Raw genomic sequence first — 57671 nt, forward strand, 5'->3', positions numbered from 1 at the left:
TCCGCAGGAACGCCGCTGCGGCCGGGGAGCGTTTGCGTCGCTCCCCGGCCGGCGCCGACGTCGCAGCCGCGAGGATCATGGCGCTGCTCAAAGCTGGCAGCTGATCGTCGCTTTCGCTGCGACGCCATAGTGACCCTTGTGAGCTACGCGCCGAAGCTCGTCACGTCGCCGACGAGACGGGTGTTGTCGGCAGGCACCTCATCGACCGCAGCGCGGGCGACCTCCGCGGCGAACTCCGCGACGTTGTAGAGCTTCCCAGCCTGCTCGCGACGCTCCTCGAGCGCGCCAGGGTTCATCCGGTTCAGCAGCGTCGCAGTGACGGTGCCCTCGATCATGTCGCCTGAGACGACGACGAAACCAATGCCACGCTCGGTGAGCGCCGGGATGCGCTCGCGGAGCGCGTCCTCCCCCGCCCGCTTGGACAGCGCGACGGCCTCGTACTCCGGCATTGTCGGCGTCGTGCGAATGAAGTGCGCCTGGTGGCTCGTGACGAACACGACCCGCGACCCCTCACCCATGAGCGGCAGCGCTGCATCGAGCACGCTGAGCTGCGCGTCACGGTTGAGCTGCAGGGCGTAGTCTTCGGCCATGCCTGACTCCATGCCGCCAGAGGCGTTGAGCACGAGCACGTCGAGCCCGCCAAAGTCAGCCTTGATTGCGTCCATCATGCCGTGCACGGACGCAGGATCCGTAAGGTCGGCGCCCTGCACGAGCGCGCGCACACCGAGCTCACGCAGCTCAGCGCCAAGCTTCTCTGCGCGAGGCGCCTTGTTGCGGAAATTCACGACGACGTCAGCGCCGGCCTCGGCGAAGTAGCGGACGGTGTCGGCACCGACGCCACGGGAGGATCCGGTTACGAGGGCCCTACGGCCTGCGAGGCTTCCGGCGTCGAGCGGTGGGGTGGCAACGGTCTCAGTCACAGTGTGGTTCCCTCAGAGTGTGAGTGGGTGGGCGTTCGAACTCGTCTCAGCGTAGTCCACGCGGACGCTCACGCGAGTATGCCCCGCGTGCCTCACGAGACTTTGCCAGAAGCTATCAGGGGGTGTACTCGGCGCCCGATTCGCGATACGCTGCGAAGAACTCGGCGGCTGTGCCAACCGGCAGTCCCAGCTGGCAGTGCCATCCGGCGCTGTCTGTGCACCAGGGCATATCAGCGCCGTACCAGGCGAGGGAGGCTTTCATGGCCGATCGAACACTCAAGGGGTCCAGGATCGGCTCGACTAGTTTGCAGGGCGAGACCGGGGTCGAACTTTCCCCGCGCCGCACGGTCGAGTACGTCACGGACAAGGGCGTGAGCTTCGCAGTCATCTTCGACGCTGATGCCGAGCCGCCGCCGGAGTGGGCCGACCAGCGCAGCGGCGAGATCGGCTTCCTCGACGACGAAGCTGGCCGCACCGCGCGCGCCGAGCTCGAGGCGAAGGAATCTGCTCAGCGCACCCCGTGGGACATGCTCATCGAGCGGCGCTCGCGCGAGGAGCTCGAAGAACTCCTCGAGGAGCGGCTGAAGCTGCTTCGCGCACGGCGCGGAACCGCTAAGTAGCGGGCCCCTCCGCTGCACCGCTCGCCTCGGCGGCACCGCTCGCCGAGCGGATTCTCCGGTCGCGCAGCAACGCTGCGCTTCCCGCGATCAGGCCCGCCGCTCCGAGCACCATCCACGCGCCAGAGATGAGCGCGCCGTATCGCAGCGCGGGAGTCTTGCCCGTAACGAGCGGGACGTCAGCGACCATGGAGCCGCTGGTGAACGGTTCGAGCCCGGAGAGGTCTCGCCCGTCTGGTGCGATGATCCTGCTCGTGCCCACCGTGGAGATGTTGACGACAGCCCTGCCCGTCTCGATCGCACGCAGGCGCGCAATCTGGAGCTGCTGCACGCTCTCCTCCGTGCGGCCAAAGTCGGCGTTGTTCGTCGGCGCGAAGATGACCTCGGCACCCTCGGCAACCATGCGCTCGGCCTGATCGTCAAAGATAATGTCGAAGCAGATCGCAACGCCGGCAACGACCTCACGGCCGAGCGCGGCAAACCCGTGCACTGGTGGCAGTTGGCCGTGCTCGTACTCGAGCTGCACGAGGTCAACGAGGTCCGGTGCGAGCGCACGATAGAAGCTGCGGTTCGGCATGTACTCGGCGAACGGCACCGGGAAGCGTTTGTCATAGCGAGTTCCGGCGGCCGAATCCGCTTGGCCGTCTGGCCCCCACACCACTGAGCTGTTCGTGTAGGTGCCGTCGTCGTTTGCGAGCACCGACCCGACGACGATCGGGGCGCCGGCGCGCTCTGACAGCAGTGCGACCTCGCGCCCCCTGAGCGGGTTGTGTGTGAACGCGAATTCCGCGGAGTTCTCGGGCCACACGACGACGTCAACACTGTCGCCGGCGGCCTCGAGCTTGTCGAGCAGATCCTCTGTCGCTCGCACGTGGTCTGCGTAGACGTCGCCCGACTCACGATCGTCGAATATCCCAGACTTCGAGTTGCCCTGGATCGCAGCGACACGCAGCGATCCCGTCTGTTCAAGCCCAGCTACGGGCACGAACGCTAGGCCGAACACCGCCGCAGCCGCAACGGTCGCCGCGATCGCTCCTGGAACGGCGCGTCTGCCGGTGCGGCCTGGCGACGCCGAAACCGCTGTGCCGCCACGTTCCGGGCTCGCGCCCGGGAGCTGGCGGGCGATGACCGCGACGATGAGCGCGAGCGCGAACACGATAAGACCACTCAGGCCCGCAAACCCGAGCCAGGAGACGAGCGAGCCGAGGGGTGACTCGGCGAACACGTGCGCGACCCGGCCCCACGCGAAGCCGTTGTAGGGCCAGCTGCCCTGGATGGCTTCACGGAGCACCCAGATGCCAGCGGCGGCGACGGCCTGCGCTATCACCGTGACCGAGCGAGCGATGCGAGGGTGCCGGTTCAGCAGAGCGGCAAGGCCGCGCGTAGCAACAGCGGTCGCCCCGCCCTGCAGCGTGAACCAGGCCATCATCACCGCAGAGAGCCCGAGCCACGGCACCGGCCCGAGATACAGCGTCAGCCAGCTGAGGTGCGACAGCCAGAACGCAGCGCCAGCGGCGAGCCCCGCGAGCATCGCGACCCCGATCCGCTGCTGCCACCAGCTCGCAAGCACGAGGAACACCGCGGGAAACGCGAGGGGCCAGATCGCCGCTCCCGGGTTGGCGATGTCGAGGAGGAAGCCGCCGAGGGCGGCGGCGGGAATCGCGAGCCACCACGGCAGTCGCACCGGTGCCGCGCGGAGCGCGGACGAAGCCGCGTGAGGGAGCACAGTGGTCATGAGGAGCTAGCGGTCTCCACGATCCCCCGCCTGATTGAGCGCTTCGCGTCACGCGCGAGGGCGGCAAGCACGCCGAGTCGCGCTGCGTCGTCCGCCAGCCCCGAATGCGAGACGCCGTCTTCGCATGCCTGCGACACCTGATCAACCATGTCAATCGTTTGTTTTGTCCAGCGAACGAAATCGCCAGCGCCAAGCCCACTCGACTCAAGTACGCGCTCAAGCGTCGCGCCCTTCGCCCAGTCATACATTCCTGCGGCGAGGCCGGCGTGCGGCATATCGGCGCGCGGCAGCCGGTAGTGGTCGGCGAGACCGTCAAGCACTACCCACCGGTCGAGCACGCGATCAAAGGCCTGACCGAACTTGCCGCCTGGGCCGCGCTGCGGTGACTCGTCGTCGCGTCTTGGCTCGTAGCTCAGCGCGCAACACATCGCGGCGAGGCCGTGCGCGTCGAGTCCGCGCCACAGGTCTAGTCGCAGGCACTCGGCGACGAGCAGATCGCGTTCGCCGTAGATACGCCTGAGGAGTTCCCCGTACGGGGCGACGGTGAGTTCCCCGGATCGGGTGTCCCCCGCAAGGTAGCCGAGCTCGAGGAGCTCCTCGACGACGCGCTCGAACGTCCGCGCTATCGTGCCGGTGCGGTTCGCCACCTGCCTACGCCCACGCTCGAGCTGCCTCCGCAGCTTCCGTGCGCGATCCTCCCAGCGCTTCTTGTCGGAGCCCTGCGCGCGGGCTGCAGCGGCTTCGTATCCCTGCAGCGAGGACTGCGCGGACTGCAGTTCTCGCGCCTGATCAACGACAGCGCGGTCGGCCTGGAACTGTGCGAACGACAGTTCGAGCGTGTCTCGCGCCTGCGTGTAGCTCAGGCGCTGCAACAGGTTCACGGCCATGTTGGCTGTCGGACGGAACGTAGATTTCACCGGGAACGACCTGGTCCCAGCAAGCTGCGAGAGTTCTTCGACGTCGACCGCGTCGCTCCATACGACTACCGAGTGCCCCTCGATGTCGATGCCGCGTCGCCCCGCCCGGCCCGTGAGCTGCGTGAACTCACCTGACGTGAGCGGGACGCGCTGCTCACCGTTGAACTTGTCGAGGCGTTCAATGACGACGGCGCGTGCCGGCATATTGATGCCGAGGGCGAGCGTCTCGGTCGCAAAGACGAGCTTGACGAGGCGCCGCTGAAACAACTGCTCGACCACCGCTTTAAATGCGGGCAGGAGGCCGGCGTGGTGCGACGCAACGCCACGCTCGAGACCCGCGATCCACTCGCGCGTTTCGAGCACCCTCCGGTCTTCGGCGCTCATGCTGTCGACCAGCCCGTGCGCGACGCGCCTGATCTCCTCGCGCTCCTCACGCGTGGTGAGGGTAATGCCCTCGTACATGCACTGACGCACTGCCTGGTCGCAACCGTTGCGGCTGAAGATGAACACGATTGCAGGAAGCAGCTTCGTCTCGTCGAGCGCGCGCGCAATGTCGCCGCGAGAGATGCGCCGCGTCCGCCGCTGGGGCGGGCCGCCGCGCGATCGCCGCCTGTCGCCGTTCCCGTCGCTGTCGCGGCCTCGACCGCCTCTCCCCCGTCCGAGCATCCGCAATTCGGGATTCACTTTGCCTGACCGGGCGAGCTCGCCCTCGCGGTCAACAAACAGCGGAAGCAGCGCCTTGGTGGTCAGCACGTGCTGGTAGAGCGGTACCGGCCGGTGCTCGGAGAGAACAACGTCTGTCTCACCCCGAACCGCATGCATCCAATCGCCGAACTCCTCGGCGTTGGACACCGTCGCGGAGAGCGACACGAGCCGCACCGTTCGTGGGAGGTGCAGGATGATCTCTTCCCACACCGCACCGCGGAACCGGTCACCGAGATAGTGCACCTCGTCGAGCACAACGAAGGCGAGGTCTGCGAGCGTTGGCGAGTCGGCGTAGATCATGTTGCGCAGCACCTCGGTCGTCATTACGACGATGGGGGCGTTGGAACGAATGTTTACGTCGCCTGTGAGCAGTCCAACCTCGTCCTCGCCGTACTCCGCGCAGAGCTCGTGGAACTTCTGATTGGAGAGCGCCTTGATCGGGGCGGTGTAGAAAATCTTTGCGTCGCGTTCGCGCCTGGCGAGGTACACGGCAAACTCGGCGACGGTGGTCTTGCCGGAGCCTGTCGGGGCGGCAACGAGCACGCTCCTGCCGGCTTCGAGGCGCTCGCAGGCGTTGCGCTGGAAGGGGTCGAGTGGGTAGGCGATGCGGGATTCGAAGTGCGCGAGAGCGGTGTCGTGCGCGCGCGGTGGATCAGGGCTGATGACGGTTTCGTTCACGAGTCGCTGCGCGCCTTCCGTGGCTGTGCTTGGGTGGGTTTCGCCGGTGCATCGTCGTCAAATTCACTGAGATCGGGCTCGCTGAGGTCAATTCCGTACTCCTCGAACTCGGCAGCGCGCCGCTTACCGAGTCGTCTGTCGTGCAGCAGCGCGATGCCAACGGCGATGAAGAACAGCACCACCATCGGCGCCGCGAGCAGGAACATGCTCCACAGGTCGGCAGCTGGGGTGGTGAGCGCGGCAAACAAGACAATGATGAGGATCGCGACGCGCCAACCCTTGAGGATGGTCTTGCCTCGGATAATCCCGACGAAGTTCAGCATGACGAGCACGACGGGCATCACGAAGCCGACGCCGACGGCCAGCATGAGCTTCACCGCAAAATCGACGTACAGCCGCGCCTGCAGGAAGAAGGCGTCTTCGCTTGGTTGGAACGTGGAAAGCAGGCGGACGATGTTCGGGAGTATCATCCACGCGGCGAATACGCCGCCGAGGAACAGCGGAACGGCCGCTCCAAGGAATCCGACACCGTAGAGCTTCTCTCTGCGCGTGAGGCCGGGGGCGAGGAATGCCCAGATTTGGTACAGCCACACGGGTGCGGTGATGATCACCGAGATGAAGAGCGCGATCTGGATGCGCAGGTCGAATCCCTCGGTGATCGCGCTGTAGGTGAGCGCGGCTTCCCTGCCCTGCAGCTGCAGGTCGTTGATGGGCTGCCGGAGCAGATCCCACACGATATCTACGAGCAGGAACCCGCCGACGAGACCGGCGGCGAGACCGATAGCGGAGATGATTAGGCGCTTTCGGAGCTCAACGAGGTGCTCGCCGAGGCTCATCCGCCCCTCCCGGTTACGCGACGTGCGCGCCTCTTTCGACATGCCGCAATTCTATCGCCCTCCGGCTGCGAGTCGCCGGGCTACTCGCCGGAGTGCCCGCCCTGTTGCTCCCCGTAGGCAGCGAGTGCCTCCTCGGCCCACGCGCTCACCGCCGCACGTGCTGAGGGCGGTGCGACGATCTCGATCTCACCCGGACCGTGCTGCGCCAGCCGCACAGCTGCGCCGGCGTGCCAGGCATCGATCTTCACGAGAACGCTCCCTTCGGGGATCTCAACTCCGGCGACGGACGCCTCCTGCGGCGCGAAGCCGCGGATCGCTCCGAGGAGTCGCACCGGCACGATAGCGAGCATCTCGGTGATCGAGTCGACCTCGCGGCTCGCTGCGCCGCTCGATGCACCGCCGCCTGCCGGGGCGGGCGGCGGTGCAAATCGCTCAAGCACCTCAAGATCGCTGAGCTGCGCGACGCTGAACGTGCGCTGAGCATCGCGCTCGACGTTGTAGCCGTGCAGGTACCAGGTTCCCTCGCGTTCCATGAGGGAGGTCGGGTGCACCGTGCGAACCGAATCCACCCCGTGTGCGTCGCGGTAGCTGAAACGCACGGCCATACCCGCATCGACCGCACCGACGAGGGCGGGCAGGTCGGCGGTGGCGTCCATGGCCGAAACGACGACTGCCGGGAGCGAAGCGCTGCCCATCACCGCGGCGAGTCGCTCACCGAGGGCCGCCGCAAGATCAGCGTCGGCATCCGAAAGCAGCGGCTGCAGTGCAGCGAGTCCCGCGAGGAGCGCGGCGGTCTCGACCCCCGTGAATCGCGGAGTCTCATCGATGGCGACGGTCTGGGTGAGCGAGACCGTGTCCCGTTCCTCGAACTCGTCCCAGTCGATGTCGAAGAGATCGTTGTGCTGATACGAGAGCGTCTCGCCAGGGATTCCTGCGGTGCCGAGGAACCCGATGAGGTTCCTGAGCATGCGCGGGTCGACGTCGAACGTGCGAGCGAGCTCTGCGATCGGGGTGGGCCCGTGCTCGCGCAGGTATGGCACGAGCGACAGCAGAAGGAGCACGCGATCCGCCGCGAGCATTGGGCGTGCCATCAGTGTGTTCCCTCCGCGTCGGCGACGGTCGGTTCGGCCGCAGCGCCGGTGAGTCCACCGTGCGCGGTGTCAACGCGCCCAAGCAGGGCACGTACCGCATCGCGCAGGCGTTCGGGCGCGACCGCAATGGCGTCCGCGCCGTAGCCAGCAACGAGCGACGCAAGCTCGTGGATGTCGACCGTGCCAAACCGCAATACGCGCCCGCCTTCGTCGTCCGCGAGCACCTCTGCGCCGGGTGAGAACCTGGCGTCGGCGCGGGATCGCGGCCGCACCCTTAGCGTTACCGCCGTGTCCCGCTGGAGCCGCTCGAGCGCGTCAACGGCGCGATCGACGAGTTCCGAAGCGTCGCCCGGACGCTGTTCCTCGCCGGGTTTTGGATCCATACTCGAGACCTGCCCGGAGATGCGGGCGAGCAGGAACACACGGGATGCCTTCCGCTCGACATCGTAGGCAATGACGTGCCAGCGCCCCTCAAACCGGCGCAGCTGCAGCGGGTACACCCGGCGAAGCAGCGGGGCGTCACGCTCGGGCAGCTGGTAGAGAAACTCGGCGATCTGGCCTGCTTCGATCGCGGCAAGGAGCGCGGGAGCGGATGGTTCGGCGGCACCGAAGCCGGCGCTCACACCCGTGCTGAGCGGATCGCGGCCGCCGCCGAGCGATTCGAGTTTCATCGCGGCACGGCGCGCCTCGTCGGTGAGGCTACCCTCGCGCCAGGCAAGCACGGCCATGCGCAGCATCATGAGTTCTCTGTCGCTGAACGAGAGCCCCTCTGGCACCTGCATGGCGGCCTTGGAAATGCGGTAGCGCATGAGCTGGTTGTTGCCAGGCTCGCCGGGCGAGTCGATGGTCTCGACGGGGATCCCCAATTGCCGCAGCTGCTCTTTGTCCCGCTCGAACTGCCGCTCGAGCGAACCCCGCTGCGCATCGTCACGGTAGCGCTCGGAGTAGCCGTAGACGGAGGACAGGAGTTCGTGCTTTGTCAGCCCGCCGCTACTCGCGACGAGCGCGAGGACGAGGCTGAACACCCGTTCCTCGCTCGGAACCTTCGACCGGGCCACGAGCGAGCCGAACTAGCCCGCCGCGAGGATATCGAGCACGATGACCCGAGCGTTGTCGCCACCCTCGGTGATGACCACCTGCGAGCCGACCGGTACGCCGGTGAGGTCAGCGCGGAACGCAAGCCCCTGGCCGGCCGCTTCGGTCTCCCCCGGGAGCAGCTGCGGGTTGCCGTCGGCCCACGTGTTCGTGAGTACCGAGCCGTCCCAGCTGACCGCGAGCATCTGCACGAGCAGGCGGCCCTCAGCGGTGACGTCCTCGCCGTCACCGGCGATGCGCACGGCTGAAGTGAGGCCGACAGGAGCGCTCCGCGGCGGGAGCACAAGGCCGGGCTGGCCGTTCTCGTCTGTGACCACTGCAGGGAATCCGTTGGGCAGGCCCTTAGCGTTGCCCTCAGCGGTGAAGCCTGCGACGGCCTCGACGTCCATCACGGCGACGAGGGCAGAATCTGGGGTGCCACCGAGCTGCTGTCGCAGCGGGAGCGCATCTTGCGGGCTCAGGGCAAGCACGACCCGCTCGCCAGGCACGGCGCACTGCACGGCCGCGCTGAGCGGGTTCATTGCCTCCTCGGAGAGCAGGAAGAACTCGTTCGTGTCTGCGGCGCCGCCGAAGCCTGAGCTCGCAAAGAGCTGCTCGCCTGTCTCCTGGTCGTAGAAGGCAAAGTTTACGGACGCGATCGTGTCGTTACCCGCGACCTTCGTTCCCGCACGCACGCCGGAATCGTCAACGACCGTACGCTGCGACGAGGTGATCTTCGTGTCAGCGGGGATCGACACCTCCGGGGCGGTACCAAACCCTCCGAGCACCACAACGTTGTCGCTCAGCGCACCTGCGCCAAGGGACGAAGTGCACTCGCCGCGATCCACCTCGCCCGCATCAATTGAGCTGCAGCCCGTCAGGGCAACGGCGGAAACAGCGACGGTCAGAACCGCTGGGGCAATGCGACGAAGCATGTAACACCTCTCGAGTGCGTCGAATGCGAACCAGCCCATCCTAGCGGGCGGTCGCTGGGGTTCGGGCGTTACTCGCCCGAGTCTTCAGGAGTGATCGTGGTTGCGGGTGCTGCGGAATCGATTCCAGCGCGGTGATCGGCGATGCGCCCAGCCTCGCGTGCCTTCTTCCGGAGGATCTTGTCGCTCTTCACCCGCTGGCCGACGCTCTCCTCGCTCCACGCGGCAGGATCGGCGTCAGGCCCCATGTCGGGAAGCCAGTTGCCCATGTCGGCCTCAGAGAAATCGCTCTTCGAAGCGCGACGCTTGAGGCTCGGCAGCGCTGTGCCGGGCGCGAGCTTGCGTGCGGTGACGAGGAAGCCGGTGTGGCCAACCATACGGTGGTCCGGGCGCACGGCAAGGCCCTCAACGTGCCAGCCGCGCACCATCGTCTCCGAGGCCTGCGGGTGCGTGAAGCGCCCCGACCGGCGAAGCTCTTCGACGGTGCGCGAGAGCTGGGTTACGGTGGCAACGTAGCAAATCACGACACCGCCTGGGGCGAGCGCGTTCGCGGTGACATCCACGCATTCCCACGGCGCGAGCATGTCGAGCACGACGCGGTCGACCGAGTCGGCCTCGAGTGCGTTTGGAAGCTCTTCCTGGAGGTCGCCGACGCGCACCGTCCAGTTTGCCGGGTGCGTTCCGGCGTAAGCGCGCGCGTTCTCGCGAGCGATGTCGGCGAACTCCTCGCGGCGCTCGAACGAGTGCACCTCACCCTGTGGGCCGACGGCGCGGAGCAGGTGCAGCGAGAGCGCGCCAGAGCCGACACCAGCTTCGACGACGCGAGCGCCGGGGAAGATATCGGCAAGCGACACGATCTGGGCCGCGTCTTTCGGGTACACGATGGCAGCGCCGCGCGGCATCGACATCACGAAGTCTGAGAGCAGCGGGCGAAGCGCGAGGTACTCCTCGCCGCTATTGTTCGCAATCACTGAGGCGTCTGGAAGATCGACGATGTCGTCGTGGCGGATCATGCCCTTGTGGCTGTGGAACTCGGCCCCGCGCTCAAGCGTGATCGTGTTCATTCGCCCCTTGGGGCCGGTGAGCTGCACACGGTCACCGAAGCGGAACGGGCCGCGGAGCGCCGGAGTCGCTTCGCCCGAGCTTGCTGCGCCCGAGCTTGCTGCGGCCTGCGCCGATCCACCCTCTGCGGTCGCGCGGTGCTGCGCCCAGAGCGCGCAGGCTGCGGCGACGTCGATCCCAGCAAGAGTTGGGAGTACAACGTGCGCGGCCCCAGCGTCGAGCGGCACTACACCGGGAACCGCAACCACGACGGCGCCGGCGGCAAGCGCCGCTGCAGCGCCTGGCCGCGAGTCCTCGAACGCGATGCAGTCGGCCGCCGCGGCGCCAACGGCGGCTGCGCCGCGAAGATAGGGGTCTGGGTGCGGCTTCTCGTGCGCGACCTCGTCGCCGGCGATGACCGCGGCAAACGTCCCCTCGGGAAGCAATGCAACGACAGCGTCTGCGATGCGGCGCACCGACATCGTGACGAGCACGTTCGGGATACCGACCTCACGGAAGCCAGCGAGCAGCTCCGTCGCCCCAGCGACCCAGTTCGGCTGATCAGTAGCGAGGCCCGCGACGATGGCCTCGCTCCACTCGGCGATGATCTCGTCTACGGAAAGCGGAACGCCGAGTTGCTGGAAGTGCGCGGCGGCCGTCTTCAGACCGAGCCCGACAAGCTGCGTCTCCATCCCCTCGGGGAAGCTCAGCCCGTAACGGGCGAGCATGGCGATCTCCGCCTGAATCCAGAGCGGTTCCGAGTCGATGATGGTGCCGTCCATGTCCCACAGTGCGGCAGCGGGATTCGCTCCCCCGTGCGGTGCGGCTACAGGCGGGGCGGCGTGCGTCTGAGTCGTCATTTGGTCTATCCTACCGGCGGTGCCCGTGAGACCCCGCACGGGAGATAGTCTGGGGAGCGTGAATGAATCCACGGACCGAGATCTCGCGCCGCGTGTCCTCATCGCCGCGTTCCAGGGTTGGAGCGACGCGGGAGACGCGACCTCCGAAGCACTGCAACACCTGATCGGCCTGCAGAAGGCCGAACTGCTCCACATCATCGGGGGCGAGAGCTTTGTCGACCTGCAACTGCAGCGACCGAAGGTGTTCCGCGACGAACAGGGCCGACGCGCCATTGACTGGCCAGACACGAGGCTCTACGGCACAGTCCACCGTCCCGGTACCGCAGGGTTTGGTGCCGCAGCGATGACGGCTGCCGGGCTCACCCCGCCACCCGCAGCGGATGCCGCAGCCGAAGAAACAGAGACGATCACCCGCATCGACGGCTCGCCCGTCCACGACCTGTTCTTCATGCCAGGGTATGAGCCAGGGAGGGACTGGGAGAACTTTGCCGATGAGGTGGTAGAGCTCGCCGAGGTCTGGGGTGTCGACCTCGTCGTACTCCTTGGCTCGATGTATTCCGACGCACCCCATTCGCGTCCCATCATCACGAACGTGACCTCAGAGGATCCAACGCTGCGCGAGCGCTACGGCGCCGAGCGAAGCGAGTACGAGGGGCCAGCCGGAATTCTCACGGCCGTGGAGATCGCGCTCGAGGCCGCGACGATCGGCAGCTTGTCCCTCTGGGTGCAGGTGCCGCACTATGTTCACTCCGCGCCCTCACCGAAGGCGACGCTTGCGATCCTCGACAAGCTCGAGGAGCTGCTCGACATCGTGATCCCCCGCGGCGAGCTGTTCGCGCAGGCGACCGACTGGGAGAGCAACATCAACCGGATCGCCGAGAACGACGACGACATGACGCGCTACATCCGCAGCCTCGAGGAGGCACGCGACGAGGCGCTCGCCGCTGAGACAACGGGCGACGCGCTCGCTGCGGAGTTCGAGAAGTTCCTCGAGCAGGACTCGCGCGACGATAAGCAGGCGCGCCTCGGGTCCCAGAGTGATGGCCGACAGGCGCGTCCCGAGCCGGAGCACTCAGCTTCGCCGGAGCAGCCAGCGCCACCCGCGAAGCCGGAGCAGGGTGCACCGACCGCGGCCGAGCAGCCCGAGCAGTCCGAGCAGCCCGAACAGCCCGAACAGCCCAAGCAGGACGGTGAGGCTGGCCCCAACCCCGACGGGTCAGATTCCGACGGGCCGGATCCCGACGGGCGGGATCGCCGCTAGCTTCCCTGCGGCTCGATCCCGCAGCCGTCTTCCTGCACGAGCTGGACCCCGAGGAGCGCCTTGACGGCGTCCGCGATGAGGGCAGGCTGGTCGACACCCGCATCAAGCGCAGCGTCAAGCGTTGCGAGCATCACGGGAGTGTCGAGGTCGTTCGCAAGCGATGAGCGGAGCTGCTGCAGAACGGACGCCGCCGACACCGGTTCGGGGTTCACCCTGGCGAGACCCTCGCGCCACGCTGCGAGCCTGCGTTCAGCACGCTCGAGGTCAGCGTCGAACCACTCCCACTCGGTGCGATAGTGGTGCGCGAGCAGCGCGAGGCGGATCGCGGCCGGGTCGACACAGTGACCTGCGTGCTGCCCGTCGAGCAGCTTGGATACGAAGACGAGGTTGCCGCGCGACTTCGACATCTTGTGGCCTTCGTACGACACGAGTGCCGCGTGGCAGTACGCATGCGCGAGCGGCTTGCCCGAGATCGCGGTGGCGTGCGCCGCGGTGAATTCGTGGTGCGGGAACACGAGGTCGTGCCCGCCGCCCTGCACGGTGAAGAGCTCGCCGAGCGCCTGCCGTGCGATCACAGTGCACTCAATGTGCCAGCCCGGACGGCCGACGCCGACAGCGGTGTCCCAGCTGGGTTCGCCGGCGCGTGCCGCGCGCCACAGCAGTGGATCGAGCACGTCGCGCTTCCCCTCGCGCTCCGGGTCTCCCCCGCGCTCGGCGCTCAGCGTCTCGAGCAGCGAGCGATCGTACGGAGCGACATCGCCGAGTCGCCACTGCGATTCCTTTTGGGCGCCGCGCACGTCGAAGTAGATGTCGTCGCCCTCGGCGTCGCTTGTCGCAACCGTGTAGGCGAAGCCACGTTCCAGCAGCTGCTTCACCCCGTAGGCGATCTCGTCGATCGCCTCGGTCACCGCGACGAAGTTGTCCGGTGGGATCATGCCAAGCCGGTGCATATCGGAGCGGTACAGCCCGATCTGCTCGTCGGCGAGTGCACGCCAGTCGACGCCGGTCGCGTTGGCGCGTTCCAACAGCGGGTCGTCGACGTCGGTGATGTTCTGCGCGTACACGGTTTCGATGCCTGCGTCGCGCCAAGCGCGCTGCATGATGTCGAACGTGAGGTAGGTGAACGCGTGCCCAATGTGGGTGGCGTCGTATGGTGTGAGCCCGCAGACGTACAGCGTCGCGCGATCGTCTTGGATCGCCGGGTGCTCGAGGCGCCCCTTCGCGGTGTTGAAGAGCCTTGGCGCTTCGCCGCTACCGGGTAGTTTTGGCAGCTCTGGGGGTGTCCACGTGCGCATTACACACCGTCCTGGAATGCGATCGCGGGAACTTCGCCCCCGGGAGTAAGCACGCCGTTCAGGAGGAGCACGATGATGACGCCTCCGATGATGACGCGGTAGATCACGAAGGGCATGAAGCTGCGCTTGGAGATGTACCGCATGAAGAAGCCGATGACGACGAGCGCGATGGCAAACGCGACGACGGTCGCGATGATCGTCATGCTCCACGGCGCCTGGTTCGCGGGCGACTTGATGACCTTGAACACCTGGTAGAAGCCGGATCCGAGCACGGCTGGGATAGCGAGCAGGAACGAGTAGCGTGCCGCCGCTTCGCGCTTGTATCCCATGAACAGGCCGGCGGTGATGGTTCCGCCGGAGCGCGAAACGCCTGGGATGAGCGATGCGGCCTGCGCGAGGCCATAGATGAGGCCGTGCTTCCAGGTGAGTGTTTCGATGGGGCGCATCTTCGAGCCGACACGGTCAGCGACGCCGAGCAGCAGGCCGAACACGATGAGAGAGATCGCGGTGAACCAGAGCGAACGCAGCGTGCTCTCGATCGCGTCTTGGAACAGCAGCCCAAGCACAACGATGGGGATCGTGCCGAGGATGATCCACCAGCCCATTTTCGCGTCGGGATCGTTGCGCGGCACGGTCTTGCCCGAGAGCGACTTGAACCAACGCCCGATGATGCGGACGATGTCTCGCCAGAAGAAGACAATGACTGCCGCCTCCGTGCCGATCTGCGTGATCGCGGTGAACGCCGCACCCGCATCGCCTATGCCAAGCAGTTCGCTCGTCACCCTGAGGTGTGCGCTCGAAGATACCGGCAGAAACTCCGTGAGTCCCTGGACGATGCCGAGGATGATCGCCTCGAAAATACCCATACGGTGGTGGCCTTCCCTCTCATGGCACGCGCTGCGGGCCGTCGTCCAGACTAGCCCAAGCGCGACTGAGAGTTGCGTGGTTGGTTCAGTATGAACGAAGCAGATCGGCGAGCACGCGGTGCCCGAAGTCAAGCGCGTCAAGGGGCACACGCTCGTCGACGCCGTGGAACATCCCGGGGAAGTCGAGGTCGGCAGGAAGCCTGAGCGGTGCGAAGCCGTAGCCGGTGATGCCGAGGCGCGCGAGCGCCTTGTTGTCTGTGCCGCCGGAGAGCATGTATGGCAGCACCTTCGCGCCCGGATCGTGGGCCTCGAGCGCCGCCTTCATCGCGTCGACGAGCTCGCCAGTGAACGGCACCTCAAGGCCGATATCTGAGTGCACAATCTCGATCTCGATGTCGTCGCCGACGATGCGCTGGATCTCCGCGCGCACCTCCTCCTGCTCGGTGGGCAGCGTGCGCACGTCAACGAGGGCTTCGGCCGTGTCGGGGATCACGTTGTGCTTGTAGCCGGCGGTGAGCACCGTCGGGTTGGAGGTGTTGCGCAGGCTCGCCTGGATGAATCCCGCGCCCTTGCCGAGGCTGAGCACGAGCTCCTCCGGGTTGATCTCCTTCGGATCCTCACCAACGAGCTGGGCGATCTCGTCCACGAGCTCGCGGGTCGTGTCGCAGAGCGCGATTGGCCATTCGTGCCTACCGAGAGCGGCGATTGCCTCCGCAAGACGGGTCACCGCGTTGTCGTGCCAGACGCGTGAGCCGTGGGCGGCGGTGCCGCGTGCGCGTAGCCGGATCCAATCCAGAGCCTTCTCGCCGGTCTGGATGAGGTAGGCGCGATTGCCTGCGATGTCGATGGAGTAGCCGCCGACCTCGCTGATCGCTGTGCCCGCCCCGGCGAACAACTCGGGGAAGTGCTCAACGAGGTGGTGCGATCCGTACTTGCCGCCGTTCTCCTCGTCGGCGAAGAACGCGAGGATGACGTCGCGGCGTGGCTGTTCTCCCGCGCGGAGCAGCTCAGCTGTAGCGGTGAGGATCATGGCGTCCATGTCCTTCATATCCACTGCGCCGCGGCCCCAGAGCATTCCGTCCTTCACTACTCCAGCGAAGGGGTCAACGCTCCAGTTCGCGGGGTCTGCTGGCACGACATCGAGGTGACCGTGGAGCACGAGCGCCGGAAGGCCGGGCTCGCGGCCTGCTACCCGGGCCACGACGCTCGCGCGGCCTGGGTCGGATTCAATGACGACGGGCTCGAGGCCCAGATCCTTCAGGTAAGCAACGACGTAGTCAGCTGCGGGGCGCTCAGGGTTCGCGTCGCCACCGCCCCGGTTCGAGGTGTCGATACGGATGAGGTCTCTCGCGACCTTCGCCGTCTCAGACAGTTCTACGGTTTCTGACAGTTCTTCGTCGAGCTCGGTAGGCATGCTTCCACCATAGCGGGGCTTCGCTGGCGGGCGTCCATTGATTACCCGCAAACACGATATCCTTCGACCAATCCACCACCAGTCGCACCCCGGAGGCAATGATGCTCGCGAGCCGTCGCGCACGAACGAACGTGGCACCCCAAGACAGCGCAGCTGTCACAGGCTTCCTGCTCGCAATCGGATCGGCGGCATCGTTTGCGCTCTCCGGCATCTTCGCGAGCGCGCTCATGCAGGCTGGCTGGTCGGCTGGGGCAGCGGTTACCGTGCGGATCGGCTTCTCCGCGATCGTGCTGCTTGGCCCGACGGTCGTGCTCATGCGCGGGCGCTGGGACCTCGTCCGTCGCGCGTGGCCGCAGCTGCTCGTGTTCGGCGTGCTCGCCGTCGCAGGCTGTCAGCTGGCATTCTTCCTCGCGGTCCAGTTCATTCCGCCGAGCCTTGCGCTCCTCATCGAGTTCACTGGCCCAGTCATGCTCGTGTTCTGGATGTGGGCGCGCAGCCGGAACGCTCCATCGCTGGTCACGCTGGCGGGAGCCGCGATCGCAGTGCTCGGCGTCGTCTCGATCTCGGGTGTGCTCGCAGGCGTGTCGCTGCATCCCCTCGGCATCGCTTTCGCTCTCGTCGCCGCCGCGGGAAACGCGGCGTACTATGCGACGGGAGCTGCGAGCGATCACGGGATCCCGACACTCCCCTTCGTCGGGCTCGGACTGCTCATCGGCTCGGTTCCGCTCCTGCTCGCCGCGGCGATCGGCGTTCTGCCGTTCGCGGTGACCACGACACCCGCGAGCATTGCCGGCGTTGAAGCTCACCCCTTGCTCATCGTCGCCGGCATGGTGCTCATCTCTACCGTGCTCTCCTACCTGCTCGGTGTCGCCGCTTCCCGCAGGCTCGGGGCGACGGTGTCGAGCTTCACCGGGTACTCGGAACCCCTGTTCGGGATCGTGTGGACGATCCTGCTGCTCGCTGTGGTTCCCACTGGGCTGCAGTGGCTCGGCGCAGCACTCATCGTCGCCGGCGTGATCACCGTAAAGGTCGGTGAGCTCAGGACGGCACGGGCAAAACGAAGAGCCGCAGACCCGAATCTCGTCGGCGCAGCTCGAAAGGTCTGAGATCCTTGTGAGACATGGATACTCGAGATACTTCGGCTGACGGCGCCAACGAGCTCGCTCAGCCCGCGACGCACACCTCAACGCACCTCCTGTTTGAGGGTGTGTCGAAGTCGTTCGGCGCGCGGCGCGTGCTCACTGACATTTCGTTCGCGGTTGCTGCTGGCAGCCGGATCGGCCTCATCGGGGAGAACGGTACTGGCAAGTCGACCCTGCTGCGCATCGCCGCAGACCTCGAGTGTGCGGACGCCGGCAGCGTGTCAGTGGTGGCCCCCACCGGAATCACGCCGCGTATTGGGATCCTCCACCAGGAGCCGCCCTTCGCGCCGACAGACACGATCCTCACGGCGATTCACAGCGCGACAGCGCCGGTGCGCGCTGCGCTCGCAGAGCTGGACCGCGCGGGCGCGGCGCTCGCCGAGCCCGCCGGCGAAGCCCTAGGCACGGAGCCTCACGCGGACGCCTCCGCCCAAGATTCGGCTGCTGCAGCAGATGCTGCCGCGGCGTACTCGCGCGCAATCGACGATGTCGAGCGGCTCAACGGCTGGGAGCTTGACTCCCGAGTCGACCAGGTGATCGCCGGACTCGGGCTCTCCGACATCCCAAGGAGCAGAGAGAGCCGCGCCATGTCGGGCGGGCAACGCGCGCGACTGTCGCTTGCCTGGTTGCTCCTCAACGCGCCCGACGTGCTGCTCCTCGACGAGCCGACGAATCACCTTGACGATGATGCGAGTGACTACCTCGCGCACATGCTCACCGCGTGGCGCGGACCCGTCCTGTTCGCGAGCCACGACAGGGCGTTCCTCGACGGCACGACGACGGCACTCATCGACCTTGATCCCTCCGAGGTGCCGGAATCGGTTGCCGAGAGGCTCGTCGCCGACGGCACCGGCAGCGCCATCGGCGTCACCCGCTTCACGGGCAGCTACTCCGACTACCTCAAGATTCGCCGCGCCGAGCGCAAGCGGTGGGAACACAAATACGCGGAAGAACAGTCGGAGATACGGCGCCTCACTGCCGCTGTCGGGGACAGCCAGACCGTTGGGCACTCGGATTGGAAGCCCCGCACCGAGACGCGCATGGCGCAGAAGTTCTACGCTGACCGCAACGCGAAGGTGGTTGCTCGGAGAGTAAACGACGCCCGTTCACGGCTCGCGGCGCTCACGGCACGGCAGATAGCAGCGCCCCCCGCGCAGCTCTCATTTGCCGGCATCGCGGCGCCGGCGTCCCTCCGGCCCGCCACACGCGAGCAACCCGGTGCGGCGACAGAGCAGGCTGCTCAACCGGCCAAGCTCGCGCTCCTTGCCGATTCGGCAGAAGTTGCTGGCAGGCTCGCCCCCACGACGCTCCGTGTCCGAGCTGGTGACAAATTGCTCATCACCGGCCCGAACGGGGCAGGGAAATCTACGCTGCTGCGCGCACTTGCCGGCCTTCAGCCGCTCTCCGGCGGAATTGTGCGCGTCGCTGCCTCAAGCGAAATCGGCCTCCTCGACCAGGAGATCAGCTTTGCGGATCCCCGTGAGCGCGGGAGTAACCGCACCGCCGCGGAGACCTACGTCGACGGAGTCGGCGCGGCACGTGCTGCTGCCGTTCCCCTACAGCGGTTCGGGTTGCTCGCGGTACGCGATGAGGAGCAGCAGCTTGATGCGCTGAGTGTCGGACAGCAACGGAGGCTCGCACTCGCAATCCTCATTGCTGATCCGCCCGAGATCCTGTTGCTCGATGAGCCAACGAACCACCTGTCGTTGGCGCTCGTCGAGGCCGTTGAGCTCGCCATCCAGTCGTTCCCAGGCACCGTGCTCGTCGCTTCCCACGACCGCTGGCTTCGCAGCCGCTGGCAGGGCGGACGCTACGCGCTTGCCACCGCAGCGCCCACCACAGCGACCCCCACAGCACCCTCCACAGACACTGCACAGTGACAATCGCGTGAAGCAGATAGCTACTCCCCGCAACCGTTTACGAAGGCCTCCAGTGTCAAAACATCAGATTTGTGGAGGTCCTACGAGTTCGACCGCGGCCAAGAATCGTCTGCTATGGTTGCACAATTCCAGCTTCGGAGAACAGGGACTCAGCGACCTGCCTTCTCCGTGCACTTCAATCTCCGCTGAATGATTCCTACATGCCACTTTCTCCGCAAGAGCCAACGGCTTATCCGAGTCGACGTTCCCTCAGGGAAGCCAGACTCAAGGTCGAGGCGCGAGAGTCAGCAGACGCCCGCCCCGTAGTCAATCATGCGCAGACGGATGCAGCGCAAGCGCAGCCGCACGCACCGCAAGCGGAACCGAGCGAGCCGCAGGAGCAGCGCACCGGCGAGCCGGACGCCAACAGCGAGCCGCAGGAGCAGCCAGACGCGCCCAGCGAGCCGCAAGAGCAGCCAACTGAGCCGAAGCTCGGCCATCCGGTCGATCCACACGCGAACATCTTCTTCACGAAGCTCCCCGAGTATCAGGTGCGCGGGCCGGAGTCTTCCGACGCGGCGTCACACCCGACGCCTCCCGCTCGGCCTGCGCGGCGCCGGGTGCGTAAGCTTGCCGCCGCAACCTTCTCGCTCGCCTGTGTTGGCACCCTCGCGGTGACGACGACGCTGCCGGCATTCTCGTCAGCGTTTGGCGACCCGAACGCGAGCGCCGCACGAGCCGAGCAGCAGCTGCAGAGCCCGGACACGGTCGTGACACAGGATGCGCTCGGAGCCATTGGGTCAGTCGAGCTTGGGGTCGACCCAGGATCGTATAAGCAGATCACGCCCGAGGCCGGCCTCGTTGATCCTGCCACCCTGGAGAACACCGAGATCCGCAACGCGTTCGACCGCGATTACCCACTGACTGACGGCTTTGCCTACCGCACCGCCCCGGTCGAACAGTTCCACGACGCGCAAGACATTGCGGCGCCGGGCGGCACCCCCGTATCGGCGATCGGCTCGGGGGTCGTCATCGAAGCTGGGTACGCGAATGACGGCTGCGGCTTCAGCATCAAACTCCAGCACAAGGTGAGCGAAGAGACGCTCACGAGCAGGTACTGCCACATGCAGGTTGATTCGCACGACCGCAAGGTCGGCGACAAGATTGAGATCGGCGACTTCATCGGTCGCGTAGGCAACACCGGCATGTCGTTCGGCGACCACCTGCACCTCGCGCTTCGCCGCAGCGGTGTACCCATCGATCCGCTCCCCTACATTCAGGAGCAGATCGATAAGGCCGCCAAGCGTGCTGCGGCCAAGAAGTAACCCGGCCGCGTCCCACATGCCATATCGAGCCCTGGTCACCGGCGCGTCCGCAGGTCTTGGCACCGAACTCGCACGCCAGCTCGCAGCGCTGCGCGTCAACCTCGTGCTCGTAGCGCGCGACCGTGCACGACTCGAACGCCTCGCTCACGTACTCCGCAGCCGGTACCTCGTCGACGTCGAGGTGCTCGCGGCCGACCTCACCGATCCGGTGGCGCTCGACACTGTAGCCACCCGCCTCGCCGATCGTGAAGCGCCGGTCGACATTCTCATCAATAACGCTGGGTTCGGCGTCTACGCGGGCTTCGAGGCGAGCGACATCGCCGACGAGCGACGCATGCACGAGCTTCTCTCATGGGTTCCGCTCCGCCTCGCACACGCCGCCGTCCCTGGGATGCTCGAGCGCGGTTCAGGCTGGATCATGAACGTCGCGAGCGTCGCCGCGTTCACCCCTACGGGGACCTACGGTGCCGCGAAGAGCGCCGCAGTATCGCTCTCGCGTTCACTAAACATCCGCTATCGGCGACGCGGTGTGCGTGTAACAGCGCTCTGCCCCGGTCTGCTCGCCACGGAGTTCCACGAGCGCATGGGAGAAGACCACCTCCCATCGCTCCCCCGCATCGCTTGGGCAGACACGACTCGCGTCGCCCGCGAGGGCCTGAGGGCGCTCTACCGAGGCCGTGCCGTCGTCGTCTCGGATTGGCGGTACCGGCTGGGCCGCATCGGTATCGCGGTCATCCCCAATCGCCTCCTTGAGCGTCTCGGTACGGCCGACGCCTCGCTCGACGAGCCCCGCTAGCGCGCCAGGCGTGCCGCTAGGGCACTGGGAGTCGCTAGGGCACTGGGAGCCGCTAGCGCGCCGAGCGTGCCGCTAAGGCACTGGGTGCCGCTGACCATCGATCCAGTGCCCTAGCAGCGCCGCAGAGGCTGCTGTGCGGACGCGTGCGGCGTGGGCCGTGCCGCTGCGTCCGCATGCGTGCGTCTCCTACCGAACCGGCGGGCGGGCCTTGCGTGCGCCAGGCAGCCCCTCGAAGTAACCGGGCGTCGCGCACGACGTGAGCTCGAGCTGCTGACCCCACGGTGTCCTGAAGTACAGCCACCGTTCGCCCCGCACAGGCCCCTCAGTGACGTCGTTTGGCCCCTCAAGCAGGGTCACGCCCGGAACGCCAGCAAGGTATTGCGCGGCGACGTCAATGTCTTCGACGTAGAACCCGATGTGGTGTCCGCCAAGGTCGCTGTTCGCTGGCCAAGACGTGTCCTGCCCGGGAGTCGCGTATTCGAAGATCTCGAAGTTCGTGTGTTCGCCGATCCGCACCACCGCGAGCCGTTGTGACGACGCGGGATCCACGTCGATCCGCTGCGACATCCAGCTCCGGGTCGCATCCGTGTTCGGGCCTGATTCGTAGGCGAGGGTCCCGTGGAAGTGGTCGACGAAGAATGCGACCGCCTCGTTCAGGTCGGGCACTGTGAACCCAAAGTGGTCGAGACCTCGCAGCGTCGGCACGCCCGTGCCGCTCACTGCGCTGTCCCGCCGCGGCGTCGACGCATCTGAACCGTTCCCAGCGCTCAATGGAGGATCTCCCCACCGGTGATGTTGATTGCCTGGCCCGTCATCTTCTCCGTGTATTCCGAGGCGAGCATAATCGCTACCTTCGCAATGTCCTCCGGCATCAACCACGTCCCACCAAGCGGCACCATGCTCCCCCACTCGGCGAGCACTTCCGCAGCCGGCGTTCCCGTCGCAGCCTCGAACTCGACTGCCTCGCGCTTACTCATCTCCGTGAGCACGCGGCCCGGGCAGAAACAGTTGACCAGGATGCCATCGTCCTTGAGCTCGATCGCGAGTGAACGGGTGAAGCCGATCACCGCTGACTTTGTGGCCGCGTAGTGGCTCTGCATGGGAACCACGCTCTTGCCTGCAGAGGAGGCAGTGTTGATGATCCGGCCGTGCCCCTGCGCGCGCATAATCGGGATGACTGCCCGCGACATGAGAAAGATTCCGGTGCAGTTGACATCGAACACACGCTGCCACTCTGCAAGCGGCATGTCCTCGATGTTTTTAAGCGTGGTGATTCCGGCGTTGTTGTAGACGAAGTCGATCCGCCCGTACGTCTCGGCGACCCACGACGTAACCTCGCCTACCTGATCCTCATCGGTCACGTTGAGTAGGACCGCGCTCGCGTTGCCGCCATCCGAGACGATCGAGTTCGCGGTTTCCTCGGCACCGGCGAGCGAAATATCAGCGACAACGACGGTCGCTCCGTGTGTCGCGAGCAGCTGCGAGATTGCGCGGCCCATTCCCGCCCCGCCACCGGTGACAATGGCTACTTTTCCGGCCAGGTCAATATAGCTCTGGCCTCCGTGCGGTCGATCGGTGCCGGCGTTCTTGGGGTTCGTCATCGTACCCTTCCCATCTTCGTTGACTGGTCACAGGCGGCTCCTGCGCCCTGCAGTCGAACTTACGCAGCCGTGGCGCCGAGCCACAGCCGCGCTTCGGGAAAGCCTCGTTCAAATAATGCCCATGCTGGGAAGAAGGACATCGGAGCAGTACGACTGGGGTGCGGCTCTGCGATCCCGAAGCGATACCTCTGGCCTGCGCGGCCGCGCCGATAGCCGCTCCGAGACGCTGCCTGAGAAACAAGTAAGGCCCCTGCCGAAGCAGGGGCCTTACTTGTTCTTGCGACTCGTGCGCGAAGGGGGACTTGAACCCCCACGCCCTAATACGGGCACTAGCACCTCAAGCTAGCGCGTCTACCAATTCCGCCATCCGCGCGAATCTGTCTGGCTGGTTTCTCACCGGCCGAACAGGGAATAATTTAGCACGGAATCTCGAGGCAAAGCGAATCGTCCCGCGATGCCGGGCGCGGCGCGGATCATTCCGGGCGCATATCCTCTGCCCGATCCCAATCACCGCGCCGAATTTCGCTCGTTTCAGGGTTTTCCAATCGGCGCGAACGTGGCGCCCGCCGCGCGGGCAAGATCCGCCGCCGAAAGCTCAATATCAAGGCCCCGCCGGCCGCCGGAGACGAGAATGGTCGGAAACCCGGGCGCGGATATGTCTATAACTGTAGTCAAACGCGTGCGCTGCCCGAGCGGGCTGATCCCCCCGACCACGTAGCCCGTCTTGCGCTCCGCGTGCGCCGCATCGGCCATGTGTGCGCGTTTGCCGCCCAGCGCCATTGCGAGCGCCTTGAGATCCAGCGACCCGGCTACCGGGACGACGGCCACCGCAAGCGCTCCATCGACTTCCGCGAGGAGCGTCTTAAAGACCCGCCGCGGGTCCATCCCAAGCTCGCGCGCGGCCTCGCCGCCAAAATCAGTCTCAGCTGGATCGTGGGTATAGGTGCGCACGGCGAACTCGATCCCGAGTTTCGTGAGCGCCGTCATCGCCGGAGTCGCGCCGGCAGCCTTCTTCGCCATCCCCCAAGCCTACGACGACGCCTCGCGATGGCGCCCTGGGGCAGCCAAACGCGGTGTGGATCGGTGCAGCGCGGTTTGGATCGGCGCAGCGCGGTTTGGTTCGGCGCAGCGCGCCACAGGGGCGCACAGCACGGCACAGCGCAGCACAGCGCGCCTCAGGGGCGCACGGCACGCCGCAGCGCGGCACAGCGCGCCCTATGCGGCGCAGAGCAACGCAGTGAGGCGCAGTGCGCCACAGTGCACCGAAGCGGCCTGCCCTGAGCCTATGGGCGAAGCCTGCGGCCCGCCCTGAGTCTATGGGCGAAGCCTGCGGCGCAACAGGTCGATCCGCTTCTGCAGCTGCGTTACAGAGGCCTGGGGCACGGCTGGCCCGCCACACACGCGGCGAAGCTCGTTGTGGACCTCCTTGTGAGGTTCACCGCTCACCCGCGCATACATGCCAACCAGGCTCGACAGGAGCTTTCGCTGCTCCCCAAGCGTGCGGTGCAGCGCCTCGGGGGCCTCGGACTTCTCGGGCGCGTGCTCAAGGATGCCCTGGCTCTGCGCGCTGCGCCTGGCCTGCTTCGATTGACGCTGCTGCAGCAACGCCTTCACTTCCTGCGGCTCGAGGATGCCGGGGAACCCGAGAAAGTCGAGCTCCTCTTCGGTTTCCACCTCGGCATAGCCGCCGAACTCGGCACCATCGAAGACGGCCCTGTCAAAGTGCGCGTCGGATTCGAGGGCCTGGTACTTGAACTCGTCCTCGATGAGGTCATCCGAAGCTTTTTCCTCGCGCTCGGCCTCAGCCATGAGCGCAGCCTCAGCGTCCCACATCTCCTCGGCGGACGCCGGGCCCTCGAGAACGTGGTTGCGTTCCTTTTCAAGCGAAGCGGCGAGCTCCATGAGGGGCGGCACGTTGGGGATGAACACCGAAGCGACCTCACCGCGGCGGCGCGAGCGCACGAAACGGCCGATCGCCTGTGCGAAGAAGAGCGGGGTGGACGAACTCGTCGCGTACACGCCTACGGCGAGACGCGGCACGTCGACACCCTCCGACACCATACGAACCGCGACCATCCAGCGGGTTGTCCCCGCTGAGAAGCTGTCGATGCGCTCAGATGATCCCGAATCGTCTGACAGGATCAACGCGACCTCCTCACCGGAGATCTCGTGCAGCATCTGGGCGTACGCCTTCGCCGACGCGTGATCGGTAGCGATGACGAGTCCGCCCGCGTCTGGAATGTGCTCGCGCACCTCAGTGAGGCGGCGATCCGCAGCCCGCAGCACCTTCGCCATCCAGTCCCCCATGGGGTCGAGGGCGGTGCGCCACGCCTGGCTCGTCACATCCTTCGTATTGCCCTCGCCGAGGCGCGCTTCCATCTCCTCGCCGGCGGAGGTCTGCCACCGCATCTTGCCCGCGTAGACCATGAAGATCACGGGGCGCACGATTCCGTCAGCGAGCGCGCGGCCGTAACCGTAGTCGTAGTCGGTGAGCGACATTTTCGTTCCGTCGCCCTGCGGCGCGTACTGCACGAACGGAATGGGGGCCTCGTCCGAGCGGAACGGTGTGCCCGTGAGCGAGAGGCGGCGCTTCGCACTGCCGTAGGCTTCGCGAATCGCTTCACCCCAGCTCAGCGCGTCTCCGCCGTGGTGCACCTCGTCCATGATGACGAGCGTGTCTTCAAACTCAGTGAGCAGTCGGTGCTGGATCGGTTTCATCGCGACCTGCGCGTACGTGACGACGACGCCGTCGTAGTGCCTGCCGTAGCTCAACCCGTCGCTGTTCGAATAGCGCGGGTTCAGCCTGATGCCTGCGCGTGCCGCCGCATCCGCCCACTGCACCTTCAGGTGCTCTGTCGGGGCGACAACGATGATTTGCGACACCGTCTGGTTACCGCGGAGCGTCGCCGCGAGCCGCAGCGCGAACGTGGTTTTGCCTGCGCCGGGGGTCGCCGAGGCTAGGAAGTCACGCGGGTTACGTTCCAAGTAGAGGTTGATTGCCTCCTGCTGCCATGCCCGGAGACTGCCTGCGGTGCCGCGTGCGGCCCGCTCAGGGTAGGCGGGCGGCAGGTGCTCAGCAGCAAATGTCCCCGGCAGGAGAGTCCCGTCTTCTGCCGATTCAATCACAACGTCCTAGACTACCTGTGAACGCTCAGACCTGTCTCGGCGCCTCCACAGGCTCCGCGCTTCCAGACTGGCGACTCGCCGGGCCTGGATTGGCCAGCCGGCGTGGCAAATAACCATGCAAGCCCGGGCGGTTCCTTGCGCGCAAGGCACCTTCGGGGCAGAGTACCGGTAAGGCTTAGGAAGGAAGGGACCGCGACAATGGTTCACGATGCACCCCGCGACGGCGACGAGAGGCAACAAATAGCCGCTCCCGTCGAACTCCCATGGTCCCGTTTCGTTGCTATCGGCGACTCGTTCACGGAGGGGCTCGGAGACCCAGACCCCGACAGCCCTGGCGGCTTGCGCGGATGGGCGGATCGCTTCGCCGAAGTACTAGCCGAGCACAACGAGGAGTTCGCGTATGCGAACCTCGCGGTACGCGGAAAACTGATCCAGCAGATCATTGACGAGCAGTTGGATAACGCGATGGAGCTCCGACCCGACCTCGTGAGCGTGTGCGCCGGCGGTAACGACGTTATCCGGCCGGGAACCGATCCAGACGAGGTCGCTGAACGGCTCGACTACATCGTCTCCAAGCTGAAGGAGACGGGCGCAACGATCCTCATTTTCACCGGGGTTGACGTCGCCTTCCAGCCGGTGTTTCGCACCATCCGCGGCAAGGTCGCGATCTTCAATGAGAACGTGCGCAAGGTCGCCCAGCGCCACGATTGCTTCGTGGTGGATCAGTGGGCGATCGAGGAGCTGAAAGACAGCCGCTACTGGGCAGGTGATCGCCTGCACATGAACGCGCTCGGCCATCACACGATCGCACGCGCAGCGCTCGACGCCCTCAACGTTCCGCACGAGCTTGGCCCACTCGATCCGCCCTCTCCCCCTTCGCGGACCTGGCGCCAGGCCCGCAAGGAAGACGTTGTGTGGGCACGAGAGCATCTGGTGCCGTGGGTGGTGCGCCGCATCAAGCACGTATCGTCCGGCGACGACATCGTCGCGAAACGCCCCGAACCGCAGTCCCTTCGTCCCAGACACGGCAGCGGCGACTGAGGGTCAAGCTTGCGGCCATCGCGTGCCGCGCGTGACGCCAAAGACGATTCACCGCATTCGCTTCACTCCCCCAGCGGAGCGAAGTAGGCTGGGGCTATGCCCAACATCACGAAGCAAATCGCAGACACTGTTACTCAGACCGGCGTGCAGACTGCCTACGGGGACGCAGTAGACCTCGAAGGCACGACACTGCTTCCCGTGGCGGTGGGCGGATACATGTTCGGCGCAGGCGAGGGCGGCGCAGGGACCAACGCAGACGGGGCGATCGCAGGCGAAGGATCTGGCGGTGGCGGCGGCGGAGTCGCACTCCCCATCGGCGCTTACGTCGCGCGCGATGGTTACACCCGGTTCGAACCAAACATCATCGCCCTGCTGAGCGTTGGCGTGCCCTTCGTCTGGGTCGCTGGCCGCGCACTCGCGCGCGTAATTCGCGCGCTCAAGCGCTAGCGGCAGCGTTCTCAGGGTTCACTGAGTCGCGGGCTCGCGGGCTCGCGGGCTCGCGGATTCGCGGGCACTCGGGTGCGCGGGCTCGCATGCGCGGGCTCGCATGCGTGCGGGCGCGTGCGTGCGTGCAGGATCGGTGATCTCGGAGCTCAGGGCTCGCCATTTTGGTCCGCGTTGTGCTCACCCCTCGGATCGTGAAACTGTGTCCCTTTTCCGGACATTCGCGTCCTCCACAGTCGAGCCCAGGGCCGCATTTTTAAGCCGCCCTGCACACAACCACCCACCCGCTTAAAATGCCGTACGTACATGTTTAGCTTGACACATGTCAAACAACATGCCGAACCCGCCACCCACCCAGACCCGAGGGTCGCCGACCCCGTTTGATCTCCGCCGCCTCACGCAGCGTGACGTCGATCCGTCGGAGCGTCGAAGCAACCAAGACCCCAAGCGCTCCCCTATTGCCCCGAGTAGTTCAAGCGTCGAGGCAGCGGACCAACAGGCTATGGAGGCCATGACCGCAGCTACTCGCGCAGTGCGCCACCATGAGGCCATTCAGTACCGCACACTCGGGCGGCTCATGCATCGCACTCTTGGTCACGCGCATGGCCCAGCCCGAAACTCCGTAGCGAACACGTCAAATCACCGAGGGCGCGCAGGTGCCAAGGCGAACAACAACTCCTCGAGAGGCGCCGAGATGGCGTACCGTTCGCTCCGGCTAGAGCTCTCGACGAGATTTCACCTTTCTGAGGCTCAATCCGCAAGGCTCATGGACACCGCCCACCACGCACACGACCTGTACGTCCCTGCGCTTGAGGCACTCTCAGTAGGTGCCTTTTCCTCCCAGAATCTGCAGGTCATCGTTGACGAAGGCCTCGTGTTCCTCTCGCTCGAGCCAGCCTTGGCAGAGCGACGGCGTGCGGCCTACGAAGAGGCCGCGCTACCTCACGCCCGCGTCGAGACACCGAATAGGCTGCGTCCTATCGCCCGGCGCCTCGCGTCCCAGATTGCTGACCTCCCCAGCGAGGAAGCGCATGAGGAGGCCGTGTCGCGTAGATGCGTGCAGGTTCGGGAGGCCGAGAACGGCATGGCAGAGCTGCTCGCGTATCTCCCGGCCCCACACGCGTTGGCGATTCGTGATCGCATGCGTCAGGTCGCTAAGTCCGTCTTAAACGCGGAGCAGGCAGCGGCCGCTGCTGCTGCTACGAGCCAGCGCGAAAGCCAAGACCAGAGCCAAGGCCGGAGCCAGGGCAGGCAGAACGGCGCGGAGCCGCCAACATCTGCGGCCGCTGGCGCCAGCGCGGCGGGCAGAGTCTCTGCCCGCGCGAATCCTCGAACGCTCGCCCAGGTCGAGGCCGATGTGCTCGCAGACATTCTGCTCAGCGGCGAGATCCCAGTGACTGGCGAGAACGCGGTGCCGCACGGGAGGAAGATCCGAGCACATGTGCAGGTCGTCATTCCAGGCGATGTGCTCGGCCTGTCCCGTGCTGGCGGTTCACCCGGTGTCACTCCCGAAGGGGACGCACCCTCCAGCGAAGTTGGCTCGGGAGGCCAGGCACCTGTCTCGCAACAAGGCGGGCGCCGCGCACCGCGCGTGGGCGGAGTGCCCGAACTCATCGGTTACGGGCAAATCAGCCCAAGCGCAGCGCGAGAGATAGCCGGCGAGGCTGAGGTATGGGAGCTCGTCACCGTCAACTACGGCGGAACCGTACTCAAAGTTGAGCGGTACAGGCCAACGCCAGGGCAATTCAGGTTTCTTGCTGCGCGCGACATCCACTGTCGCGCCCCGGGATGCCGGGCAAGTGCGCGCCGCTGTGATGTCGACCACACGGTTGACGCGGCCCTCGGAGGCGAGACAAGCACCGAGAACCTTGCAGTCCTCTGCAGGGGCCACCACGTCCTGAAGCACCACTCGAAGTGGCGCGTCGAGCAGCAGCCGGGTGGCGTGCTCACCTGGACCAGTCCCACCGGACACGAACACGTCGCAGAGCCCCCAAGCCGGGTCCGATTCAAAGCAATCGAGCACACTGAGGCAGACACCGGAAAGGGCCAAAGAGTCAATCAACCATCCTCCGGGCGGCGACGCTCTCGAACTCAACAACGCCTCATGGAGAGCCTGCGTGAGAGCGAGGCGAGCGATGCATTCGATGACAGCCTCGTTGCGTTCTAGCGGGCGTGCCGCAGAGTGCGATCACTCTCAGGGCGCGAGACCAGAGGCGCGAGGCGCAGGGCTCGGGGAACAGGGCTCAGGGATCAGAGCTCAGGGATCAGGGCCTACCGCCCCGGATAGACCCAGGGCTCCCGTGGCAGCCGAGTGGGATCGAAGCGCGAGACCAGCTGAGTTGAGCTGATGCGCTCGCCAGGGGTTAGCAAGTCGAGCGAGCCCGCGAGTAACTGGACGACATCCACGGCACTGACTCCCTCCCGGCGAAGGTCTCCTAACGTCACAGCCCCATCCCGCTTCGCGAGCCGCGCGCCGCTAGCGCCAAGAACGAGCGGCACATGAACATATTCGAGAGCCGGCGGGGTGCGCAGCCCCAAAAGCCGCTGCAGCAAGATCTGCCGAGGAGTTGAAGGAGCAAGGTCATCACCGCGAACAATCTGGTCGATCCCCATGGCGTCATCGTCAACCACGACGGCGAGATTGTATGCAACGGTGCCATCTCCTCGCCGCAACACGAAGTCGTCGATGTCTCCCACGACCTCACCGAGTAAGCGGTCTTCGAACGACAGCGTTGACTCCCCCGCAGGAACGCGCAGTCGAAGCGCAGGCAGCCTCGGAGCGATCCTCGCTCGCGCGACTTCCCGTTCGGTCTCACTCAGATCCCGACAGGTGCCTGGATACGCGCCCGGCGGCCCATGGGGCGCTGTTGGCGCGGCGAGGATATCCTTCCGCGTGCAGGTGCACTCATAGACGAGACCGGAGCTGTCGAGGCGTTCGATTGCCGCAGCATGAGCCTCAGCGCGCTCCGTCTGCACGACGGGCTCTCCGTCCCAATCAATACCGATGGCGGTGAGGTCCGCGAGCTGCGATGCCGCGGCGCCCGCATCCCGACCGCGATCGAGGTCTTCGATCCGCATGAGAAAACGCCGTCCGCTTGACCGCGCGAAAAGCCATGCCACGAGGGCGGTGCGCAAGTTCCCAAGATGTAGGTCGCCCGAGGGGCTCGGCGCGTACCTGCCAGCGCCGACAGCCAGGCCAGGTGCAGGCAAGCGGGCGGCGGCTCGGGGATCTGCCTGAGAGTTCACAGCCCAATCCTCCCACGAGCTGCGCTCGCTATTGCCCGTATGCGCCGCACCCGCCGCACCCACGTTGCCGGAGCGTCACGGACCATGCGCGGAGGCTGAGCGTGCATTCGCCACGAAGGCCCCTTGCATGATCGGCACCAGAGCTTAGTGAGGCGTCAGTGTGGCACCGCAGGGGCATGGGCGCGTGTCTACCGCGGGCATCGCGGCGGCAACGCCGAGCAGCTACGCTGGCACAGAGGGCGACAAGAAGGAGCCGCATGGACAGCAACGCCGCCGATATCTCAGACCTCAAACACCAGCTCAAGGAACGTTTACTCACGGCACGCAGCGCCGTGAGCAGCTTCGAGAACGATGCCTCGCGGGCGGTGTTCACGGGGTCGGCGCTCGCCGTGGTGCTTGCGGAATCCGCATCCGATGTCTCGGTGGCGCTCGCCTGGGCGAACTCGCGGAACATCCCAGTCAGTATTCGCGGTGCGGGGACGGGGCTCGTCGGAGGGGCCACGGCCTTCGACTCGGGGCTGATTGTGTCGCTCGAGCGAATGAATGCCATCATCGAAATATCGCCCGGAGACCGGCTCGCGACGGTTCAGCCAGGAGTCATCACTGCCGATCTTGACGAAGAGGCACAGGCGCACGGCCTGTTCTTTCCGCCCGATCCTGCGAGCGCGCGCACCTGCACGGTAGGCGGCAACATCGCAACCAACGCCGGAGGGTTGCGTTGCGTCGCCCACGGTGTCACTTCCGACTGGGTTGCAGCGCTCACCGTAGTGCTCGCCGACGGCAGGATCCTGCGCACCGGGGCACGGACGCGGAAGAATGTGGTCGGCTACGATCTCACGCGGCTGTTTGTTGGCTCGGAGGGCACCCTCGGTGTCATCGTTGAGGCCGTTGTCCGGCTGGAATCGCTGCCGGTTGGCACGCCCGTCACGTTCTGGGCGGAGTTTGATGAGTTGGCCGCTGCGGGCGCTGCCGTTACCCGTATCGTCGGTTCACAGACCAAGCCCGAGGTTCTCGAGTTGATGGACGCACTCACGGTGAGAGCGATTGAGGAGGCCTTTCCGTCGGGAATGCGGATCCCGCGTGGTGCGCTTCTTGTGGGGCAAACAGTGGGTCGCGACGCGGCCGAGACCGCACAGGCGATCCTCGAACTGTGCCGCGCACACGGTGCAACGGCGGCCGCAGTGGCGGTCGATGATGCGCTCGTCGAAGCGCGGCGAATGTCCAACCCAGCGCTCACCGCACGCGGGCTGAAGATCGCGTGCGATGTTGGGGTGCCGGTGTCTCGGCTCGCCCAGATGTTCACTGGCGTAGCTGCCCTCGCTGAGCGCCACGCGTTGGAGGTCGCAAGCGTTGCGCACGCCGGAGACGGCAACCTCCACTGTAAAGTTGCCGCGCCGGATACCCCGGCCGGGATCGCCGCAGCCGACATGCTCATTGACGACATCACGAGGCTCGCGCTCTCTCTCGAAGGCACCATCACGGGTGAGCACGGCATAGGTCAGGTGAAACACCACGAGTTGCCGTGGCAGCTGGACGAGGTCGCCATCGATGTGCAGCGGTCGATCAAACTCGCGCTCGATCCACGAGGGACCCTCTCCCCTGGACGCGCCGTGTAACTCGCACCGCGGGCGCATCGGCAGCCCCGCCCTAGCGCCCACGGCACCACCCGTCGACACCATTGGTTCAGTCGAATTTACCGAAAGTGGATCAGCGCGTGGTCCAGTGGCAGTATCGAAAGATGCGCATCTTGTCGATCCAGTCCTCTGTCTCGTACGGCCACGTCGGAAACTCTGCCGCTGTGTTCCCGCTGCAGCGGATCGGTGTTGAGGTCATGCCGATCTATACGGTCGCGTTCTCAAACCACACCGGCTACGGCGCGTGGCGGGGCCCGATGTTCTCGGGAAACGACGTGCGTGAGATCGTCACCGGCATCGAGGAGCGCGGCGGCCTCGCCGGCGTCGACGCCGTGCTGTCGGGCTACCAGGGCGGCGACGACATCGGCGATGCGATTCTTGACGCCGTGGATCGAGTGAAGCAGCACAGTCCGGACGCAATTTACGCGTGCGATCCTGTGCTGGGAAACGCCGTCTCAGGCTGTCACGTCGCACCTGAGGTCCAGAACCTCATCCGTGATCGCGTCGTCCCCCGGGCCGACCTCATCACCCCCAACCAGTTCGAACTCGGCTTCATCACCGGCACGACGCCAACCACACTCGAATCTACGCTCGCGTCGGTCGACCGCGCGCGTGAGATTGGTCCAAGCACTGTGCTCGTCACGAGCGTTGAACGACCAGAACGCGCCGAGGACTACGTCGTCGAAATGCTTGCGGTGCACGGGGACGAGGCCTGGCTTATCGAAACGCCACGGCTGCCGTTGAAGGCGAACGGTTCTGGCGATGTCACCGCAGCGCTCTTCACCGCCCACCTTCGCAGCACGGGCGAAGCACGCGCCGCTCTTGAGCGAACCGCGTCGAGCGTGTTCACGCTGCTCGAAAACACGCTCGCCTCGGGTCAGCGGGAGCTTCAGCTTGTCGAGTCACAGGGAGCGTACGCTCACCCGGCGATGCAGTTCGAGGCGCGCCGGGTGCGGTAACCCCAAGCAAACTCTGCGGGTACTACCTGCCCACTGCGCAACCGCCGGCAGTCCCACGTTCGGCTTCGCCCACGAGCGGCCCGTCGTGTCCTTGAGGATGTCGCACCCGGCGTGTACGTGCGGCTCCGTCGCGTTGTGCATATCGTCCGGCATGCCAATGACGAGCTGGAAGCCGAGGCCACGCAGCGACGCGCCGCGCCCACGATGAACGCGATGAGCTCCTGCGATTCCCCGCCCGATGCCTCTCCGTTGTGGTCGTCAAGTTCCGCGTGCTGCTTGGTGACGGCGTGAACCTGCTCGGCGGTTGCCCCGCGCGTGGTTGCGCACGTCGACGAGCTCAGCGATGTCGGGGTCGGTGTGGCGGATCCGCCCGATGAGCGTCCCCGCCTCGAGCAGCACGGCACGGAACGTGCGCCAGGCTTCCGACTGGTTCTCGCGGGGCGTGATCTGCAGTCGATGGTCGTCGTTGTAGAAGGGTAGGTTTCGCATGATCGCTTTGATCGGCAAGATGCGCTCCTTGTTCTCGCGCAGCGCCCGACTGGGCAACGTCTTGAGGTGCGTACGCCTTTGCCCGAGAGCTTCAACAGGCTGTGCGGCCACCCGGTTCTCGGGGTCGTCCTCGGCGCCCTGCGCGAGCTGACTTACCGTTTCCAGGAGCGTCCGTACACGCGAGTGCGATATCTTCGCACGGCCTGCGCCTGCGCGGGGTGCCGACTGTCGGCCAACAGCATCATGGCCGAGGTGGCGAAATGGAGCATCTAGAACACTTCTGCGCGACGCATCTCTTCGAACGCGCGAGCTGGTATCCCACCCATCGGCTTGGCTGCGGCAAAGATCCTCTCGCGAGCCGACGGCTTCGCCCTGAGCGTTGATTGATTTCTCGCGCTCAAACGGATCTTGAAAGGTTCTTCACCGGATGCCATCTCTCCGCAGATTCGGTGCCACGGTCCACGTTCTGCACTACCGCTGGTTTGCGCGGGACCCAGAAAAATAGTCATACGTCAGGCAAGTGCCAGCAGACAGGTCAGATCTTCACTCCGGCGTCTTCGAGCACGGCCGCTGCATGCACCCGCACGACCGGCCACCGGGAATCGAGTGCCGCTTTCGCCGTCGGGATCTCGCCAGGGAGGAGCGCACAGTAGCCGACACCTGGCCTGAGCTCTTCTTCAAAGGCGGGCTCAAGTTCGGGGTGTTCGTGCAGCACCTGTTCGAGCGGCGCGTAGTCGAGCGGGCGGTGCGCGCCGCGATCGCGGAACGAGCTCAGCGGGTCGGCGATCCCCCGCGTGACGACGTCGACCGGGAGCTCCGCGACGCGCCGGAGAATAAGATCCGAGCGCCCGAGCCGCGCGAGCGCGCTCGCCGCCCACGCTCGCGAGTTGCCCTGCGCCTTGCGCCTCAGCATGAGGCCCTCGAGCGCCTCGATAACTTCTGGGGTGTCGATGTTGATCTCTGCGAGCAGCCGCGCAGCGACGACGTCACCGCGGGCAAGGGCTTCGTGGCGCACGACGCTCACGAGGGCCGGTAATGCCGCCTCGCCGCAGGCGACGAGCAGGCCTTCATGCTCGCCGATAAGTGGCCCCTGGTAGCGCGGGGTGACGGCCTCGGGCAGCAGTTCCGCGACGCGCTCAGTGATCGGGAGCGCGGCGAGCCTTCGCCGCTCCTGCTCCGCCTCGTCGTATTCGGGGAAGTTCTCGACAAGCTGCGACTTCGTGAGGCTCAGCGGGATGAGCTCGCCTGCCTCGTCGGCGGCGACCGCGACGAAGCTCTTCGGCACGATCCCCTCAGCGACAAGCTCCTTGCGCGCGAGCTTGGCGGCCTTCGGGAAGCACCGCAGCCAGCGCTCGTAGTGGCCCTCCCACTTCGCTCCGCTTCCCGCAGAGACCTGCACCCCATCGGCGAGCGCCTGCAGCTCCGGCGAGGGCTCGAAACTGTGGGCGAGGTCGGGGCCAGACCAGCGCAGCGAGTCGGCGAGGCCGGGCTCGGTGCCGTGCAGTTCGGTGCCGTGATCCTCGGCCCCGTATTGCTCCGTGTAACTCGCGACGACCTCGGCGAGCGACTCCTCGGTTCCGACGGTCACCATTGGCCAGTAGATCACGGTGCCGTCGCCGTAGAACTCGTGGAACATCGCGCCGTAGATCGTCTCGCCGGGGTGCTCCGCGCGCACCGATCGCACGGCCTCGACGAGCTGCGCGGCCGCGGCCGTCACGAGGGCTTGGGTGTCGAGCGCCATGCTGGGTCTCCTCCGGGTGGCGGGGCTTCGGTGCGTCGCATTCATCGTATCGATTGGGTGCGCGGCGGAGGCTTTCAGGTGTCAGTGATGGAGCCCGTCGGGATGCGACCTCGCCACTACTCGCCTGCGAACGCAAGTGGCACCCAGGGCTCTCGGAGTGCCCGCTCCGCGCGGCGCTCCCGCAAGAACGTGATGAAGGCCGCGAGGCCCGGATGCGTGTTCTCCTCGCGCCACACGAGTGAGTGCGGGTACACGGGCGTCGGGCCCGCGATCGGGATCCTTCTGAGCCCGTGCGTTTCGGGCCACAGATACCTTGATCCCTCGCCGATGAGGGTCGCGAGCACCGTCGAATCAGCGAGGCTGTCGAGCATTGAGTCGGCCCCGAAGCTTGGCCCGGCCGTGGTGATTGTGAGTCGAAATTCAGCGCTCAGTGCTTCGTAGTACCCGCCCCATTCCGTGGCCGCCCGCATTCCAGGCATCCAGATCTCATGCGCCGATAGCTCGTCAAGCGAAACATATTCCCTGTTGGCAAGCGCGTGCCCCGGCCCGACCAACAGCTCGTGAGCGTCATCGATCACACGTTCGGCGCGAATGCCGGTTGGCAGCCCGCCCCTGGGCTGGGGCAGCGCACGAAAGGTCGCGTCAAGTGTTCCAAGCCCCACGGCCCGCACCGCTGCCTCCGGAGTGGCATCCGAGAGTTCGATGACGTCGAGTGCGTACTCGGGGTGGGATCGATGGAAGTCCCGGAGTGCTGTCGCGGGAGCCGTTCGGGTATTCAGCACGTCGACACGAAGCGCACGCCCTTCCGGCCGCACGGCCGCTGCCGCTCGGGCCGCCAGATCGATCAATTCCCTCGCATGCGGCAGCAGAGAGCGCCCTTCGACAGTGAGTTCCACGCCTGTCGCGAGCCGCACGAACAGCGTTGCTCCGAGCGATCGCTCAAGCGCGGCGATTCGCTTCGAGACAGCCTGTTGAGTGATGCCGAGCTCGTCTGCCGCGGCCTGAAATCGTTCGGCTTCGACGACGGCGAGGTAGGTGCGAAGTGCCTCAAGGTCCATTCCGAGATCCTAGACCAACAACTCCTGGTTGTGGCTCGCCGAGCGTCGGGTTGTTTGAGCGCCGGTGTTCACTTTGTTTGACTGAGCCTCATCACCGTCACCCGCCAACCCGAAGGACACCCCGTGAGTTTTGCCGAACGCGTCCAGCGCGCTATCCACCTCACCGAAGAGCTCAATGCGCTTCGTTACGCCGACCAAGGCTTGATCCGTGCGAAGTGGGCTGAGCTCACCGGGCAGGTGGTTGACGAGAAGTTCCATCTCATTCCACCCGTGTACTCAGATCACGGAGTGAACACCGTGGTTGGCACGAACGTGTTCGTCAACCAAGGCTGCCGGTTCAACGATATCGGCGGAATCACCATCGGCGACGACGTCATGATCGGGCCAAACGTCAGTCTCCTCGCCTCGGGGCATCCACTCGCGCCGGCCGAGCGGCGCACGGGCCTCACTTCGGCGCCGATCCACATCGGTCGTGGCGTGTGGATCGGCGCCTCGGCCCTGATCATGCAGGGAGTCACGATTGGCGATGATGCCGTCGTCGCGGCGGGCGCAGTCGTCACGCGCGACGTTCCTTCGCGAGCGGTGGTTGGTGGGGTGCCCGCCGCGATCATCAAGATGCTCGACGAGTGAGCGCCGCGAGGCTACAGCGCGGCGAGCGCCGCCCGCGCGGCATCGTCACGCGGCGTGTACACCTCGAGCCGGTGGTCGGGGCTGTCTGGCTGCAACCACACCTGGTAGTCGACGTCGATATTGCCGAGCGTCGGATGCTTCAGCAGCATCGGCCCAGTCGTGCAGTCGGCGACCTCGCCGGTGGCCCAAAGCCTTGCGAAGTCGGGGCTGTGCATGCTGAGCTCGCCGATGAGTCGGGCGAGCGTCGCATCGCTCGGGTACCGCCCCGAGGTGAGCCGCAGGTATCCGATGTGGATCCGCGCAAGCTCCTCCCAGTTGCGGTACAGCTCGCGTTGGCGCGGATCGAGAAAGAACATGCGAGCGGTTGACGGCCTCGTCGCGGCATCCACCGGCGCGCCAAACGGCAGGTGCCCTGACGCGAGCGCGTGCCCAGCGCGGTTCCACGCGAGAATATCGCCGCGCCTGCCGAGCACGATCGCGGGGACGCTCTCCCCCAGTGCCGAAAGTAACACCGACGCGCGCGGCGCGAGCGATTCGGGATCGGGCTCCTCAAGGCACGACAGCCCGGAGCGGTGCGCGAGGTTGTGCAGGTGAGCCGACTCGGTCGCGTCCAAGCGCAGCGAGCGCGCTAACGCGTCGAGCACTTGCGGTGAGGCGGTGCCCGACTGCCCCTGCTCCAAGCGCGTGTAGTAGCCGACACTCACGCCGGCGAGCATCGCAAGCTCCTCGCGGCGCAGGCCAGGTACGCGGCGCACCGTGCCGTACGAGCGCAGTCCAGCGGCATCCGGGGAGATCCGGTCCCTGCGGTTCTTCAGGAACGCGCCGAGCGTGTCAGTTCGCATGCTCCTAGCGTAGGCGCGAGTGCTGTGCCGTTGCCTGCCCCTGTCAGGGGTACCCACGGTGCAGGCCTGGCTCGCGCAGAACTCGGCCCCGAGGATCGAAGGGTGAACACTTCATCGCAATCGATCCCCGTCGCTCCTACCCAGCGCGCAGCTCAGCGCGCATCCCGGCGCGCAGCTCAGCGCCCAGCTCAGCGCGCCGACCGCCGCTCCTGGCTCGGCCTGCTGCTCGTGCTCGGGCCGGCGCTGCTTATCTCGATGGACGGCTCGATCCTCTATCTCGTCATGCCGACGCTCACGAACGCCCTCGCGCCGACGGCGGGGCAGGCGCTCTGGATTCTCGACAGCTACGGCTTCGCCGTCGGCGCGCTGCTCATCACCTTCGGAAACCTGGGCGACAGATACGGGCGCAGAAAGCTGATTCTGTTCGGCGCGGTCGTGTTCGGCGTCGGCTCCGCAGGGGCCGCGTTCTCCCCGACCCCCGAGTGGCTGATCGGGTTCAGGGTACTGATGGGCGTTGGCGGGGCGACACTGCTGCCGTCGGGCCTTGGGGTGCTGTCAGAGCTGTTCCTTGATCTCCGACAGCGCTCAACGGCGATCGGCATTTACGCTGCAACGTTCGCGGCAGGGTTTGCCATCGGACCCGTCATCGGCGGCGTGCTGCTGAGTTTCTTCGACTGGGGCTCCGTGTTTCTCGTCAACGTTCCCGTCGTCGTGCTCGTGGTCGTCTTCGCACCGATAGTGCTGCGGCGTGGCACGCGGAGTGGTTCGGGGCGGATCGACGTCGCCAGCATCGCGCTCTCCGCTGCCGGGCTCCTCGCCGTCGTGTACGCGGTGAAGTCGCTCGCGACCGAGGGGCCGACGTGGGTGGGCGGCGGGATCGGGATCGCCGGGGCTGCGATCCTCACACTGTTTGTTCGGCGGCAGGCGCGCATTCCTCAGCCGCTCGTCGACCTGCAACTCTTCAAGTCCCGCGTGTTCGCCATCGCGATCACGACCGGGCTGCTTACGCTCTTCGCCTGGTCGGCGTCGGCGTACCTCGGCGGCATGTACCTGCAGTCCGTGCTCGGGCTGCCGGTGCTGACCGCAGCGCTTCTCGCGCTGCCGGGGGCGGTCGTGCTCACCGTCACGTGCATCCTCACGCCGCGACTGACCGAGCGGATCGGCGCGCGCGCCGCACTCGTGCTGTGCCACTTCACGATGGCGGCAGGCCTTGCCCTGCTGCTGGCGACGACCACCGCGGTCGGCATCGGGTGGTTCGTCGCGGCGACCATCGTCGCGAGCTTCGGGTTTGGCATCTCGTTCGCGCTCGTCGCAGACACTGCGGTGTCGGCGGTATCGCCCGAGCGGGCGGGCTCCGCTGGCGCCATCGCTGAGATGTCGAACGAACTCGGCAATGCGCTCGGGATCGCGCTGCTCGGGTCGGTCGCCGCCTTCGTGTTCCGGCTGCTCGGGCCGGGCGTCGCGCCGACGCTCACTGAAACGCTTGACGCCGCGACGAACGCTGCGCTCATCGAGCAGGCAAAGACCGCCTTCGTTTCTGGGCTGCACCTCGCCGTCGTGATCGCGGTTGTGCTGTGTGCTGCTTTGGGTGTGGCCTCATTGCGGTGGGTGCCGAAGCGGAGTCGCCTAGACGCAGCCGGTTCATGAGTCTAGCCCTGCAGGACAGTCGGAGGTGCGGCCGGCCAGCTGGGGTATCGCCCGGAGTTAACGCGCTGTGGTCACGGTCTGGGATCGCCCCCAGAGGTCCAACCCCAAAGCATCACGGCCGCAGATAGCACGCCCAACGCTCGTCACCACTCGGCTCCGGCAGCCCCATGGATACCGTTGCGCTGGCTACACCGGCAGCCAGAATGCGGTCGAGTAGCGCGCCGCACAACCCCGACTGATCAGCGCTCACGATCCCAGAGAAGGAGATGCCGTACATGCTGTCAACAACCTGGATGCCAGAAGCGCCCGCGTCGCGCGCCATTGTCGTGAGCTCGGTGAACAGCTCCTGCCGCCCCGCCAGCGGCCCGGACACAAGCCGGAAATTGGCATCGGTGGTGGACCAGCCCGCGACCGACACGTGCCAGCGAGTTTCGTCTATTTCCGCGAAATCCAGTCGCGTTGCCGTGACCTCGTCATATGCGGCAGCAATTCCGACGACATCATCCGTATCAACGTAGCAACGCAGATCGACCCGCGTGCGGGGGCCTTCAACTGTATCGACCTCCGCCAGATCAGCACCCTGGCACACAGATTCGTAGGTTGTTCGTACGAGCGCGGCGAGCACCTCCGGCCCGGGGTTGTAGGCGGCGGCGACCCCCTTCACCTGACCACCCCCGGGCACAGGGATCAGGGAAATCTGCGCAATTTGGCCTCCGTCGAGCACTTCCCCAATCCGCGTTTCCGCCTCGGCTAGGGCGGCGAGCTGGGCATCGGGAGCTGGGAGTTCCTTCCACGCCAGCTGCACAGCGACCTCGTGGGTCTGCCCGGGAACAGCTGCGAGGATGACCAGGTCTGCGAGCCCTTCGCCCTTCATGACGGACGCAAGCTCCTGCAGAGTCCGGGGCTCAGCCGCCGCTTCTTGGGTCGAGCTCGGAGCAGGGGTTGGCGCAGCCTCCCCGGAACTCGCGCATCCGGCGAACAGGAGAGCGGCAGAGGTGAGGAGGATCAGACGGATTCGTATTCCCACACGCCGAGTATAGGCGCTGCCTGGCGCCCGCGACTCTCCCTACCCTTCCCCGGGCCCGGCCTCATCCTTCGGGAGGCCGCGGAAGTAGCTCCGCTTTGAACGGCGCACGTGTCCGGCCATCGCGTTCCCTGCGGCGTCGACGTCGCCAGCGTCAATCGCGTCGATGATTGTGTGGTGTTCGGGCCACGATGTCTTCGACCGCTGCGGAGCGTCAGCCTTATAGAGCCGCTCGATGGAGCCACCGATCGTCACGAGGAGCACTGAGAGCACCGTGCTGCCGGCGAGTGATGCGACAGCCTGGTGAAAGCGCATGTTGAGGCCAACAAGCTGATCGAGGCGCTTCTCCGCGAGGGCCGCGTCGCCCTCCGCGAGGATCGCCGTAATCTCGGCCCGTGTCGCGAGCCATTCCTCGTCGGCAACTTCGCCCTCGCGAGGCGCGTGCCGAGCGGCCTTGCGAGCCGTCGCGCGCTCGATCTCCTCGCGGATCTCGAAGAGGTCTGCCGCGTCTTCCGCTGGCAGCTCGCTCACTCGAGAGCCGAAGTGCAGCTTCGACTCGACGAGGCCTTCCGATTCGAGCGCGCGGATCGCCTCGCGAACCGGCACGCGACTCACCCCGAATTCCCGGCTGAGCGCGATCTCGTTCAGGTGGGTGCCTGCGGTCAAATCCCCCATGACGATCCGCTGGCGCAGCGCGCTGCGAATCCGTTCCACGTTACTCACAACCACGTGCACTCCTCATTGTGTGCGGTGCGCCGGCCGCTCGTCCCCGCCGGCGCACCGCGATACCTACTGCCTAGGCGAAAAACGCTGCCCCGGGAATCGATTCGAGGAGCTGCGCCGTGTACTCCGTCGCCGGCGTTTCGAAAATAGTATCAACGGAGCCAGACTCCACGACTGCGCCCTGTTTCATCACCAACACCTGGTGCGCGATCTGGCGAACCACAGCCAGGTCGTGGGTGATGAAGAGGTACGTGAGGCCGAGCTCCGACTGCAGCTCCGCGAGCAGCTCGAGGATCTGATCCTGCACGAGCACGTCCAACGCCGAAACTGCCTCGTCGCACACCACAAGCTGCGGGTTGATGGCGAGCGCACGCGCGATCGCGACACGCTGCCGCTGGCCACCCGAAAGCTGCCCCGGGCGGCGCTGCGCAACAGTGCGAGGCAACGAGACCTGGTCGAGGAGCTCGGCGACCCTTGCCTGCCGTGACGCACGGTCGCCGACACCGAAGATACGCAATGGTTCGTCGATGAGACGCTCAATGCTGTACGTCGGATCCAGCGACCCGAATGGATCCTGGAACACCGGCTGCATCCGTCGCCGGGCCGCCCGCAACCGCGCACCGCGCGCCACCGCGATGTCCTCGTCCCCAAGGTGCACCGTGCCAGACGTAGGGGTCTCCAAGCCGAGCACCATGCGCGACAGGGTGGTCTTTCCTGAGCCAGACTCCCCCACCACCGCTGTGGTTGTCCCCGCTGCCACATCGAACGAAATGTTGTCGACAGCTCGGAGGATTCCCCCGCCGCCGCGGATCTTGTACTCCTTCGTCAGCCCGTCCACCCGAAGCAGCGGGGTGCCGAACGACGCAGTGTCGAGGTGCAGTTGATCCCGCGCCTCTGCCCGCGCCGCATCCTCAGCGCGCACCTTCGCGGCGTCCGTATCGCGCACGGCGACGAGCGATGGTGCTGCCGCAACGAGCTTGCGGGTGTACTCCTCCTTTGGGGACTTCAAGATCTCCGAAGGCGTGCCCTGCTCAACGATCTTGCCCTTCGACATCACGATGACCCTGTCCGCACGATCGGCGGCAAGACCGAGATCGTGGGTGATGAAGAGGAGCGCGATGCCCTCCGCGTCGATGAGCGACTGCAGGTGATCAAGGATCTGGCGCTGCACGGTGACGTCAAGGGCTGACGTCGGCTCATCGGCGATGAGCAGCTCAGGGTTGCAGGCAAGGCCGATCGCGATGAGTACGCGCTGGCGCATGCCGCCGGAGAACTCGTGCGGGTACTGCTTCGACCGCCGCTGCGCGTCGGGGATTCCAGCGAGCGTCATGAGTTCCGTGACGCGGGCCCGCACACCGGCGCGCGACATGTCCCCGTGGCTGGCGGGGTGAGCGAGGATTGTGTCTGCGATCTGCGCTCCCACCTTCATCGTGGGGTTCAGGTTCGACATCGGATCCTGCGGCACGAGACCGATCTGCTCGCCACGGATGCTCCGCAGCTCGCGCTCGGTCGCCCCGGTGAGCTCGCGACCCCGGAGGGTGATCGAACCACCGGTGACGCGACCGTTGGCCGCAAGCAGACCCATGATCGCCGCCGCGACGGTCGACTTACCCGAACCGGATTCACCCACGATCGCCACGCGTTCGCCAGGCTTGATGTCGAGATCCACTCCGTGCAACACCTGGGTTTCACCCGCGTCGGTGGTGAAGCCGACGGTGAGCCCGCTCACAGAAACCAGGGCCTCCTGGCCAGCTGGCTGCGCAGCACTCGCGTGCTCGCCCCGGCTCGTATCGTTAGCGTCCTGCTGCATAGCCCTGTGCTCCTCGCGGGTTGGCGGCGGCTGAAAGCGCGCCAGTTTGGGGGTTTCTTCCGACGCTGGAGAGGCGACCAAGCGCCCAGTCCCCCGCACGGGTGATTCGGTGACCGCGGGCCTCGAGGTCGGCGATGACGTCGTCGCCGAGGCGATCTTCGACAACGACACCCGCCGGCGTCCAGGTGCGCGGCCAGAACGACTCGGGAACCGAGGTCGTGTGCAACGCCGGCGCGTCGATCGCCTGCTGCTGCGTGTAGCCGCCGACGAGCACCCTGAGGAGGAACAGCAACTGCCACTGATCCTGCTGGTCTCCGCCTGGCGAACCGAGCGCGAGCACGGGCTCACCGTCACGCAGCACGAGCGTGGGCGTCAGCGTCGTCCGCGGGCGCTTGCCCGGCGTGAGCGTTGACGGGGCGCCCGCCTCGAGCCAGGTCATCTGCAGGCGCGAGCCGAGGCAGAACCCCAGCTCTGGGATCACCGGTGAGGACTGCAGCCAACCGCCTGACGGCGTTGCAGCCACCATGTTGCCCCACCGGTCGACGACGTCGATGTGGCAGGTGTCACCCTTGGTGACCCCGGCCTTGGTAACCGTCGGCTCGCCAACACCGGCAATGGCTTCCCCCTCGGCGAGTGCCGGCGGGCGGTACGCGGTGCGCAGCGGCGGCACGAACGGGGTGTGGCCAGGGATGGTGCCCGGCCTGAGTTCCGTCGACGCATGCTCTCCGATGAGCGCGCGGCGCTCCGCCGCGTACTCCTCTGACAACAGCACGTCCAGTGGCACATCGTGGTCGCCGTAGTATGCCTCGCGATCCGCGTAGGCAAGCTTCTGCGCCTCAATGATCCGGTGCGCGCCATCGGCGGTCGACGGATCAATCTCGTCGTCGGCAAAGCCCGCGAGGATCTGCAGGGTCTGCAGCAGTGCTGGGCCCTGACCCCACGCGCCGGTCTTCGCGATCGTGACGCCGCGGAACTCGATCGTGACCGCGTCCTCGGTACTCGCTCGGAACCCTGCAAAGTCATCGCGGGTGATCACACCAGCGTGGTCCGTTCCTGAGGAGTGCCGGTGCGCGCCGAGCACGAAGTCCGCTGCTGCGTCAGCAACGAAGCCGTCAGACCAGGCGTGCCGTGCCGCTTCGATGCGGGCGACGCGATCTGCACCAGCGGGCAGCGCCGCGCCTGCCTCGATGAGTCGATCGAGGGTGCGCGCGTACGCCTCATTGCGGATGATCTGCCCTGGCGCCGGAGCCTTCCCGTCGGTGAGCCAGAGCTCAGCCGAGGTCGGCCAGTGCTCGAGGAAGAGCTCGCGCACGCTCTCGATCGTGGTGCTCACCCTGGCGAGTGCTGCGTGACCGTCGCGTGCGTAACCAATCGCAAACTCGAGCACGTCTGCGAGCTCCCAGGTGCCCTGCTCCGCGAGCAGAAGCAACCAGGCGTCGACCGCCGCAGGCACCGCGGCTGCGAGAGCGCCAGAGCCGGGCACGAGTTCGAGGCCCTCGGACAGATAGTGCTCGGCGCTCGCGCCTGCCGGCGCGTGGCCCTGCCCCATGAGGACGCGCGGGCCAGTGTCTGAGCCGCTGACGTGGAAGATGCCGGTCATGTCACCGCCCGGCCCGTTGAGGTGCGGTTCGACGACGTGGAGCACGAATGCCCCAGCGACGCTCGCATCGAAGGCGTTGCCGCCGCGCTCGAGCACGGCCTGCGCACTCGCGGTCGCGAGCCAGTGCGTCGACGCGCTCATCCCGAAGTTGCCCTCGAGCGTTGGCCTGGTGGTGAATTCTGCCGGTGGTGTGAAAGACATGGGGATCACTTTCTCGCACTCGACGGATCGAGTGCGTCGCGGAGTGCGTCTCCGAACAGGTTGAAGGCCAAACAGATCACCATGATCGCAAGCCCGGGGAACACGGCTGCGCTCGGCGCGCGGAAGATGTACTGCTGCGCGTCGGAGAGCATAATGCCGAGGCTCGAGCCGGGCGGCTGGATCCCGAGGCCGAGGAAGGAGAGGATCGCCTCACCGATGACGGCGACAGGAATGATGACGGTGGCCTGCACGATGATTGCCGACACAATGTTCGGCAGGATGTGGCCGCCAAGGATACGGGTGGGCCCAGCGCTCATGGCCTGGGCACTGAGGACATAGTCGAGCTCCTTCACCCTGAACGTCTCAGCGCGCACAACGCGGATCATCGTGGGGATCTGCGCGATGCCGAGCGCGATCGCCGCGTTCCCAAGACTCGCGCCGTTGATCGCGGCGAGTCCGACAGCGATGATGAGGAACGGGAACGCGAGCATCACATCGGTGAGGCGGGAGACGATGCCATCGAGCCAACGCCAGTACCCCGCGAGGAGGCCGAGCGGGGCGCCAATGACGACGGCGAGGGCGACGGAGAGCAGGCCGACCTGAACCGATGCCTGGGTGCCGTAGAGGATTCGCGAGTAGATATCGCGCCCGAGGTCGTCTGTACCGAGTGCGAAGCCGACGGTGCCTGGGACCTGGAATGGCGTGTCAAAGTGCACCTCTGCCGGGTCGTAGGGGGCGAGGAGCGGAGCGAACAGTGCGACGAGCAGAACGAGCAGCAACAGCACGCCGCCTGCGAGGCCGAGCGGGTTTCGGCGGAGCGAGCGCCAGAGGCGTCCGCGATCCGAACCGAGGCTGGATCCGACTGCGACGGCCGCGGTGCTCGGAGGCACCGCCTGGCCCGAGCCGGTGAGCGGGGATTTCGTAGACATTATTTTCTCCCTCCCACACGGATGCGGGGGTTAATCACCGAGTACAGCACGTCGACGGCAAGGTTGATGAGAATGTAGGCGAGCGTGACCACGAGCACTACCGCTTGGATCACCGGGTAGTCGCGGGTGAAGACGGCGTCGAGGGTGAGCTTGCCGAAGCCGGGCAGCCCGAAGATGCGCTCCGTGACAACCGCCCCAGAGATGAGGCCGCCGAGCTGCAGACCGACGATCGTCATAACCACGATGAGCGAGTTCCGCAGGCCGTACCGGAAGAGGATTCGGAAGCGGCCGAGGCCCTTCGCCCTGGCCGTGCGCACGTAGTCGGAGCCCATCGACTCGATCATCGATGCCCTCGTCTGGCGCATGATGACCGCGGCAAGGCTGATGCCGAGGATGATCGCTGGGAGCGTCAGGTAGTACAGCCCGGTGATCGGGTTGTCGAGCACCGGCACGTATCCGGACGCGGGGAACCAGCCGAGGATCACGGAGAGGTACATGATGGCGAGGATGCCGAGCCAGAAGTTCGGGACGGAGAGGCCTACGATCGCGAAGATGTTCGCGATCCACTCTGGCCAGCGCCCGCGGAAGCGTTCGGCGATGACGCCTGCGAGCACGCCGACGATCACGGCGATGACGATCGCGTAGGTTGCGAGCCAGAGCGTCACGGGGAGTGTTGCGCCAATGAGCTCGGTGACTGGTGCGCCCGTGCGGAGGGAATTGCCGAAGTCGCCGCGGAATACGTTGCTGATGAACGAGAGGTACTGCACCACGATCGACTTATCGAGACCGAGGCGCTCTCGGGTTGCGGCAACCGTTTCGGGGTCTGCCTCCTCCCCTGCCATGGCGAGGGCGGGATCGCCCGGGATGGCGCGGACGCCGATGAACACGACGATCGAGGCGAGGATCAGGGTCAGTGCTGACTGCCAGAGCCTGGTGAAAATGTAGCGGGGCATGGGTACTAGTCCTTGTCGGCCACGAAGCCAGCGCGGCTGAGGCGCACGACTCCGTCGGTGTAGGTGCGGACGCCGGAGACATCGACAGAGTGAGCCGTGATGTTGCGCTGCCGGTAGGTGTAGATCAGCGGGTTGTCCTCGTGAGCGAGGGCCACTGCTTGCCCGTAGAGTGCTGCACGCTCGTCAACGTCGCTGAGCTGTGCGGCGCGGGTGAGCAGGTCGTCCATCTCGGCGCTGTTGTAGCCACCGTCGTTGTTTCCCGCGCCGGTCGTGAGGAACGTTGCGAGGTTGCCGTGTGGATCGATGCGCCCGGACCAGCCGATCTGCATGAGATCGAAACTGCCAGATTTCTGCATGTCGAGGAGTGTCGAATACTCGACTGGTTCGATGCGCAGGTTGAAGCCGCCCTCCCGCACGCTCGCCTGTAGGGCCTGCGAGTAGCGGAGCGCGTCTGGCGAGTTCGCCACCTTGAGCGAGACGGTGAGCGGGATCTCGACGCCGGCCTCTTCGAGGAGCGCACGCGCGCCTTCCGGGTCGAATTCGACGCACTCGTTCGAGGCTGCTGTCGCGAACGGGCTGCCTGGCGAGATCGCGCTGCACGCTGGGTCGTACCAATTGTTGAACACGGAGTTCACGAGCGCAGGGCGGTCGATGGACATCGAGAGCGCCTGCCTGACCCTCGCGTCTGACGCGAGCGGCCCTTCGCGCTGCACAACGGGCTGGGCGGTGCCGTTGGTGTTTCCGATGTTGACGGTGAGGCCCTGGTAGCCGAGGGATCCGGTCTGCAGCACCTCGATGTCGCGCTCAAGCAGCAGGGCGTCAGCGTCCTGCGGCGAGATCGAGTCGGCGACGTGAACGTCGCCCGAGCGGAGGTTCGCCGCGCGAATGTTCGCGTCGCCCATGATCCGGTAGGTGATGGTGTCGAGGTGGACCTCGTCTGCCGCGTAGTAGTTCGGGTCTTTCTCGAGCTTGATCGAGGTCTGCGGGATGCGCTCGACGAACTTGAAGGCGCCGACGCAGCTGGGGTTGTCTGCGAAGGCCGTGGTCTCGTCTCCTGTGGCTTTCGGGGAGAGGATCATACCTGCGCGGTCCGCGAGGGCTGCGGTGAGCGGGGCGAACGGGGTCGCGTATTCGACGACGACGGTTTCCGCGTCGGGCGCGCTCACCCGTTCGATCGGGCCGAGCTCGGTCTTTCGGCCGGAGCCCTCGAGGGTGAGGTTGCGCTCGAGGGTGGATGACACCGCTGCGGCGTTGAACGGAGTGCCGTCGGAGAACACGGCGCCCGTGCGCACGGGAATGGTCACCCGCAGGCCGTCCGCGCTGATCTCCGGAAGCTCGGTTGCGAGCTGCGGCACGATCTCGCCGTTCGCGTCGATGTCGTACAGCTTCTCGCACATTGCGTTCATGACGAAGCGGGTATACAGGGAGGTCGACGTCGTTGGATCGAGCTTGTCCGGCTCAGAGGAGAGCGCCATGATGAGGTCGCCACCCTCTTGTATCGCCTGTCCAGTGGTGGGGGCCTCAGTGACGTCGACGCGGACGCCCTGCGCTTCGGGGTATTGCAACGGCACACACCCGGTGACGGCGATCGCGAGCGCAGCCAGACCGGCCGCACCTGCCCACTTCCGGGACGCTCTCACACGCGTTCCGCGATTATGCATGGTTCTCCTGACTTCTGGTTCACCGACGTTGGCAAACGAGACTGTTCAATAATGTATACAAAAGCGCGGCGAGATGCCACATTTTTGTATACACATTTCGTCACGTAACGCCGCGACCATCCCGATGGCAGCACTCAGAGGCGCCGGAATCACGGGGGATTTCGAACATCGGCGCACAAGGGCCGTGCGCAAACACCGGAGAAAACTGGCTCGGTGCGACCCGGTGTTACGGGCGAGTAGCCGGCACCGCGAGCGCCCATTCGGCCATCGCGTCGAGCACGGTACGCAACTGCAGCCCGAGTGGAGTGAGAGCATATTCCACCCGCGGCGGGACCTCGGCGAACACCGTGCGCGTTACGAGCCCGTGCGCCTCGAACTGGCGCAGCCGACTCGTGAGCGTGTGCGGGCTGATGCCAGGAAGCCGGTCGCGAAGCTCGCCAAAGCGGAGCGACCCGTGCAGCAGCTCGCGCACAATGAGCGTCGCCCACGGCCCCTCGAGGAGTACGAGAAAGCGCGCGACACCGCATTCGGGGAGATCATTCTGCATGATTTCAAGAATACCTCAACAGTGCAGTTGATGTAACTGATGCATTCACTGCACTATTGAGTTATGACATCAGTAATCCACGGCGCAACTGGCGCCCAAGGCTCCCCCGTTCTCGCAGCGCTTACCGCGCTCGGCAAGCACCCCATCGCGCTCAGCCGCAACGCTGCCCCCATTGAGGGCGCGCGCAGCATCGCCGCCGATGCGACCTCGGCCAAGGCCCTCACCGCCGCCTACCGCGAAGCAGACTCGGTGTTTGTGCACCTCCCGCTCGGCTCCGAGGAGACCCGCCGCGGCATCGCCGGCGCGGTCGTCGAAGCCCTCGCCGAGGCGCGGCCGGGACGCGTCGTGATTTCGACGAGCGGAGCAATCGTTGACGCTCCTGGGACTGCGATGCAGGTCGCACCGGACTCGGCGCTCGCACAGCTCATCGACGGCGCCATGAAAACGGGCATCCCCACCGCCGTCGTAGCCCCACGGCTCTTCCTTGAGAACCTGCTCCTGCCACACGTTCAGGCGGGCGTGCGCGAGGAGGGTGTGCTGCGCTACCCCGTTCGGCCCGATTTCGCGGTCTCGTGGGCCTCGCACCTTGACGTCGCCGACGCCATTGTTGCCCTGCTGCACGACCCAACCGTCACGGGAGTCATCGGTGTCGGCCACACTCCGCCGGTCACCGGCCCGGAGCTCGCCGCAGCCTTCGCCGAGTCGCTCGGCACGCCCGTTCGTTTCGAGCAGGTGACCCCAGCGGAGTTCGGCCAGCGCATCGCCCCGCTTCTCGGTGAAGGCCCCGCCGCCGGTGTCGCCGGGCTCTACACCGCGCTGGGCGCTGAGCCCGACTTCACCTTCAGCCCGGAGACCGGCGCCGCGGCCCGCCTCGGCGTCGAGCCGCGCGCCCTCGTCGCGTGGATCAACGGGGTGAATAGCTAACGGGTTTCGTTTCCCTCCCGGGCGCGTGCGCGCAGCCCGGGAGGGCGCTGGCCGCACTCGCGGCAGGCCACGGCTCGCCGCGGATCGCTACGGCTCGCCACAGAGCGCCACAGAGCGCCACGGTCGAAGACCCCGCGCGTCGCTAGCGCTTCGGCCCGCCGGGCCTCACGCGAAGGTCTGGCCGAGCAGGATCCCTGCCAGCGCGAAAAGCACCGCGATGCCAAGGGTGCCGAGCGCGTTGGCGGCCGCGGCACCAAGCCTCCCGGCCCGAGCGAGCCGCACGGTGTCGAGACTCGCGGTACTCAGGGTCGTGAACCCACCGAGCAGACCAACACCGAGGCCGAGCCACGCTGGGTGCGCGGCCGCGGACGACACGACGAGAGAATCAGGCACCGCGCCGAGTAGGCCGACGAGCAGACCGAGCAGAAATGATCCGCTGACGTTTACGAGCGTGATCCCCCAAGGAAACGGTCCCTTCGCGGGTGCGCTTGCCCGGCGCCGCGCGCGCCGCGTCACCCACGTGTCGAGCGCAAAGCGAGCGATGGACCCGGCACCGCCGCCGAGAGCAACCAGTAGCGCGCCGAGCAGGCTTATCTCACTCATCTTCGCCGCCGATCCGCACAGTACGACCCCGTACAGTACGCCTCATGACAGCGCGGCTCCACGCAGTGCCGACCCACACGCCGACGACCGTAGCCAGTGCGGCGGCGACCACGGTGCCGAGCGCGAGTCCGAGCGCTCCCCCCGCACTGCCGAGCCGGGCGAGCTCAGCGACCCCGACCGCGAGGGCGCTGTATGTCGTGAACCCGCCACAGAATCCGGTTCCGAGCAGCAGTTGCAGACGCGGTGCCCGACGCGCGAATCCGGCGACAAGCAGGCCGAGCACGAATGAACCCGCGACGTTGATCGCGAGAACCGCCGTGCTGCTGTGCAGCGGAAGGGCGGCGCCGAGCAGGTAGCGTGCGAGCGTACCGACCGCGCCGCCGACCCCGACGAGCGCGAGTGCCGAGAAGGTCAGCGCGCTTGCTCCGCAGCTTCCTTCGGATGACTTACCCACGCGTCGATACTACGCGCGAACACCGCCCGCTACCTGCCGAGGTACGCCATCCCGGCGGCGGCAAGGTCGTCGGTGAAGCTCCCCAGGTTGGTGCTTGTGACGCCACCATCCACCGGCAGCACGACGCCGTTCACGAACTCCGAGAGATCGCTCGCGAGGAACACTGCGGCCTTCGCAATGTCCTCGGGCGTACCAACGCGGCCACTGGGCTGCGTCGGGCCAAGTTTCTCTGAGAGGTAGGCGACGAACTCCGCAGCATTCTCCTCAGGGATCCCGAATCCGCGCGACATGATCGGGGTCATGATGATCCCGGGGGCGATGGCGTTGGATCGGATGCCGAGCGGCGCGAGTTCAGGCGTCGCCTGCTTCACGACGCCGACCACCCCGTGCTTCGCGACCGTGTACGCCGCTGCCGACCAGCCGCCCTGGAACGCTGCGGCAGAGGCGGTCGAGATGATCGACCCTCCGGTGCCCTGCGCCTTGAACTGGCGCGCGGCATATTTATGTCCGAACATCACCGAGCTGGTGAGCAGCGAGAGCGTCTTCTCGAAGCCCTCCTGACCAAGCTCCATGATCGGCGCCTGGTCGCCCTGGGCGCCGGCGTTATTGAACATGATGTCGAGCTTGCCGAAGCGCTCGACGGTTGCCGCGACGACCGCCTCAATCGCCGCTTCCTCGGTCACGTTTGTGTTGGTGTAGGCGACGCGATCGCCGAGGCGATCCGCTATTGCCGCGCCTGCCTCGTCTTGGATGTCGGCGATCATCACCCGCGCGCCCTCATCGAGGAAACGCTCGACTGTTGCGAGGCCGATGCCGCTCGTCCCACCCGTAACAATGGCGACCTTGTCGGTAAGTAGTTGAGTCATGGTTCTCTCCCTGCAGGGTCCCCACACTGCTTGGCCTGCATCCTGGGACCCTCATGGATGAGACCAGCGCGCTCGGGATTCACCCGAGGGCACACGCCAAGGGCCACAGCTCCGTGGCGGGGATCGGGATGCGTATCGCATCGCGTTCAACCCGAGTATTCCGGAGCGCCCTCGCGGCGTTAACTCAATCATAGCTCAACCAAAAGCCCTGACCAGGGGCACTTTCACAGGCAACCATGCTACATTACATGGAACCGCCGATCGACTTCAGCACACGCGTCATGCCGTGGCTGAAGCCGCGCGCAACAAGCGCGTCGCCGAGCCCCTCTGCGCGCTCACTCACGAGAGCCTCTGCCCACACGGTCCAATAGCCAGCATCGGCGAGGAGGTCGATCCCGCGCATGAACTCGTCGATCCACCGCTCGAATTCGCCGGCTTCAACGCCAACGCCACCCGCCGCGGGTACCGCGCCGGCGGCAACGTCAAGCACGACGACGCTTGGCGCGGTCACCCACGTGTCGTCGCTGTGACCGGTCTGCGAGAGCGAGACGCCAAGGGCAGCAAACACGGCAGCTGCATCGCCCGTGTCACCGAGCACCCGAGACGCCTCCCCTGGTGCCGGGTGCATCGAACGCATCCACGTCTTCGAATACGGGGCGTACCCTGCGCGAGTGTAGAACCGGAGTGCACCCTCGTTACCACCCATCACGTCGATCGCAACGCGCTCAATCCCGCGAGCCCGCGCCGACTCCTCGACGATGGTGACCAGCTCGGCGCCGATCCCCTGACCACGCGTCTCGGGTAGCAGCGACAGTGTCTCAAGGACCTCGACGCGCGAGCTTGCCGCATCGGCCGGTGCGCCCGGTGCGCTCGATCCGCCCAGCGAGTCCTCGAAACTCAGCGCGTAACCGACCGGCGCCGCATCATCGGTCGCGATCCACAGCGACGCGTGCGGCGAGCCCTCGATCGTGTCGCGGTAGTGGTCTCGGCGCTGCGGCCAACTCCCTGCCCGCGGCTTCGTCACCATACCCGCAGCCCCCATCGACACGTGATGGTCAAACAGCGCTGTCCACAGCGGCGCGAGTGGGCTCGGCAACGCCGTGAGCACTGTGAGGGGATCATGCTGCTCGATCTGGATCATTCTCGAACCTCACTGTCACTTGGTGCCGGCATCAAACTCAAGATGGCCTACAGCTCGTGTCATGTCGACCAGGCACACCATATCAATCATGTCCAGCTTTGCGACAGAGCACCCGTATCGCACATTCGGGCCACACAAACCTCGCGTCACGCCGACCATGGCGTTCAAGACGTAAGCATTCCTAAACATTGAAGGCGTTCATAGTCGAACGACTCTGCCAGAATCACAAGCTCGACCCGATTATGAACCGTTCGCCCAACGAGGCCACAAATGCCCCTAGACTCTCGACCATCAGCTAACCAACATAGATAGCGAGCAAAGACTTGGCCTCCACTTCGCATTCCGCGGCCCTCTCGAGTTTCACCAGGGAGATGTTTAATTCCGACGAATACCAACGGGTCTCGGATTTCCTGGAGCTCGTAAAGCCCGGGACCCCGTGGTGCATCCCGACAGAGCTTTTCTTGAAACTCAACGGGAATGTGAAGCGCGGCAAATTCGTAAACCAAAGCATTAACGAGTTACTCAAAGAGCGGGGCTTGGTCAGCAGCCCTTCCATCGAGGCAGCAGATTACTACGGTGACGTGATTGTTTCGGATCCAAGGGATCGATTTGCTCGCCACGAGGGTGCAACTTCGCTCCCGCTCTCAGCATTTCCCAGCGATTTCGACGGCGTAATCTACTTTGGTCGAGAGACTCCTGTGAGCAAGATCAAGGCGAAGATGGTCAGTTTTGACATCTCGCAGATTCCGATCTTGTCGAGCGATCAAAAGCAGCTACATGGGGTAGTGACCTGGCGCAGCCTCGCACTCGCCTCCGATTCCCCAGAGCCCCTCCGCGCTCAAGATGTCATGGCGAAAGCCGGCCACGTTGCTTCGTCCGGTGACGATTTTGTAGAGCTAGTAGACACCATTATTGCCCAAGAGTACGTGCTTTATCGCGTCCCAGACGGAAGAATCAATGGGATCGTCACAGCGAGCGATTTGGCGCGAGCGTTTGACGGCACTGCGAGCATATATGTGAGGCTTCAAGAACTCGAGAACCGCCTTCGCATTCTCCTCGACCGCTCTCCCCTGCCCGAGCTTCAGAAACACCTTGAAGGTCGGCGACAAGAGATGTCGGGGTTCCGTGGCGCAACCGACATGATGTTTGGCGAGTACTTATCTGCTTTGAAAGACCCCAACATTTGGGCTGCAACTGGGATCGGCTTCGATCAGGATTCGTGCCTCAGCCTACTCGCTGCTGCAAAGGAGGTACGCAACGGCGTGATGCACTTCTCTTCAGGTCCAGAAGACGAGTCCCAGGCCGAGAAGGATGGTCACGCTGCCGTCATCCGCGCATTGCGGCTTTTGCGAGCCATACCAACTTCGTAGGGCTTCGTGCAATGTGTCGCCCCTGAGGGAGGCACATATCCTACTTTGAGTGACACTCAGAAGCACCGATTCGCCGCGCCGCTTTCGTCACGTGTGCCCGGTGCGGGCACCTCACCTCCTATTCTGGTGTGTATGACTTCACGGTGGAAAGATGTGGCAATGGCGGCGGGTCTCGCAAGCGGCGACGGAACGGTCCGGCCGACGATCTTCGCCGAAATGAGCGCGCTCGCCGCAGCGACCGGTTCCGCGAACCTCGGCCAGGGTTTCCCTGACGAGGACGGGCCAGCCTGGATCCGCGAGGCAGCTGTCGATGCGATCCGCGCCGGAGAGAACCAATACCCACCCGGCCGTGGCATTCAACGGCTGCGCGAGGCAATCGCCGGCCACCAGTCAAGGCACTACGGCATCGACCTCGATCCTGACACCGAGGTGCTCGTCACCGCGGGAGCAACGGAGGCGCTGACCGCCGCGATCCTCGCGCTCGCAGGCCCGGGCGACGAGGTCGTCACCCTCGAACCGTTCTACGATTCGCACGCAGCAGCGATCGCGATGGCGGGCGCGACGCACGTTACCGTGCCGCTCGTGCCGAGCGGTGGCGGCTTCGCGGTGGATCGCGCAGTGCTTTCTGCCGCCGTCACTCCGCACACGAAACTCATCCTCGTGAACTCCCCGCACAACCCGACGGGGACAGTACTCACGCGCGAGGAGCTCTCCGACATTGCCGCGACAGCGGTGGCCGCCGACGCGATCGTCATCACCGACGAGGTCTACGAGCATCTCGTCTTTGACGGGGCGAGCCACATCCCCATCGCGACACTGCCAGGCATGCGCGAACGCACCCTCACCATCTCCTCGGCGGGGAAGACGTTCTCACTCACCGGCTGGAAGGTTGGTTGGGTGGCGGGGCCCGCGCACCTCATCGAAGCGGTGCTCGCGGTGAAGCAGTTTCTCACGTACTCGGGCGGTGCCCCCTTCCAACCTGCGATCGCGAGTGCCCTCACCGACGGCGACGCCGACATCGCCGAACTTCGCGAGACACTCGACGCTCGCCGCGAACTACTCCTGGCAAGCCTCACACGAGCCGGGTTCACCTCGGTGCGACCGCAGGGCACCTACTTCGTCTGCGCCGACGCGACACCGTTCCTCACCGACGCCGTCCCCGACGGGGCGGCATTCGCGCGCTGGCTGCCTGCACACGCCGGCGTCGCCTGTGTCCCGCTCTCGGCGTTCTGCCGCGCGGGTTCCGAGACCGCCGACGCGCTCTCCAACTGGGTGCGCTTCACCTTCGTGAAAGACGATGCGACGCTCGCCACCGCAATCGAGCGGCTGGAGACGCGGCTGTCGCGGGGCTAGCCAAGCGGCAGCTCGGTCATTGACGTCAGAAGAGCGTCGGCGCAGCTTCGCCTTGCCCCGCACTGCCGGTGCCTGTGCCGGTGCCGGTGGCGGTGGCGGTGCCGCCAGCGCTCTCCTGGCCAGGCGCGGTCTGCGCCGCGAGCTCGCGCGAGATGTCCGCTGAGACCGCGAGCGCACGTGCGACGAGTTCGGCGTCACCCTCCCGGTCAGCGGAAAGCCATTCATCGTGGAGTGCTCGCGGCAACACGAGCGGCATACGGTCGTGCACGGTCGCGGCCTCGCCAAGCGCGTCGCGAGTCACGAGCGAGTAGCTCTGCACGTCTGCCCCGTCGGGCAGCAGGCCGGGAGCTGTCACGGCTGCCATCCCGAACTCCTCGCCGCCCGGCAGCTCGAACCGCACACCCTTTTCGATGTACCAGGTTGCCGGAAGGATCGCGCGGTGCTGGAACGGCGTCTTCCAGCTCTGCAGCAGCCGGTCGGCTCGCGCGTTGAACGCGGTGTACTTCGCCGGCGCTCCCCCAACGTGCAGCCACCACCAGCCAAGCTCAAGCTCCCGCGCGCCGTTCATCTCCCGGATCAGCGGGTTGAGGTTGAGAGCGTTTCGTCCGGTAATGCGTGCGGTGCCCTGCCGCTCGGATACCCACTCCTCGAGGATTGCACGGCCCGCATCGGTGTCGCCGGGCGGGATCGGTCCGCGCAGCCCAGCGCGCTTCCCCCGACTCGAGTTCGGTCCAGCGAGCTCTAACCCATACCCTGCGCACATGCCGCAAGTGTAGTTCCGTGCTCAGACAGCGTCGAGGGTCGAGGGGGTCGCGTGTCTCGTGATCCGAAGCACTGCTTTGGGGCCGTGCCGCACGGTATGGCGCCGTGCCGCGCCCTAGAGCGGCGCGCCGACCCTGCGTACGAGCCTCGTGAGCCTGTCGTCGCCCGATGCGAAATGATCCGCCACCTCGCGCACGAGTGCACGCATCGCCTCGGCAGCGTGGGTGGGTGCCATGTCCTGCCGCCGAGCAATGCTCACCGTGCGGGCGATGCCTGGCGGCGCGAGCGGCGCAACGCGCAGTGTTGGGCGCTCGACCGCGACCATCGCGGGTACGACGACAACGCCGAGCCCGCGCTCGGCGAAGCGCAGCGCGGCATCCATCTCGACGCCCTCGACAGCGACAGTCGGCGTGAGCCCGAGCCCGCGAAACTCTGCGTCGAGAGCGGCGCGGAGATCGTAGGTTGCCGGGAACATGATCTGCGGCTCCTCGGCGAGTGCTTCGAGCGCGACGGGCGTCTTCAGCTTCTTGGGCCAGGCCCTGTCGGCCGCCGAGGCAACGACGAGCTGCTCGGACAGGATCGGTTCACGCTCGAGCACTGTCCGGTCAAGCTCGGAGGGCACGCTCGTGACGATCAGGGCAAGGTCGAGCTGTCCCTCGACGAGCGCACCGATGAGGCTCTTCGATCCGCGCTCAAGGATCTCGATGTCGACGCCGGGGTAGCGCTTGCGGTACTCGGCGACGACCTCGACGACGAGGCTCGTGCAGAGCGTTGGTGTTGCGCCGAGCCGAACCCTGCCGCTCTGCAGACCGGCGAGCTCAGCCATCATGCTCTCGGCGGTGTGGGCATCGGCGAGCATGCGCTTTGCGATGGGAAGGAGTCGCTCACCGGCTGCGGTGAGCGAGACATTGCCGCGCGCCCTGTGAAA

51 protein-coding genes, 1 tRNA gene and 1 pseudogene (2 of these 53 running past the window's edge) are annotated in these 57671 nt (G+C 66.1%); 17 read left to right on the forward strand and 36 right to left on the reverse strand.

Going from position 1 to position 57671, the window contains the following annotated elements:
- Window positions 1-104, forward strand: partial view of a glycosyltransferase gene (locus SD72_RS16735; RefSeq protein WP_052492390.1) — the end only. The gene continues 991 nt to the left of window position 1, outside the view; 104 of the gene's 1095 nt are visible here — the last part of the coding sequence; the start codon falls outside the window, past its left edge; the stop codon is at window positions 102-104.
- 39 nt (window positions 105-143) lie between these two features.
- Here SD72_RS16735 and SD72_RS02215 read toward each other — a convergent pair whose 3' ends face one another.
- Window positions 144-920: an SDR family oxidoreductase gene (locus SD72_RS02215; RefSeq protein ID WP_042542802.1), complete on the reverse strand. Its 777-nt coding sequence runs from the start codon at window positions 918-920 to the stop codon at window positions 144-146.
- A 260-nt stretch (window positions 921-1180) separates the two neighbouring features.
- Between SD72_RS02215 and SD72_RS02220 the strand changes: the two genes are divergently transcribed.
- A complete protein-coding gene (locus tag SD72_RS02220) occupies window positions 1181-1540 on the forward strand; it encodes an RNA polymerase-binding protein RbpA (RefSeq protein ID WP_042542803.1) in 360 nt (119 codons plus the stop codon).
- On the opposite strand, the gene lnt is transcribed toward SD72_RS02220, so the two are convergent.
- From lnt to SD72_RS18135, 8 genes and pseudogenes are all read right to left on the reverse strand, one after another.
- Entirely contained in the window at window positions 1533-3272 is a 1740-nt protein-coding gene (gene lnt / locus SD72_RS02225; RefSeq protein ID WP_042542804.1) for an apolipoprotein N-acyltransferase, read from the reverse strand. The two genes, SD72_RS02220 and lnt, sit on opposite strands and share 8 nt — an antisense overlap.
- Complete coding sequence (locus SD72_RS02230) at window positions 3269-5572, reverse strand: DEAD/DEAH box helicase (RefSeq protein WP_042542805.1); 2304 nt, start codon at window positions 5570-5572, stop codon at window positions 3269-3271. The genes lnt and SD72_RS02230 overlap by 4 nt, the downstream gene beginning before the upstream one ends.
- On the reverse strand, window positions 5569-6450 hold the full coding sequence (gene tatC, locus SD72_RS02235) for a twin-arginine translocase subunit TatC (protein ID WP_052492391.1): 882 nt from the start codon (window positions 6448-6450) through the stop codon (window positions 5569-5571). Before tatC ends, SD72_RS02230 begins: the two co-directional genes overlap by 4 nt.
- A 38-nt stretch (window positions 6451-6488) precedes the next feature.
- Window positions 6489-7499: a helix-turn-helix transcriptional regulator gene (locus tag SD72_RS02240; RefSeq protein ID WP_042542806.1), complete on the reverse strand. Its 1011-nt coding sequence runs from the start codon at window positions 7497-7499 to the stop codon at window positions 6489-6491.
- Window positions 7499-8557: a helix-turn-helix transcriptional regulator gene (locus SD72_RS02245; protein ID WP_042542807.1), complete on the reverse strand. Its 1059-nt coding sequence runs from the start codon at window positions 8555-8557 to the stop codon at window positions 7499-7501. The genes SD72_RS02240 and SD72_RS02245 overlap by 1 nt, the downstream gene beginning before the upstream one ends.
- Before the next feature lie 12 nt (window positions 8558-8569).
- Window positions 8570-9508 carry a hypothetical protein gene (locus tag SD72_RS02250; RefSeq protein ID WP_042542928.1) on the reverse strand — a complete coding sequence of 313 codons (939 nt, stop codon included), beginning with the start codon at window positions 9506-9508 and terminating at the stop codon, window positions 8570-8572.
- Between the two features lie 68 nt (window positions 9509-9576).
- A complete protein-coding gene (locus tag SD72_RS18130) occupies window positions 9577-10596 on the reverse strand; it encodes a tRNA (adenine-N1)-methyltransferase (protein WP_042542929.1) in 1020 nt (339 codons plus the stop codon).
- Between the two features lie 219 nt (window positions 10597-10815).
- Window positions 10816-11508, reverse strand: a pseudogene (locus SD72_RS18135) (HAD family hydrolase); the annotation flags it as partial.
- On the opposite strand from SD72_RS18135, the gene SD72_RS02260 reads away from it, so the two are divergent.
- Complete coding sequence (locus tag SD72_RS02260; protein ID WP_052492393.1) at window positions 11465-12667, forward strand: proteasome assembly chaperone family protein; 1203 nt, start codon at window positions 11465-11467, stop codon at window positions 12665-12667. The pseudogene SD72_RS18135 and the gene SD72_RS02260 overlap by 44 nt on opposite strands.
- Here SD72_RS02260 and mshC read toward each other — a convergent pair.
- The 3 genes from mshC to SD72_RS02275 all read right to left on the reverse strand — a co-directional run bounded on the left by mshC (window position 12664) and on the right by SD72_RS02275 (window position 16242).
- Complete coding sequence (mshC, locus tag SD72_RS02265; RefSeq protein ID WP_042542808.1) at window positions 12664-13962, reverse strand: cysteine--1-D-myo-inosityl 2-amino-2-deoxy-alpha-D-glucopyranoside ligase; 1299 nt, start codon at window positions 13960-13962, stop codon at window positions 12664-12666. The genes SD72_RS02260 and mshC overlap by 4 nt on opposite strands.
- Window positions 13962-14828 (reverse strand): undecaprenyl-diphosphate phosphatase, encoded by an 867-nt coding sequence (locus SD72_RS02270; protein WP_042542809.1) that lies wholly within the window; start codon window positions 14826-14828, stop codon window positions 13962-13964. Before SD72_RS02270 ends, mshC begins: the two co-directional genes overlap by 1 nt.
- A gap of 85 nt (window positions 14829-14913) precedes the next feature.
- Complete coding sequence (locus SD72_RS02275) at window positions 14914-16242, reverse strand: M20/M25/M40 family metallo-hydrolase (protein ID WP_042542810.1); 1329 nt, start codon at window positions 16240-16242, stop codon at window positions 14914-14916.
- 131 nt (window positions 16243-16373) lie between these two features.
- Between SD72_RS02275 and SD72_RS02280 the strand changes: the two genes are divergently transcribed.
- The 4 genes from SD72_RS02280 to SD72_RS02295 all read left to right on the forward strand — a co-directional run bounded on the left by SD72_RS02280 (window position 16374) and on the right by SD72_RS02295 (window position 21364).
- Window positions 16374-17348 carry an EamA family transporter gene (locus SD72_RS02280; RefSeq protein ID WP_232299613.1) on the forward strand — a complete coding sequence of 325 codons (975 nt, stop codon included), beginning with the start codon at window positions 16374-16376 and terminating at the stop codon, window positions 17346-17348.
- 14 nt (window positions 17349-17362) lie between these two features.
- On the forward strand, window positions 17363-19264 hold the full coding sequence (locus SD72_RS02285) for an ABC-F family ATP-binding cassette domain-containing protein (protein WP_042542811.1): 1902 nt from the start codon (window positions 17363-17365) through the stop codon (window positions 19262-19264).
- Between the two features lie 200 nt (window positions 19265-19464).
- Entirely contained in the window at window positions 19465-20568 is a 1104-nt protein-coding gene (locus SD72_RS17245) for a M23 family metallopeptidase (RefSeq protein WP_084766692.1), read from the forward strand.
- Window positions 20569-20584: 16 nt separating this feature from the next.
- Window positions 20585-21364, forward strand: coding sequence for an SDR family NAD(P)-dependent oxidoreductase (locus tag SD72_RS02295; protein ID WP_042542812.1), 780 nt, complete (start codon window positions 20585-20587; stop codon window positions 21362-21364).
- Window positions 21365-21550: 186 nt separating this feature from the next.
- On the opposite strand, the gene SD72_RS02300 is transcribed toward SD72_RS02295, so the two are convergent.
- The 5 genes from SD72_RS02300 to SD72_RS02320 form a co-directional block, all read right to left on the reverse strand.
- Complete coding sequence (locus tag SD72_RS02300) at window positions 21551-22135, reverse strand: VOC family protein (RefSeq protein ID WP_052492394.1); 585 nt, start codon at window positions 22133-22135, stop codon at window positions 21551-21553.
- On the reverse strand, window positions 22132-22965 hold the full coding sequence (locus tag SD72_RS02305) for an SDR family NAD(P)-dependent oxidoreductase (protein WP_042542813.1): 834 nt from the start codon (window positions 22963-22965) through the stop codon (window positions 22132-22134). Before SD72_RS02305 ends, SD72_RS02300 begins: the two co-directional genes overlap by 4 nt.
- A gap of 287 nt (window positions 22966-23252) precedes the next feature.
- A tRNA-Leu gene (locus tag SD72_RS02310) sits at window positions 23253-23338 on the reverse strand.
- A 158-nt stretch (window positions 23339-23496) separates the two neighbouring features.
- Complete coding sequence (gene ybaK, locus SD72_RS02315; RefSeq protein ID WP_042542814.1) at window positions 23497-23985, reverse strand: Cys-tRNA(Pro) deacylase; 489 nt, start codon at window positions 23983-23985, stop codon at window positions 23497-23499.
- A 294-nt stretch (window positions 23986-24279) separates the two neighbouring features.
- Window positions 24280-26091 (reverse strand): DEAD/DEAH box helicase, encoded by a 1812-nt coding sequence (locus tag SD72_RS02320; protein WP_420038406.1) that lies wholly within the window; start codon window positions 26089-26091, stop codon window positions 24280-24282.
- Window positions 26092-26289: 198 nt separating this feature from the next.
- On the opposite strand from SD72_RS02320, the gene SD72_RS02325 reads away from it, so the two are divergent.
- The 3 genes from SD72_RS02325 to SD72_RS02335 all read left to right on the forward strand — a co-directional run bounded on the left by SD72_RS02325 (window position 26290) and on the right by SD72_RS02335 (window position 29743).
- Window positions 26290-27132: an SGNH/GDSL hydrolase family protein gene (locus SD72_RS02325; RefSeq protein ID WP_084766693.1), complete on the forward strand. Its 843-nt coding sequence runs from the start codon at window positions 26290-26292 to the stop codon at window positions 27130-27132.
- A 96-nt stretch (window positions 27133-27228) separates the two neighbouring features.
- A complete protein-coding gene (locus SD72_RS02330) occupies window positions 27229-27579 on the forward strand; it encodes a hypothetical protein (protein WP_042542815.1) in 351 nt (116 codons plus the stop codon).
- A gap of 574 nt (window positions 27580-28153) precedes the next feature.
- A complete protein-coding gene (locus tag SD72_RS02335; protein ID WP_420038408.1) occupies window positions 28154-29743 on the forward strand; it encodes an HNH endonuclease signature motif containing protein in 1590 nt (529 codons plus the stop codon).
- A gap of 104 nt (window positions 29744-29847) precedes the next feature.
- Here SD72_RS02335 and gluQRS read toward each other — a convergent pair whose 3' ends face one another.
- The gene (gene gluQRS, locus SD72_RS02340; RefSeq protein ID WP_084766694.1) at window positions 29848-30822 is read right to left on the reverse strand and encodes a tRNA glutamyl-Q(34) synthetase GluQRS; all 975 of its coding nucleotides are present in this window, start codon (window positions 30820-30822) and stop codon (window positions 29848-29850) included.
- A gap of 257 nt (window positions 30823-31079) precedes the next feature.
- Between gluQRS and SD72_RS02345 the strand changes: the two genes are divergently transcribed.
- Window positions 31080-32438, forward strand: a complete 1359-nt coding sequence (locus tag SD72_RS02345) for an FAD-binding oxidoreductase (RefSeq protein WP_042542817.1) — start codon at window positions 31080-31082, stop codon at window positions 32436-32438.
- 122 nt (window positions 32439-32560) lie between these two features.
- Window positions 32561-33415, forward strand: a complete 855-nt coding sequence (gene pdxY, locus SD72_RS02350; RefSeq protein WP_042542937.1) for a pyridoxal kinase PdxY — start codon at window positions 32561-32563, stop codon at window positions 33413-33415.
- A 258-nt stretch (window positions 33416-33673) separates the two neighbouring features.
- Here pdxY and SD72_RS17855 read toward each other — a convergent pair whose 3' ends face one another.
- From SD72_RS17855 to SD72_RS02370, 3 genes are all read right to left on the reverse strand, one after another.
- Window positions 33674-33922 (reverse strand): hypothetical protein, encoded by a 249-nt coding sequence (locus SD72_RS17855; protein ID WP_042542818.1) that lies wholly within the window; start codon window positions 33920-33922, stop codon window positions 33674-33676.
- 517 nt (window positions 33923-34439) lie between these two features.
- Window positions 34440-35645, reverse strand: a complete 1206-nt coding sequence (locus tag SD72_RS02365; protein WP_042542820.1) for a DUF4303 domain-containing protein — start codon at window positions 35643-35645, stop codon at window positions 34440-34442.
- A 116-nt stretch (window positions 35646-35761) separates the two neighbouring features.
- Window positions 35762-36703, reverse strand: a complete 942-nt coding sequence (locus tag SD72_RS02370) for a LysR family transcriptional regulator (RefSeq protein ID WP_042542821.1) — start codon at window positions 36701-36703, stop codon at window positions 35762-35764.
- A 123-nt stretch (window positions 36704-36826) separates the two neighbouring features.
- Between SD72_RS02370 and SD72_RS02375 the strand changes: the two genes are divergently transcribed.
- Window positions 36827-37333, forward strand: coding sequence for a DapH/DapD/GlmU-related protein (locus tag SD72_RS02375; protein WP_157000412.1), 507 nt, complete (start codon window positions 36827-36829; stop codon window positions 37331-37333).
- An 11-nt stretch (window positions 37334-37344) separates the two neighbouring features.
- Here SD72_RS02375 and SD72_RS02380 read toward each other — a convergent pair whose 3' ends face one another.
- Window positions 37345-38175: a helix-turn-helix domain-containing protein gene (locus tag SD72_RS02380; RefSeq protein WP_042542823.1), complete on the reverse strand. Its 831-nt coding sequence runs from the start codon at window positions 38173-38175 to the stop codon at window positions 37345-37347.
- A gap of 102 nt (window positions 38176-38277) precedes the next feature.
- On the opposite strand from SD72_RS02380, the gene SD72_RS02385 reads away from it, so the two are divergent.
- Window positions 38278-39822, forward strand: coding sequence for an MFS transporter (locus SD72_RS02385; RefSeq protein ID WP_198141823.1), 1545 nt, complete (start codon window positions 38278-38280; stop codon window positions 39820-39822).
- A gap of 112 nt (window positions 39823-39934) precedes the next feature.
- Here SD72_RS02385 and SD72_RS02390 read toward each other — a convergent pair whose 3' ends face one another.
- The 8 genes from SD72_RS02390 to SD72_RS02425 form a co-directional block, all read right to left on the reverse strand.
- Window positions 39935-40849, reverse strand: a complete 915-nt coding sequence (locus tag SD72_RS02390) for a hypothetical protein (RefSeq protein ID WP_157000413.1) — start codon at window positions 40847-40849, stop codon at window positions 39935-39937.
- A gap of 39 nt (window positions 40850-40888) precedes the next feature.
- Window positions 40889-41569, reverse strand: coding sequence for a GntR family transcriptional regulator (locus SD72_RS02395; protein WP_157000414.1), 681 nt, complete (start codon window positions 41567-41569; stop codon window positions 40889-40891).
- A gap of 73 nt (window positions 41570-41642) precedes the next feature.
- Window positions 41643-43379 carry a dipeptide ABC transporter ATP-binding protein gene (locus tag SD72_RS02400; RefSeq protein WP_042542825.1) on the reverse strand — a complete coding sequence of 579 codons (1737 nt, stop codon included), beginning with the start codon at window positions 43377-43379 and terminating at the stop codon, window positions 41643-41645.
- Window positions 43363-45180 carry a gamma-glutamyltransferase family protein gene (locus SD72_RS02405; RefSeq protein ID WP_042542826.1) on the reverse strand — a complete coding sequence of 606 codons (1818 nt, stop codon included), beginning with the start codon at window positions 45178-45180 and terminating at the stop codon, window positions 43363-43365. The genes SD72_RS02400 and SD72_RS02405 overlap by 17 nt, the downstream gene beginning before the upstream one ends.
- A 5-nt stretch (window positions 45181-45185) precedes the next feature.
- Window positions 45186-46109 (reverse strand): ABC transporter permease, encoded by a 924-nt coding sequence (locus tag SD72_RS02410; protein WP_084766695.1) that lies wholly within the window; start codon window positions 46107-46109, stop codon window positions 45186-45188.
- A complete protein-coding gene (locus SD72_RS02415) occupies window positions 46109-47062 on the reverse strand; it encodes an ABC transporter permease (RefSeq protein WP_042542827.1) in 954 nt (317 codons plus the stop codon). Before SD72_RS02415 ends, SD72_RS02410 begins: the two co-directional genes overlap by 1 nt.
- A 5-nt stretch (window positions 47063-47067) precedes the next feature.
- Window positions 47068-48702, reverse strand: coding sequence for an ABC transporter substrate-binding protein (locus SD72_RS02420; RefSeq protein WP_232299614.1), 1635 nt, complete (start codon window positions 48700-48702; stop codon window positions 47068-47070).
- A gap of 247 nt (window positions 48703-48949) precedes the next feature.
- On the reverse strand, window positions 48950-49270 hold the full coding sequence (locus SD72_RS02425; protein ID WP_198141824.1) for a winged helix-turn-helix transcriptional regulator: 321 nt from the start codon (window positions 49268-49270) through the stop codon (window positions 48950-48952).
- A gap of 63 nt (window positions 49271-49333) precedes the next feature.
- Between SD72_RS02425 and SD72_RS02430 the strand changes: the two genes are divergently transcribed.
- Window positions 49334-50194, forward strand: coding sequence for an NmrA family NAD(P)-binding protein (locus SD72_RS02430; RefSeq protein ID WP_042542830.1), 861 nt, complete (start codon window positions 49334-49336; stop codon window positions 50192-50194).
- A 165-nt stretch (window positions 50195-50359) separates the two neighbouring features.
- Here the strand turns inward: SD72_RS02430 and SD72_RS02435 are convergent, their stop codons facing one another.
- The 4 genes from SD72_RS02435 to SD72_RS16740 all read right to left on the reverse strand — a co-directional run bounded on the left by SD72_RS02435 (window position 50360) and on the right by SD72_RS16740 (window position 53258).
- A complete protein-coding gene (locus SD72_RS02435; protein ID WP_042542831.1) occupies window positions 50360-50797 on the reverse strand; it encodes a CrcB family protein in 438 nt (145 codons plus the stop codon).
- Window positions 50790-51251 (reverse strand): fluoride efflux transporter FluC, encoded by a 462-nt coding sequence (locus SD72_RS02440; protein ID WP_042542832.1) that lies wholly within the window; start codon window positions 51249-51251, stop codon window positions 50790-50792. Before SD72_RS02440 ends, SD72_RS02435 begins: the two co-directional genes overlap by 8 nt.
- A gap of 29 nt (window positions 51252-51280) precedes the next feature.
- Window positions 51281-52117 (reverse strand): SDR family NAD(P)-dependent oxidoreductase, encoded by an 837-nt coding sequence (locus SD72_RS02445; RefSeq protein ID WP_042542833.1) that lies wholly within the window; start codon window positions 52115-52117, stop codon window positions 51281-51283.
- Window positions 52118-52361: 244 nt separating this feature from the next.
- Complete coding sequence (locus tag SD72_RS16740) at window positions 52362-53258, reverse strand: GNAT family N-acetyltransferase (RefSeq protein ID WP_052492396.1); 897 nt, start codon at window positions 53256-53258, stop codon at window positions 52362-52364.
- A gap of 371 nt (window positions 53259-53629) precedes the next feature.
- Here SD72_RS16740 and SD72_RS02455 point away from each other — a divergent pair, with 371 nt between their 5' ends.
- Together SD72_RS02455 and SD72_RS02460 are read left to right on the forward strand one after the other, a co-directional pair.
- Window positions 53630-54628: a CBS domain-containing protein gene (locus SD72_RS02455; RefSeq protein WP_042542834.1), complete on the forward strand. Its 999-nt coding sequence runs from the start codon at window positions 53630-53632 to the stop codon at window positions 54626-54628.
- Window positions 54629-54760: 132 nt separating this feature from the next.
- Complete coding sequence (locus SD72_RS02460) at window positions 54761-55981, forward strand: pyridoxal phosphate-dependent aminotransferase (protein WP_042542835.1); 1221 nt, start codon at window positions 54761-54763, stop codon at window positions 55979-55981.
- 25 nt (window positions 55982-56006) lie between these two features.
- Here SD72_RS02460 and SD72_RS02465 read toward each other — a convergent pair whose 3' ends face one another.
- Together SD72_RS02465 and SD72_RS02470 are read right to left on the reverse strand one after the other, a co-directional pair.
- Window positions 56007-56744, reverse strand: coding sequence for an SOS response-associated peptidase family protein (locus tag SD72_RS02465; RefSeq protein WP_052492397.1), 738 nt, complete (start codon window positions 56742-56744; stop codon window positions 56007-56009).
- Window positions 56745-56858: 114 nt separating this feature from the next.
- Window positions 56859-57671, reverse strand: the 3' portion of a protein-coding gene (locus tag SD72_RS02470) for a LysR family transcriptional regulator (RefSeq protein ID WP_042542943.1). The gene runs 141 nt beyond the window's last position; 813 of the gene's 954 nt are visible here — the last part of the coding sequence; its start codon lies off the right edge, out of view; it ends in the stop codon at window positions 56859-56861.

It is taken from the genome of Leucobacter komagatae (genome assembly GCF_000834055.1).
GTDB lineage: Bacteria > Actinomycetota > Actinomycetes > Actinomycetales > Microbacteriaceae > Leucobacter > Leucobacter komagatae_A.

Excerpts from the sequence above, each read along its gene's own strand:
- SD72_RS02220 (WP_042542803.1), top strand. The coding sequence starts at position 1,181 with ATGGCCGATCGAACACTCAAGGGGTCCAGGATCGGCTCGACTAGTTTG.
- lnt (WP_042542804.1), bottom strand. The coding sequence starts at position 3,272 with ATGACCACTGTGCTCCCTCACGCGGCTTCGTCCGCGCTCCGCGCGGCA.
- tatC (WP_052492391.1), bottom strand. The coding sequence starts at position 6,450 with ATGTCGAAAGAGGCGCGCACGTCGCGTAACCGGGAGGGGCGGATGAGC.
- SD72_RS02240 (WP_042542806.1), bottom strand. The coding sequence starts at position 7,499 with ATGGCACGCCCAATGCTCGCGGCGGATCGCGTGCTCCTTCTGCTGTCG.
- SD72_RS02250 (WP_042542928.1), bottom strand. The coding sequence starts at position 9,508 with ATGCTTCGTCGCATTGCCCCAGCGGTTCTGACCGTCGCTGTTTCCGCC.
- mshC (WP_042542808.1), bottom strand. The coding sequence starts at position 13,962 with ATGCGCACGTGGACACCCCCAGAGCTGCCAAAACTACCCGGTAGCGGC.
- SD72_RS02270 (WP_042542809.1), bottom strand. The coding sequence starts at position 14,828 with ATGGGTATTTTCGAGGCGATCATCCTCGGCATCGTCCAGGGACTCACG.
- SD72_RS02275 (WP_042542810.1), bottom strand. The coding sequence starts at position 16,242 with ATGCCTACCGAGCTCGACGAAGAACTGTCAGAAACCGTAGAACTGTCT.
- SD72_RS02285 (WP_042542811.1), top strand. The coding sequence starts at position 17,363 with ATGGATACTCGAGATACTTCGGCTGACGGCGCCAACGAGCTCGCTCAG.
- SD72_RS17245 (WP_084766692.1), top strand. The coding sequence starts at position 19,465 with ATGCCACTTTCTCCGCAAGAGCCAACGGCTTATCCGAGTCGACGTTCC.
- SD72_RS02295 (WP_042542812.1), top strand. The coding sequence starts at position 20,585 with ATGCCATATCGAGCCCTGGTCACCGGCGCGTCCGCAGGTCTTGGCACC.
- SD72_RS02305 (WP_042542813.1), bottom strand. The coding sequence starts at position 22,965 with ATGACGAACCCCAAGAACGCCGGCACCGATCGACCGCACGGAGGCCAG.
- ybaK (WP_042542814.1), bottom strand. The coding sequence starts at position 23,985 with ATGGCGAAGAAGGCTGCCGGCGCGACTCCGGCGATGACGGCGCTCACG.
- SD72_RS02325 (WP_084766693.1), top strand. The coding sequence starts at position 26,290 with ATGGTTCACGATGCACCCCGCGACGGCGACGAGAGGCAACAAATAGCC.
- SD72_RS02330 (WP_042542815.1), top strand. The coding sequence starts at position 27,229 with ATGCCCAACATCACGAAGCAAATCGCAGACACTGTTACTCAGACCGGC.
- SD72_RS02335 (WP_420038408.1), top strand. The coding sequence starts at position 28,154 with ATGCATCGCACTCTTGGTCACGCGCATGGCCCAGCCCGAAACTCCGTA.
- SD72_RS02345 (WP_042542817.1), top strand. The coding sequence starts at position 31,080 with ATGGACAGCAACGCCGCCGATATCTCAGACCTCAAACACCAGCTCAAG.
- pdxY (WP_042542937.1), top strand. The coding sequence starts at position 32,561 with ATGCGCATCTTGTCGATCCAGTCCTCTGTCTCGTACGGCCACGTCGGA.
- SD72_RS02365 (WP_042542820.1), bottom strand. The coding sequence starts at position 35,645 with ATGGCGCTCGACACCCAAGCCCTCGTGACGGCCGCGGCCGCGCAGCTC.
- SD72_RS02370 (WP_042542821.1), bottom strand. The coding sequence starts at position 36,703 with ATGGACCTTGAGGCACTTCGCACCTACCTCGCCGTCGTCGAAGCCGAA.
- SD72_RS02380 (WP_042542823.1), bottom strand. The coding sequence starts at position 38,175 with ATGCGAACTGACACGCTCGGCGCGTTCCTGAAGAACCGCAGGGACCGG.
- SD72_RS02400 (WP_042542825.1), bottom strand. The coding sequence starts at position 43,379 with ATGCAGCAGGACGCTAACGATACGAGCCGGGGCGAGCACGCGAGTGCT.
- SD72_RS02405 (WP_042542826.1), bottom strand. The coding sequence starts at position 45,180 with ATGTCTTTCACACCACCGGCAGAATTCACCACCAGGCCAACGCTCGAG.
- SD72_RS02410 (WP_084766695.1), bottom strand. The coding sequence starts at position 46,109 with ATGTCTACGAAATCCCCGCTCACCGGCTCGGGCCAGGCGGTGCCTCCG.
- SD72_RS02415 (WP_042542827.1), bottom strand. The coding sequence starts at position 47,062 with ATGCCCCGCTACATTTTCACCAGGCTCTGGCAGTCAGCACTGACCCTG.
- SD72_RS02425 (WP_198141824.1), bottom strand. The coding sequence starts at position 49,270 with ATGCAGAATGATCTCCCCGAATGCGGTGTCGCGCGCTTTCTCGTACTC.
- SD72_RS02430 (WP_042542830.1), top strand. The coding sequence starts at position 49,334 with ATGACATCAGTAATCCACGGCGCAACTGGCGCCCAAGGCTCCCCCGTT.
- SD72_RS02435 (WP_042542831.1), bottom strand. The coding sequence starts at position 50,797 with ATGAGTGAGATAAGCCTGCTCGGCGCGCTACTGGTTGCTCTCGGCGGC.
- SD72_RS02445 (WP_042542833.1), bottom strand. The coding sequence starts at position 52,117 with ATGACTCAACTACTTACCGACAAGGTCGCCATTGTTACGGGTGGGACG.
- SD72_RS16740 (WP_052492396.1), bottom strand. The coding sequence starts at position 53,258 with ATGATCCAGATCGAGCAGCATGATCCCCTCACAGTGCTCACGGCGTTG.
- SD72_RS02455 (WP_042542834.1), top strand. The coding sequence starts at position 53,630 with ATGTTTAATTCCGACGAATACCAACGGGTCTCGGATTTCCTGGAGCTC.
- SD72_RS02460 (WP_042542835.1), top strand. The coding sequence starts at position 54,761 with ATGACTTCACGGTGGAAAGATGTGGCAATGGCGGCGGGTCTCGCAAGC.
- SD72_RS02465 (WP_052492397.1), bottom strand. The coding sequence starts at position 56,744 with ATGTGCGCAGGGTATGGGTTAGAGCTCGCTGGACCGAACTCGAGTCGG.